Annotated in this window: 55 protein-coding genes; 26 read left to right on the top strand and 29 right to left on the bottom strand. The window is 60.2% G+C overall.

The features are described from left to right. Positions 1–320: 320 nt before the first annotated feature. Complete coding sequence (locus QRO95_RS11740) at positions 321–1,397, bottom strand: MBL fold metallo-hydrolase (RefSeq protein ID WP_285302616.1); 1,077 nt, start codon at positions 1,395–1,397, stop codon at positions 321–323. A gap of 104 nt (positions 1,398–1,501) precedes the next feature. Here QRO95_RS11740 and QRO95_RS11735 point away from each other — a divergent pair, with 104 nt between their 5' ends. Beyond that, the gene (locus tag QRO95_RS11735) at positions 1,502–2,113 is read left to right on the top strand and encodes a TetR/AcrR family transcriptional regulator (protein ID WP_049398557.1); all 612 of its coding nucleotides are present in this window, start codon (positions 1,502–1,504) and stop codon (positions 2,111–2,113) included. Here the strand turns inward: QRO95_RS11735 and QRO95_RS11730 are convergent. After that, complete coding sequence (locus QRO95_RS11730) at positions 2,110–4,056, bottom strand: EAL domain-containing protein (RefSeq protein WP_049398556.1); 1,947 nt, start codon at positions 4,054–4,056, stop codon at positions 2,110–2,112. The two genes, QRO95_RS11735 and QRO95_RS11730, sit on opposite strands and share 4 nt — an antisense overlap. A 63-nt stretch (positions 4,057–4,119) precedes the next feature. Next, on the bottom strand, positions 4,120–5,046 hold the full coding sequence (locus tag QRO95_RS11725) for a LysR substrate-binding domain-containing protein (protein ID WP_404830349.1): 927 nt from the start codon (positions 5,044–5,046) through the stop codon (positions 4,120–4,122). Positions 5,047–5,142: 96 nt separating this feature from the next. Between QRO95_RS11725 and QRO95_RS11720 the strand changes: the two genes are divergently transcribed. Next, positions 5,143–6,654, top strand: coding sequence for an MFS transporter (locus QRO95_RS11720; RefSeq protein WP_285302615.1), 1,512 nt, complete (start codon positions 5,143–5,145; stop codon positions 6,652–6,654). Here QRO95_RS11720 and QRO95_RS11715 read toward each other — a convergent pair. From QRO95_RS11715 to QRO95_RS11705, 3 genes are read right to left on the bottom strand one after another with little or no spacing between them, the layout of a single operon-like run. Further along, positions 6,648–7,364: an SDR family oxidoreductase gene (locus QRO95_RS11715; protein ID WP_285302614.1), complete on the bottom strand. Its 717-nt coding sequence runs from the start codon at positions 7,362–7,364 to the stop codon at positions 6,648–6,650. The two genes, QRO95_RS11720 and QRO95_RS11715, sit on opposite strands and share 7 nt — an antisense overlap. 28 nt (positions 7,365–7,392) lie before the next feature. Beyond that, on the bottom strand, positions 7,393–8,121 hold the full coding sequence (locus QRO95_RS11710) for a GNAT family N-acetyltransferase (RefSeq protein WP_279912066.1): 729 nt from the start codon (positions 8,119–8,121) through the stop codon (positions 7,393–7,395). A 14-nt stretch (positions 8,122–8,135) separates the two neighbouring features. Next, entirely contained in the window at positions 8,136–8,801 is a 666-nt protein-coding gene (locus QRO95_RS11705) for a metalloregulator ArsR/SmtB family transcription factor (RefSeq protein WP_032129739.1), read from the bottom strand. 55 nt (positions 8,802–8,856) lie between these two features. On the opposite strand from QRO95_RS11705, the gene QRO95_RS11700 reads away from it, so the two are divergent. Beyond that, a complete protein-coding gene (locus QRO95_RS11700; RefSeq protein WP_285302613.1) occupies positions 8,857–9,360 on the top strand; it encodes a DUF2938 domain-containing protein in 504 nt (167 codons plus the stop codon). Between the two features lie 41 nt (positions 9,361–9,401). Beyond that, complete coding sequence (locus QRO95_RS11695) at positions 9,402–10,205, top strand: APH(3')-II family aminoglycoside O-phosphotransferase (RefSeq protein ID WP_285302612.1); 804 nt, start codon at positions 9,402–9,404, stop codon at positions 10,203–10,205. Here the strand turns inward: QRO95_RS11695 and QRO95_RS11690 are convergent. After that, positions 10,178–10,603 (bottom strand): DoxX family protein, encoded by a 426-nt coding sequence (locus QRO95_RS11690; RefSeq protein WP_262094838.1) that lies wholly within the window; start codon positions 10,601–10,603, stop codon positions 10,178–10,180. The two genes, QRO95_RS11695 and QRO95_RS11690, sit on opposite strands and share 28 nt — an antisense overlap. Positions 10,604–10,746: 143 nt before the next feature. Between QRO95_RS11690 and QRO95_RS11685 the strand changes: the two genes are divergently transcribed. The 3 genes from QRO95_RS11685 (at position 10,747) to QRO95_RS11675 (ending at position 13,472) form a co-directional block, all read left to right on the top strand. Beyond that, complete coding sequence (locus QRO95_RS11685; RefSeq protein ID WP_285302611.1) at positions 10,747–11,337, top strand: TetR/AcrR family transcriptional regulator; 591 nt, start codon at positions 10,747–10,749, stop codon at positions 11,335–11,337. Further along, complete coding sequence (locus QRO95_RS11680; RefSeq protein ID WP_285302610.1) at positions 11,334–12,368, top strand: DUF418 domain-containing protein; 1,035 nt, start codon at positions 11,334–11,336, stop codon at positions 12,366–12,368. Before QRO95_RS11685 ends, QRO95_RS11680 begins: the two co-directional genes overlap by 4 nt. A 99-nt stretch (positions 12,369–12,467) precedes the next feature. Further along, positions 12,468–13,472 carry an aminoglycoside phosphotransferase family protein gene (locus tag QRO95_RS11675; protein ID WP_285302609.1) on the top strand — a complete coding sequence of 335 codons (1,005 nt, stop codon included), beginning with the start codon at positions 12,468–12,470 and terminating at the stop codon, positions 13,470–13,472. A 141-nt stretch (positions 13,473–13,613) separates the two neighbouring features. Here QRO95_RS11675 and QRO95_RS11670 read toward each other — a convergent pair whose 3' ends face one another. From QRO95_RS11670 to QRO95_RS11595, 16 genes are all read right to left on the bottom strand, one after another. Beyond that, entirely contained in the window at positions 13,614–14,501 is an 888-nt protein-coding gene (locus QRO95_RS11670; protein ID WP_180844127.1) for a DMT family transporter, read from the bottom strand. Further along, positions 14,483–15,595 carry a UDP-N-acetylmuramate dehydrogenase gene (gene murB, locus QRO95_RS11665; RefSeq protein WP_285302608.1) on the bottom strand — a complete coding sequence of 371 codons (1,113 nt, stop codon included), beginning with the start codon at positions 15,593–15,595 and terminating at the stop codon, positions 14,483–14,485. The genes QRO95_RS11670 and murB overlap by 19 nt, the downstream gene beginning before the upstream one ends. Before the next feature lie 8 nt (positions 15,596–15,603). Then, entirely contained in the window at positions 15,604–16,659 is a 1,056-nt protein-coding gene (locus tag QRO95_RS11660; RefSeq protein WP_032127499.1) for a quinone-dependent dihydroorotate dehydrogenase, read from the bottom strand. Positions 16,660–16,667: 8 nt separating this feature from the next. After that, positions 16,668–17,438, bottom strand: a complete 771-nt coding sequence (locus QRO95_RS11655; RefSeq protein ID WP_285302607.1) for a class I SAM-dependent methyltransferase — start codon at positions 17,436–17,438, stop codon at positions 16,668–16,670. 5 nt (positions 17,439–17,443) lie between these two features. Then, a complete protein-coding gene (locus QRO95_RS11650) occupies positions 17,444–17,728 on the bottom strand; it encodes a DUF4190 domain-containing protein (RefSeq protein WP_010484694.1) in 285 nt (94 codons plus the stop codon). A 178-nt stretch (positions 17,729–17,906) separates the two neighbouring features. Then, positions 17,907–18,716 (bottom strand): SDR family NAD(P)-dependent oxidoreductase, encoded by an 810-nt coding sequence (locus QRO95_RS11645; RefSeq protein ID WP_285302606.1) that lies wholly within the window; start codon positions 18,714–18,716, stop codon positions 17,907–17,909. A 40-nt stretch (positions 18,717–18,756) separates the two neighbouring features. Then, positions 18,757–20,289 carry an aldehyde dehydrogenase family protein gene (locus tag QRO95_RS11640; protein WP_285302605.1) on the bottom strand — a complete coding sequence of 511 codons (1,533 nt, stop codon included), beginning with the start codon at positions 20,287–20,289 and terminating at the stop codon, positions 18,757–18,759. Between the two features lie 158 nt (positions 20,290–20,447). Continuing rightward, a complete protein-coding gene (galE, locus tag QRO95_RS11635; RefSeq protein ID WP_285302604.1) occupies positions 20,448–21,482 on the bottom strand; it encodes a UDP-glucose 4-epimerase GalE in 1,035 nt (344 codons plus the stop codon). Between the two features lie 24 nt (positions 21,483–21,506). Beyond that, positions 21,507–22,616 carry a glycosyltransferase gene (locus tag QRO95_RS11630; RefSeq protein ID WP_285302603.1) on the bottom strand — a complete coding sequence of 370 codons (1,110 nt, stop codon included), beginning with the start codon at positions 22,614–22,616 and terminating at the stop codon, positions 21,507–21,509. 46 nt (positions 22,617–22,662) lie between these two features. After that, a complete protein-coding gene (locus QRO95_RS11625; protein ID WP_285302602.1) occupies positions 22,663–23,679 on the bottom strand; it encodes a glycosyltransferase family 2 protein in 1,017 nt (338 codons plus the stop codon). Continuing rightward, entirely contained in the window at positions 23,676–24,236 is a 561-nt protein-coding gene (locus tag QRO95_RS11620) for a hypothetical protein (protein WP_285302601.1), read from the bottom strand. Before QRO95_RS11620 ends, QRO95_RS11625 begins: the two co-directional genes overlap by 4 nt. A 5-nt stretch (positions 24,237–24,241) precedes the next feature. Continuing rightward, positions 24,242–25,420, bottom strand: a complete 1,179-nt coding sequence (locus QRO95_RS11615; protein WP_285302600.1) for a glycosyltransferase family 4 protein — start codon at positions 25,418–25,420, stop codon at positions 24,242–24,244. Further along, a complete protein-coding gene (locus QRO95_RS11610; RefSeq protein WP_285302599.1) occupies positions 25,417–26,724 on the bottom strand; it encodes an O-antigen ligase in 1,308 nt (435 codons plus the stop codon). The genes QRO95_RS11615 and QRO95_RS11610 overlap by 4 nt, the downstream gene beginning before the upstream one ends. Before the next feature lie 15 nt (positions 26,725–26,739). Beyond that, positions 26,740–28,044: an oligosaccharide flippase family protein gene (locus QRO95_RS11605; RefSeq protein WP_285302598.1), complete on the bottom strand. Its 1,305-nt coding sequence runs from the start codon at positions 28,042–28,044 to the stop codon at positions 26,740–26,742. 7 nt (positions 28,045–28,051) lie between these two features. Next, positions 28,052–29,026, bottom strand: a complete 975-nt coding sequence (locus tag QRO95_RS11600) for a hypothetical protein (RefSeq protein ID WP_285302597.1) — start codon at positions 29,024–29,026, stop codon at positions 28,052–28,054. A 156-nt stretch (positions 29,027–29,182) separates the two neighbouring features. Next, on the bottom strand, positions 29,183–30,685 hold the full coding sequence (locus QRO95_RS11595; protein WP_285302596.1) for an undecaprenyl-phosphate glucose phosphotransferase: 1,503 nt from the start codon (positions 30,683–30,685) through the stop codon (positions 29,183–29,185). Between the two features lie 236 nt (positions 30,686–30,921). Between QRO95_RS11595 and QRO95_RS11590 the strand changes: the two genes are divergently transcribed. Beyond that, the gene (locus QRO95_RS11590) at positions 30,922–31,362 is read left to right on the top strand and encodes a low molecular weight protein-tyrosine-phosphatase (protein WP_049421330.1); all 441 of its coding nucleotides are present in this window, start codon (positions 30,922–30,924) and stop codon (positions 31,360–31,362) included. Positions 31,363–31,400: 38 nt separating this feature from the next. Then, positions 31,401–33,629, top strand: a complete 2,229-nt coding sequence (locus QRO95_RS11585) for a polysaccharide biosynthesis tyrosine autokinase (protein ID WP_285302595.1) — start codon at positions 31,401–31,403, stop codon at positions 33,627–33,629. Positions 33,630–33,819: 190 nt separating this feature from the next. On the opposite strand, the gene QRO95_RS11580 is transcribed toward QRO95_RS11585, so the two are convergent. The 6 genes from QRO95_RS11580 to QRO95_RS11555 all read right to left on the bottom strand — a co-directional run bounded on the left by QRO95_RS11580 (position 33,820) and on the right by QRO95_RS11555 (position 39,619). Next, positions 33,820–35,940 (bottom strand): YjbH domain-containing protein, encoded by a 2,121-nt coding sequence (locus QRO95_RS11580; RefSeq protein ID WP_285302594.1) that lies wholly within the window; start codon positions 35,938–35,940, stop codon positions 33,820–33,822. Further along, entirely contained in the window at positions 35,940–36,713 is a 774-nt protein-coding gene (locus tag QRO95_RS11575) for a capsule biosynthesis GfcC family protein (protein ID WP_285302593.1), read from the bottom strand. Before QRO95_RS11575 ends, QRO95_RS11580 begins: the two co-directional genes overlap by 1 nt. Further along, positions 36,710–37,402: a YjbF family lipoprotein gene (locus QRO95_RS11570; protein ID WP_285302592.1), complete on the bottom strand. Its 693-nt coding sequence runs from the start codon at positions 37,400–37,402 to the stop codon at positions 36,710–36,712. The genes QRO95_RS11575 and QRO95_RS11570 overlap by 4 nt, the downstream gene beginning before the upstream one ends. Before the next feature lie 13 nt (positions 37,403–37,415). After that, on the bottom strand, positions 37,416–38,522 hold the full coding sequence (locus QRO95_RS11565; protein WP_285302591.1) for a polysaccharide biosynthesis/export family protein: 1,107 nt from the start codon (positions 38,520–38,522) through the stop codon (positions 37,416–37,418). A gap of 88 nt (positions 38,523–38,610) precedes the next feature. Continuing rightward, positions 38,611–38,919, bottom strand: coding sequence for a hypothetical protein (locus QRO95_RS11560; protein ID WP_285302590.1), 309 nt, complete (start codon positions 38,917–38,919; stop codon positions 38,611–38,613). Between the two features lie 109 nt (positions 38,920–39,028). Next, on the bottom strand, positions 39,029–39,619 hold the full coding sequence (locus QRO95_RS11555; protein ID WP_285302589.1) for a phosphatase PAP2 family protein: 591 nt from the start codon (positions 39,617–39,619) through the stop codon (positions 39,029–39,031). Between the two features lie 335 nt (positions 39,620–39,954). On the opposite strand from QRO95_RS11555, the gene QRO95_RS11550 reads away from it, so the two are divergent. The 17 genes from QRO95_RS11550 (at position 39,955) to QRO95_RS11470 (ending at position 51,106) form a co-directional block, all read left to right on the top strand. Continuing rightward, positions 39,955–40,443, top strand: a complete 489-nt coding sequence (locus QRO95_RS11550; protein WP_088470249.1) for a hypothetical protein — start codon at positions 39,955–39,957, stop codon at positions 40,441–40,443. 5 nt (positions 40,444–40,448) lie between these two features. Further along, positions 40,449–40,862 carry a hypothetical protein gene (locus QRO95_RS11545; RefSeq protein WP_182681050.1) on the top strand — a complete coding sequence of 138 codons (414 nt, stop codon included), beginning with the start codon at positions 40,449–40,451 and terminating at the stop codon, positions 40,860–40,862. 3 nt (positions 40,863–40,865) lie between these two features. Further along, complete coding sequence (locus tag QRO95_RS11540) at positions 40,866–41,003, top strand: hypothetical protein (protein WP_285302588.1); 138 nt, start codon at positions 40,866–40,868, stop codon at positions 41,001–41,003. Further along, a complete protein-coding gene (locus QRO95_RS11535; RefSeq protein WP_099476044.1) occupies positions 40,990–41,481 on the top strand; it encodes a helix-turn-helix domain-containing protein in 492 nt (163 codons plus the stop codon). Before QRO95_RS11540 ends, QRO95_RS11535 begins: the two co-directional genes overlap by 14 nt. 139 nt (positions 41,482–41,620) lie before the next feature. Next, on the top strand, positions 41,621–42,301 hold the full coding sequence (locus QRO95_RS11530; protein ID WP_182681049.1) for an ankyrin repeat domain-containing protein: 681 nt from the start codon (positions 41,621–41,623) through the stop codon (positions 42,299–42,301). A 591-nt stretch (positions 42,302–42,892) separates the two neighbouring features. Continuing rightward, positions 42,893–43,117 carry a plasmid mobilization protein gene (locus QRO95_RS11525; RefSeq protein WP_182681048.1) on the top strand — a complete coding sequence of 75 codons (225 nt, stop codon included), beginning with the start codon at positions 42,893–42,895 and terminating at the stop codon, positions 43,115–43,117. 58 nt (positions 43,118–43,175) lie between these two features. Further along, on the top strand, positions 43,176–44,771 hold the full coding sequence (locus QRO95_RS11520; RefSeq protein WP_182681047.1) for a DUF5906 domain-containing protein: 1,596 nt from the start codon (positions 43,176–43,178) through the stop codon (positions 44,769–44,771). Position 44,772: 1 nt separating this feature from the next. Further along, positions 44,773–45,093, top strand: a complete 321-nt coding sequence (locus QRO95_RS11515) for a hypothetical protein (protein WP_182681046.1) — start codon at positions 44,773–44,775, stop codon at positions 45,091–45,093. A 136-nt stretch (positions 45,094–45,229) separates the two neighbouring features. Beyond that, on the top strand, positions 45,230–45,442 hold the full coding sequence (locus QRO95_RS11510; RefSeq protein ID WP_182681045.1) for a hypothetical protein: 213 nt from the start codon (positions 45,230–45,232) through the stop codon (positions 45,440–45,442). After that, a complete protein-coding gene (locus QRO95_RS11505) occupies positions 45,439–46,530 on the top strand; it encodes an ArdC-like ssDNA-binding domain-containing protein (RefSeq protein ID WP_182681044.1) in 1,092 nt (363 codons plus the stop codon). Before QRO95_RS11510 ends, QRO95_RS11505 begins: the two co-directional genes overlap by 4 nt. A 7-nt stretch (positions 46,531–46,537) precedes the next feature. After that, the gene (locus QRO95_RS11500) at positions 46,538–47,533 is read left to right on the top strand and encodes an ArdC family protein (protein WP_182681043.1); all 996 of its coding nucleotides are present in this window, start codon (positions 46,538–46,540) and stop codon (positions 47,531–47,533) included. Continuing rightward, positions 47,533–48,144, top strand: a complete 612-nt coding sequence (locus QRO95_RS11495; RefSeq protein ID WP_182681042.1) for a hypothetical protein — start codon at positions 47,533–47,535, stop codon at positions 48,142–48,144. The genes QRO95_RS11500 and QRO95_RS11495 overlap by 1 nt, the downstream gene beginning before the upstream one ends. A gap of 8 nt (positions 48,145–48,152) precedes the next feature. Beyond that, a complete protein-coding gene (locus tag QRO95_RS11490) occupies positions 48,153–48,773 on the top strand; it encodes a hypothetical protein (protein ID WP_182681041.1) in 621 nt (206 codons plus the stop codon). A gap of 60 nt (positions 48,774–48,833) precedes the next feature. Continuing rightward, entirely contained in the window at positions 48,834–49,235 is a 402-nt protein-coding gene (locus tag QRO95_RS11485) for an ankyrin repeat domain-containing protein (protein ID WP_182681040.1), read from the top strand. A 32-nt stretch (positions 49,236–49,267) separates the two neighbouring features. Continuing rightward, complete coding sequence (locus tag QRO95_RS11480) at positions 49,268–49,765, top strand: hypothetical protein (RefSeq protein WP_182681039.1); 498 nt, start codon at positions 49,268–49,270, stop codon at positions 49,763–49,765. Positions 49,766–50,045: 280 nt separating this feature from the next. Then, entirely contained in the window at positions 50,046–50,477 is a 432-nt protein-coding gene (locus tag QRO95_RS11475; RefSeq protein ID WP_182681038.1) for a hypothetical protein, read from the top strand. 260 nt (positions 50,478–50,737) lie between these two features. After that, positions 50,738–51,106: a hypothetical protein gene (locus QRO95_RS11470; protein WP_182681037.1), complete on the top strand. Its 369-nt coding sequence runs from the start codon at positions 50,738–50,740 to the stop codon at positions 51,104–51,106. The last annotated feature ends 101 nt before the right edge of the window (positions 51,107–51,207 follow it).

Here is a 51,207-nt window from a genome sequence, read left to right as displayed (position 1 = left end):
CTGCGTGGTGGCAATGTCTGTGCCTGCGCGGAGGATGCCAGGACGGCGAGCATCAGAGTGGCGGCGGGTCGCCATGGGGCAGGTGGGCGGGAGACCTTGGAGCGTTCGGCGCGCAACGTCATTACGGACAGCCTCGCAGGTTCGACTGGAATCGGGCGAGCGCTACGCTAGCAAGGGATGTAATCGGTTACATGACGCACCGCAGCGGCGCAGGCCGTTTCTGCGTAGAGCCGAGCCTACGCTCGGCTGCCGTTCGGGTAGGCGCAGCCGAGCATGGCTCGGCTCTACATGGTTTCCGGCAGGTCAAGCGGCATCCCCCATTACAGCTCCACCGTCTCCCACCAGCGTGTACCCGCCTGCGGCGCCTGCATGTCCAGTGCTTCGCCCATCATCGGCGTGGCCACCGGCACGTTCTTTGCGGCGGCCAATGCGGTGATGCGCTCGAACGGTTGCTGCCAGGCGTGCAGCGCCAGATCGAAGGTGCCGTTGTGGATCGGCAGCAGCCACTTGCCGCGCAGGTCCAGGTGCGCCTGCAGGGTCTGCTCGGGCTGCATGTGCACGAAGGCCCAGCGCGGGTCGTAGGCACCGGTTTCGATCATGGTCAGGTCGAACGGACCGTACTTCTCACCGATGGCCTTGAAGCCGTCGAAGTAGCCGGTGTCGCCGCTGAAGAAGATGCGGAAGTCGCCGTCCTGGATCACCCATGACGCCCACAGGCTGCGATCGCTGTCGCCCAGACCGCGGCCGGAGAAATGCTGGCCCGGGGTGGCGGTCAGGCGCAGGCCACTGGCCTCGGTCGATTGCCACCAGTCCAGCTGTTCGACCCTGCTGGCGTCCACGCCCCACGCAATCAACTGGTCGCCCACGCCCAGCGGTGCGATGAAGCGCGCGGTCTTGCCGGCCAGCTGCATCACTGCGGCATGGTCCAGGTGGTCGTAATGGTTGTGCGAGAGGATCACGCCGGCGATCGGCGGCAGTTCGTCGATGCTGATCGGCGGTGCGTGGAAGCGCGCCGGGCCAAGCCACTGTACCGGCGAAGCGCGCTCGGAGAACACCGGATCGGTCAGCCAGTATTGGCCACGCAGCTTCAGCAGGATGGTGGAGTGCCCGAGCCGGAACAGGCTGCGATCAGGCGCGGCGTCCAGGGTGGCGCGGTCCAGCGGCAGCACCGGAATGGGGTGGGCGGGCACGGTGCCCTTGGGCTTGTTGAACAGGAACGTCCACCAGATCTCCGCGCCATCGCGCAGGCCCATCGCCGGACGCGGCAGGGCATTGCGGAACTTGCCGTCGCGGTACTGCGGCGAATCGGGAAAGTCGGGGAGGGACCAGGACTTGCAGAAGGTGTAGGCGGTCACGGCGAGGATTCCAAGCAAAAGGACAAGGAGCAGGCGCTTCATGGGTGACGTCCGCTGGGTACACTGCACAGTGTAGTTTCGTGTTTTTCAAAAGTACACTGCCGGGTGTAAAATGGTGGCGTCCGTTCAGCTATCCGGTTTCCGCCATGTCCCGTGCCCCGCAACGCCTGACCGACCGCAAACGCGAAGCCATCGTGCGTGCGGCGGTGGAGGAGTTCCGCGCGTCGGGCTACGAGGCGACCAGCATGGACCGCATCGCCGAGGTGGCCGGGGTCTCCAAGCGCACCGTCTACAACCACTTCCCGAGCAAGGAAGCGTTGTTCTCGATGATCCTGGAGGAGCTGTGGGAGCGCAGCGTGGCCAGCGACGCACTGCCGTACCGCGCCGACCAGCCGCTGCAGGCGCAGCTGATGCAGCTGCTGGGGCAGAAGCTGGAGCTGCTCAGTGATGCCAACTTCATCGACCTGGCGCGAGTGGCGATGGCCGAAATCATCCACTCACCGGAACGGGCGCAGGCCATCGTCTGCCGCATGGGCGAGAAGGAAAGTGGCGAGAGCGCATGGATCCGCGCGGCAATCGCCGATGGCCGGCTGCGCCAGGTCGATCCGGAGTTCGCCGGCCACCAGCTGCACGGCCTGGTGAAGAGCTTTGCATTCTGGCCGCAGGTGACGATGGGGCAGGCGCCGTTGAACGAACAGGAGCGCGCACGCGTGGCCGAATCGGCGGTGGCGATGTTCCTGGGTTACTACGCGGTCTAGCTGGCGGCGAAGCGGCGGAACTCGTCGGCCGGCAACGCGGCCGAGTACAGATAACCCTGGCCGACATCCACACCCAGTGCGCGCAGTTGCTGTTCCTGCGCGAGGGTTTCGGTACCCTCGGCCACTACGATCGCGCCGCAGCGGTGCGCGACTTCGACGATGAAGCGAACGATGGACTGCGACTTGGCGTCGGACAGCGTGGCAATCAACGCCTGCTCGATCTTGACCTCGGCAATGGCCAGCTGCGAGAGCAGGATCAGGGTTGAATAGCCGGCACCGAAATCATCCAGTGACAGCGTGACCTCGGCGGCCAGCAGCTGTGCGATGTTGGCATCGACCACGTCGCGCTCGACGATCTCGGTCCATTCGACGATCTCCAGGCGCAGCATCACGCCGGGCACATCGTGCAGTGCCAGCAATTCCTGCAGGCGCAGGCCGAAGTCGGGCAGGCGCAGTGACTCGGCCGAAACGTTCACGGCGATCTTCAGCTGCGAGCCATCGCGTCGGCACTGCTGCAGGAAGTGGATGGCCGACTGCAGCGTGGCCCATTCCAGTTCAGCCAACCGCCCCTGCCGGCGCAGCAGCGAGATCACCCGCATCGGCGCGATCAGCCGGCCCTCGCCGTCGCGCATGCGCAGCAGTGCTTCGGCGCCGACCAGCTGGCGATCCTGCAGGCGATGCTTGGGCTGGTAGCACAGGGGGGCATCTCCCTGCTGCAGCCAGCGTTCGAGGGCGACTTCGATCAGGGCGTCGATCTCGCTGTCGCGCTGGATCGGGTCGTCGAAGAACACGACGCCGGATTCGATCGCACTCAGCGCCACGGTGATCGCGCGGAACGGAAGATGTCCTTCGTCGGCATCGGCGGGGGGCTTCAGTTCGACCACCGCACAGCGGAACAGCGGCCGGAAGCCGGGCCAATCGCGGCCGACCCGATCGGCCAGGTTGCTGGCCAGCTCGGTGATCTGCGGCTGCGTGCGCAGTTCGAACAAGGTCAGGTCGCGCACCAGGATCGCCAGCGCGGCATCGCCGAACTGGTAGATCTCCAGCTGCCCGGCTGGCAGCGAGGGCAGCAGCCGATGCACCTCGTCGGTGCTGTCGCGCTGCCACAGGCCGTTGTCCTGCAGCGGCCCGTAGCGCAGGCGCAGATCGCGCAGGTTGCCCATCTCGGCCACGATCAGGCAGGCCTTGCCGATGCCGTCGTTGTCGCGCCAGTAATGTTGCAGGCGTTCGCCAAGTGCACGCATGTTGGGCAGGCCACTGATCGGATCGATGCGCAGCCAGGCCTGTTCGCGCTGACGCTGTGCATCGATCTGCGCATCGTTGTAGACCAGCGCGAACACCGCGCCGAGCATCAGCAGCGATAGTGGCAGTGCCAGCAGCCGCTGGATTGCCAACTCCTCCACGGGCAGCTGATTGGCGCCGATGATTGCGACGCCCAGTGCCAGGCCCAACGCAGTGACGGCGATACGCACGCCCCAGGCCTGCAGGATCACGCGCAGCGAGAGCTCATTGAGCATGCGCGGGTGCAGGCGCCTGCGCAGCCAGACGCCGGCCAGCATCTGCAGCGTGGCCTCGAGGCCGGCCGGCAGGAAATACTGGGTGCCGGCAAACTGGTAGCGCGCCAGCAGGCTGGCGGCCAGGCAGGTCAGGCCGCCGCGCCAACCACCCAGCAGGCCACTGACCAGCAGGATGTCGAAGCCGAGGTGCAGCTTGACCACTCCCTGGGTGTAACGGGCCACGAACCAGGAATTGAACAGGTAGATCAGGCCCAGCGCCACGCCGACATACAGGCGACGGCCTTCAATGGCATGTCCGGCGCGGCGGGTGGCGATCAGCAGCACGCCGATCATGCCGATCACCGCCGTGGCCTGCAGCAGGTACAGCGGCAGGCTGGGCAGGGCGCTGTCCAGGACCTGGGCCGAGACCCGTGAAAGCGCATCCATAGCAGGTTCCCGCCTGTGACCGACGGCCAGTGACGAGCAGCGTAGTCGCAGCAGGGCGCAGGTTCAATTGCACTGGCTGGGTTCGGGCAGGAGGTGGTCGGCCATGAAATCGACAAACGCGCGTACACGCGGCTGCTGATGGCGATGGCTTGGCCAGAGGGCCCAGAAGGTGCTGCGCTCGGTGCTCCATGGGTCCAGGACGCTGACGAGTTCACCGCGGTCCAGCGCATCACGCGTGGCGAAGTCGGGCAGGCACGCAATGCCATGGCCATCAATGGCCATGTGCAGGATCGTCTCAAGATGATTGGCGGTCATTGCGGCAGTCAGCCGCAGCTCGGTGCCTCCCTCATGCGTGGGCAGTGGCCAACGTTCGATCAGGCCGGTGCCGGGAAAGCGATGGAGAAGGCACGCGTGGCCGCTCAGATCCTCCGGGTGCTGTGGCGTGCCGCGCTTGGCGAAGTACGCAGGGGCGCCCACACAGAGCAGGCGGGCACTGCCGAGGTTGCGGCCGTGCAGCCTGGAGTCGGCGGGGATGCCCGTGCGGACAACGGCGTCGAAGCCCTCCTCGATGACATCGACAAGACGGTCGCTGAAGTGCAGGTCGAGCTCGATGGCGGGAAAGCGGTGCGCAAAGGCCGATAGCACCGGCAGCATCAGTCCGCTGGCGAGTGGAAGACTGACCTTCAGGCGACCGCTGGGCGCGGCCTGGGCGTCGGTCAGCTCGCGCTCCGCTGCGGCGACCTCGGTCATGATGCGACGGCAGCGTTCAAGGAACTGCTCGCCTTCGGCAGTCAGGCTGACGCTGCGGGTATTGCGATTCAGCAGGCGGGCGCCCAGACGCTCTTCCAGCCGGGCAATGGTCTTGCTTGCCGCCGAAGGGGTGATGCCACGCTGTCGTGCTGCGGCCGCGAAGCTGCGTGCCTCGGCGACCAGAACGAAGAGGCTGAGACCGGCAAAGCTGTCCATGACATGGCCATTGATGACGTTCATGTCATTAAAGCACGGACACAACGATGGATTCTTAGGCGATAGCGTCGTCGATAGCATCAATGGGGTGGCGCCTGGCCACGCTGGAACTTCATCGACATGTCTGTTGCCTCTGCTGAGACGGCCGGATCATCACGCTTTGGAGTGGTGCTGGCGGGCTGCCTGACGGCGCTCACCATTCCCTTGAGCATTGCCAGCCCCGCCGTGGGCATTCCCGCCATCCGGGACGCGCTGGGCGGTTCGCCTGCGGCGTTGTCCTGGATCATCAACGCTTATCTGTTGACCTACGGCTGCACCACGCTGGTGGCTGGTGGGCTGGCCGATCTGCATGGCAGGCGCCGGATCTGGCTTCTGGGCGGCACGTCGTTTGCGCTCGTCACCGGCCTGATCCCCTTGATGCCCGATGTGGCGTGGATCAATGCACTGCGACTGCTTCAGGGGATGGCGGCGTCGGCTGCGTTTGCCGGTGCGATGGCGTCGCTGGCGCAGGTGTTCGACGGCCAGGCGCGGGCTAGGGTGTTCAGCCTGATCGGCACCACCTTTGGTGCAGGAGCCGCAGGCGGTCCGCTGCTGGCAGGCGGATTGATCGATGCGCTGGGGTGGGAATGGGTGTTCTTCCTGCCTGCGTTGCTGGCCGCCCTGACCGTACCGTTGGTCGCCCTGTCATCCGTCGAATCGAAGAGCACCGGTTCGCCACGCCTGGATTGGCTGGGCGCCGTCACCTTCATGCTGGCGCTGGGGGCACTCACCTACGCCATGATCGTGCTGCCGGAACGCGGCCTGTTGCATCCGCAGACGCTTGTACTGCTGGCGCTCTCGATGGTGTTGCTGGCCGCGTTCATTGCCGTCGAGCGCTCCCATCGAACACCGCTGCTGGATCTCGGGCTGTTCCGCAACCGGCGCTTTGTCGGCGTGCAGATTCTCGCCGCTGCGCCTGCGTTCTCGTACGTCGTCCTTCTGGTGGTGCTGCCGGCGGGGTTCATCGGTGTTGAAGGGCTGCGGCCCACCGAGGCTGGACTGGCGATGGCAGCACTGTCTGCGCCATTGCTGGTTGTGCCCCTGGTTGCCGGTTACCTGCTGCGCTGGATTCCGGCGCGGACGCTGTGTTGTGCGGGCCTGTTGATCGGCGCGCTTGGGCTGGCATGGCTGGCCCAGGTGTTCCAGCTACCTTCGGTGCGCTGGATGCCGATGCTGGTCATCGGGATCGGCATCGGTCTGCCTTGGGGGATCATGGATGGCCTGGCGGTCAGCGTGGTTGGCAAAGAGCAGGCAGGCATGGCCGCGGGCATCTTCAACGCAATGCGACTGGCAGGCGATTCCATTGCCCTCGCGCTTGTCGGCATCATGCTTTCTGCCCGGATTGGCGGGAGCGTAGCGCTGGAAGCCGGCGTCGTGGCCCGTGCAGCTGTGCACCGGCTGTCCATGGGCGACCTTGGCGGAGCGGTGGAGGCATTGCCCGGCGTTTCGAGAACGGCGCTGGCCCAGGCATACATGGAGGCCGTCCGTGGCCAGCTGTTTGTCCTGGCGATGGCGACCGTGCTGACCGCCATCGTGCTCGGGTACCTGTTGCGCGAAGAGGTCGAGCCTGGCCTGTGCAGGCGCGGTCAGTAGCGCGGGTCGGCGATGGCCGGCAGCACCAGTTCGCGCACAAAGCCGGACGGTGACAGCTGCAGCAACGCGCGCACCATCGCAACGACGTCGTGCACCGGCACCAGCTCGCCGTCGCCGCGCGCTGCGGCCTCTGCCACCGGCACCGACAGCGCATCGTCAGTGTTGAGGTAGCCCAGCTGCAGGCTGGTCACCGCCAGGCGGCGATCGCGGAAGCCCTCGCGCAGTGCATCGGCGATGCCGTTGAGCGCGAACTTGGATGCGCCGAAGGCCACTTCCGGGCGGCCGCTGCGTGGCAGTGCCGAGGTCGAGCCGGTCAGCACCAGCTGCGGGCGTGGCGCGCCCAGCACCCGCGGCAGCAGGCGCTGCAGCAGCACCAGGGTGGCGGTGATGTTGACGTCGACCAGTTGGGTGAGTGCGGCATCGGTTTCATCGAGGAAGGCGTACTCGTCGCTGAAGGCGGTCTGTTCCCAGATGCCCAGGTTGTGGATCAGCACATCCAGATCGGCAGGTGCCTGTGCTGCGATGTGGTCGGCAGCCACGGTCGGCTGGGACAGATCGGCTTCGATCCACTGCAGGGTGACGCCCTCGGGGCATTCAATATCGCGCGGTCGATTGCGTGAAACGCCGATGACGGTGTCGCCTGCACTGCACAGGCCTTCCATGAACGCCCGACCGAGGCCCCTGCTGGCGCCGATGACCATCAATTTCATGTTGCTTCCTTGTTGTACTGCGGCGGCCTCAGTCGACCGCCAGAACGGTGTCCCAATCGGCGAACGCACGCAGGCCGCTGCGTTCGGCGGTAATGATCGAGGCGGTGTTGTCGAGCTGGCAACGGTACTGCGGCTGCAGCCCGGCCGCCCGCGCGGACACGGCCATGGCGTGTACCAGCTGGCGCGCGTGCCCGCGACCGCGGGCCTCGGGCAGGGTCAGCACGCCCATGTCGGCCAGGGCCGGATCCAGGCTCCACGGGTACATGCTTCCCGCGGCAACCAGCCGCTCGCCATCGAAGGCGCCGAACACCTGCCAGTGGTCCAGCTCGACCCAGGCGGCATCCAGATCCTCCTCGCTCGCGCTGGCCTGGAACCCGTCGAACGCGGCTGCGTCGGCCGGGCCAAGACGGCGGATATGTGGCGGTGCAGGGCGCTCGGCCAGGGCCGCAAGTTCTGCGGCGGGGAAGTAGAAGACGCGATCCGCGCCATGCGTGCGCTGGCCGAGCTGCTGCAGGCGCAGTTGCAGCTGCGGGAGCGTCCAGTGCGGCTGCGCGTGCAGTTGCAGGCGAGCGGCCAGGGCCGGGCGCAGCAGTGCGCGCGCGGGGCCCGTGACCGGCTGCAGCAGCATGCCGTCCTCGCCCTCATCGAAATCATCGCTGCACGCCAACTGCAGCAGCGGATCATCCTGCAGCATGCGCTGCCCGGAGAACACGCTGCGCCAGGTCGCATCGATCAACGGGGCAAACACATCATCCATGACCGGTGTCTCGCTCAGTGCCGGGGCAGGTCCACCTGCAGGCCGGCGGCCTTCCATTCGGGGTAACCGGCGGCGAGCCGCTGCGCGGTCAGTCCGGCCTCGCGCAGCATCGCCACCGCATCGTTGGACAGCACGCAGTAGGGACCGCGGCAGTACGCGACAATGTGGACGGCACGCGGCAGTTCGTCCATCCGTGCACGCAGTTCCGTAACGGGAATGTTCAGCGCGCCGGGCAAGTGGCCCAGATCGAATTCCTCACGCGGCCGCACATCCAGCAGCACCACGCTGCTGCGTTGTTCCAGCAACTGCTCGACAGTCAGGCCTTCCAGAGCATCGCGGCGCTGCAGGCTGTCGTGGATCACGCCGTGCATCTCGCTGCGCTGGTGGTCGGCATAGTCGCGGAGCGCGGCCAGCAGGTTGCCCAGCGGACCCTCACCACTGCGGTAGAGGATGCGCTTGCCATCGCGTCGGGTCTGAACCAGGCCGGCACGGCGCAGCTGCTGCAGATGTTGGGAGGTATTGGCCACCGACAGCCCGGTCAGTTCGGCCAGGCGCTCCACGGCGCGCTCGCCCTGGGCGATGTGCTCCAGCAGGGCCAGGCGATGGGCATGGCCGAGCGTGCGGGCGATCTCGGCCAAGGCTTCCAGCGGTGAGAGCGGTGGCTCTGTTGCAGCGTTCATGCGGCGCACGCTAGCATCGCTCTATCATTCAAGCAAATAATTGAAGGTGTGCGATATGGCTGGCCTGGCGACATTCGTGATGGATTCGGTGGTAGTCGGCGTGGGAGCGACCGCAGTGATGGACCTGTGGGCGCTGGTGCAGCGGCGGCTGCTCGGCATTCCCTCGCTGGATTTCGCGATGGTGGGCCGCTGGCTGGGGCATCTGCCGCGCGGGCGCTTCCGCCACGATGGCATCGGCCGCTCGGCGGTGGTCAGTGGCGAGCGCGCGCTGGGTTGGACCGCGCATTACGTGATCGGTGTGGTTTTCGCCGCGTTGCTGCTGGCCGTGGTGGGGAACGGTTGGGTGCAGGCGCCGACACTGTGGCCGGCGCTGGCCTTCGGCATCCTCAGCGTCGCCGCACCGTTCCTCATCCTGCAGCCGGGCATAGGCGCGGGCATTGCCGCTTCAAAGACCCCGGCGCCGGGCAAGGCGCGCCTGCGCAGCCTGGTGGCGCACAGTGTGTTCGGCCTGGGCATGTACCTTTCCGCGTTGTTGTTGGCTGCGGTCCATGCAGGATGAGCGAGAATCCGTGGGGTCACCGGCAACAGGAACACCTCGGCATGGAAGCACCCAAACCCATCACTGATGACATGCCGCTGCCGTGGGCGTGGCAGGACGCATTGGCCGATGCGCGCATCGAGCGGCAATCGATCGGTGTGTCGCGTGCGGATGTTGCCCGCGTGCATCGGCCGGGCCAGGCCGATGCTTTCCTGAAGTCGGAAGTGATCGACGCCTTCAGTGAGCTGGGCGATGAGATCGCACGCCTGCGTTGGCTGCAGGCACAGGGACAACCGGTGCCAACGGTGATTGCCACTGCCGAAGAGGCGGGTCGGCGCTGGTTGCTGATGAGCGCGCTGCCTGGCCGCGACCTGGCCTCATCGCCGGAGCTCGCGCCGCAGCAGCTGGTGGAGCTGCTGGCCGACGCGCTACGCGGGCTGCATGCGTTGCCGGTGGCAGCCTGTCCGTTCGACCAGCGACTTGCGTCGCGCGTGCAGGTTGCGCAGGCCCGCGTTGAAGCGGGCCTGGTGGATGCCGATGATTTCGATGACGAACGCCTGGGGCAGAGTCCGCAGCAGGTCTTCGCCGAACTGTGCAGCACCCGGCCCGACCATGAAGACCTGGTAGTCAGCCACGGAGACGCCTGCCTGCCGAACCTGATGGCGGTCGAGGGCCGCTTCAGTGGCTTCATCGACTGTGGCCGGCTGGGTGTGGCCGACCGCTACCAGGATCTGGCGCTGGCCGCGCGCAGCCTGGTCCACAACTTCGGCGACACGCGTTGGGTCGCGCCGTTGTTCCAACGCTACGGCGCGGTGGCCGACGAGCGCCGGCTGGCGTTCTACCGGTTGCTCGACGAGTTCTTCTGAGCCCGCGCATGGCTGGCGATGGCCGCGCAGATCAGGCCACCGACCACGCTCAGGTGTTCCAGCGCGAAGAACAGGGCCAGCTGCTGTTCGGCGCCGTGCTTGTTCCAGAAGGTATGCACGATGACGATGGTCAGCAGCATGAACACCGCCAGCGCGCCGCTGCCCAGCCAGAGCAGGCGATCGAGCAGCAGGCACACTGCGCCGCCCAGCAGCACCACGGCGCTGGCGATGTTGAACAGCACAGGCGGTTGCAATCCGGCGGCCTGCATTTCGGCCACGCTGTTGTCCCACGCCAGCAGCTTGGCCAGGCCCGAGGACAGGAATACCACGGCCAGCAACAGCCGCGCGAGGAGCCACAGCACGCGGCTGTCGAGCAGGGTGGTGATCATCCGTGGCATGCAGGAACTCCGGCTTGAGCGTGGGACAGGCCGCGCAGCATCGGGCCTCAACCGCAGTTGAGGTCAAGGCTGGCTGAACGGAGCCCGGCGTTGGCCGGATTGCCAGCTTCTAATTGGACGAACGTTCGTTCACTATTTGCGCCATGAACCGAGCCGACCGCAACGAGCAACGCATCGCGCAGATCCTGCAGGCCGCCCTGCAGTGCTTCCTCGCGAAGGGATTCCACCAGACCAGCATGCGTGACATCGCGCAGGCGGCTGGCGTCAGCTTGGGCAATCTCTACAACCACTTCCCGGGCAAGGAAGCGATCATCCTTGCCGTGGCGGTGGCCGAGAGCGAAGAGCTGGCACCGTTGCTGCAGCGACTGGCCGCGTCCGATGGCGAACGCACACAGGTGATGGCCTTCCTGCAGGACTTCCACGCACTGTGCCGGCAGCCGGAATGGGCAACACTTGCAGTGGAGGTGCTGGCCGAGAGTGCACGCAATCCGGCCGTGGCCGAGGCCTTCGCGGCCAATCGCAGGCAATTGCAGGCGACGCTGGCCGAAGCCCTGCAGCAGATGGCACAGCGCGAACGTCGGCGTCCCGTACTGGCGCCGGCACTGCAGGCGCAGGTGCTGCTGGATGCCATCGAAAGCGATGCACTGCGTCGGGGGCTGGGCGAAGCCGAGGGCACCGATGAAGCATCGCTGGATCTTGGCCTGCTCGTGCTGCTGCTGGGCGCACGCGCATGAATGCTGCTGACCGGCGGTTGCACGGGCTGGACCTGGCGCGTTACCTGGCACTGGCCGGCATGGTGCTGGTGAATTTCCGTCTGGCGATGGCCGTGCCGGCAGAGGCTGAGGGTTGGCTGGCAGGGTTCTTCCATCTGCTGGAAGGCAAGGCTTCGGCGACGTTCGTTACGCTGGCTGGCTTGGGCCTGGTGTTGGCCACGCAGCGGCAAGGGTGGTGGCCGGCCAGCGTGCAGACCTGGAGGCGCGCGCTGTTCCTGATGGTGCTGGGCCTGCTCAACCTGACCCTGTTCCCGGCCGATATCCTGCACTACTACGCGGTGTATTTCGCGTTGGCCGTGGTGTGGCTGCGTGCCTCGCCGCGGGTGTTGCTGGCCAGCATCGTGGGCCTGGCGGCCTGTTCGTTCTGGGCGTTGCTGCACTGGGACTACAGCCAGGGATGGAACTGGCAGACGCTGGAATACGCCGGTCTGTGGCAATGGCCGGGCGCGGCCCGCAACCTGCTGTTCAATGGCTTCCACCCGTTGATGCCGTGGCTGTGCTTCTTCCTGCTGGGCATGCTGCTGGCGCGCCTTCAGTTGTCGCAGCCTCGGGTGCAGCATGCATTGCTGGTGCTGGGCCTGTTGCTGATCGCGGCTGGACATGGCGTGCAGCAGCTCGCACAGGGAACGCGATGGCAGGCGTGGCTGGGTACGCAGCCGATGCCGCCAGGACCCGCCTACGTGCTTACTGGTGCGGGCGCGGCCTGCAGTGTCATCGCCGCCTGCCTGTGGCTGACGCGCGTGCGACCGGGCGACTGGCTGGAGCCGTTCACCGCGGCCGGGCGCATGACCCTGACCCTGTATGTGGGTCACATCCTGCTGGGCATGGGCACGCTGGAAAGCCTGGGCCTGCTTGATGGCAGTGCCTCGCTCGCGTCGGTGCTGTTGTGGGCGCTGCTGTTCCTGATGCTGGCGACCGCTGCGGCGTGGCTGTGGTCATGGCAGTTCGCGCGCGGTCCACTGGAGGCGGTGATGCGCCGTATTGCAGGCTAGTTCTTTGGTCGTGCCGACGCGATGTTGTGACGGACATGTCTGTGTCGTGGCGAGCGCATCTGCGATAGTGGCGGCAGGTAACACTTTCCGCTTGCATCCATGTCATTCGCTTCGGCGCAGCATCTCGGCGAAGTCCTGCAACAATCCTATGGCATCACCCCCACCGCCGTGGTGCCACGCCCGGTGGGCGCCGACGCCAATGCCAGCGTGTATCGCGTCGATGCGCGGCACGGGCAGTGGTGGTTGAAATGCCGCACCTACCAGGTCGACCCATCGGTGTGGGACAGCCTGCACTGGATGCGCGGCACGTTGGGTATCGATGAGATCGTCGCGCCGTGGCCGGCACTGACCGGTGGTGCGTCGGTGCAGCGTTGGGGATTGCAGTTCACCCTGTTCCCTTATGTGGAAGGCCAGTCCGGGTTCGAGGCAGCGTTGAGCCGCACCCAGTGGAAACGGCTGGGTGAGGTACTGCGGCGCCTGCACGGTGCGCAGCTGCCGGCGGAACTGCAGCAGGCGCTGCCGATCGTGCGGCTGGAAACCGCGGCGCTGGAGACCGTCGGGCAGTGGTTGGCCGGCGAGGGCCTGGCGGCCGCGAAGGACGGGCTGGGCCGCGCATTCGTTTCGGTATGGGACCAGCAGCATGCGCGCATCGCGGCGCTGCATGCGCAGGCACGGGAACTGCTCGCGACCTTGCAGGACGTGCCGGTAGACCTGCACCTGTGCCACACCGATCTGCATGCCGGCAACCTGCTGATGGGCAATGACGGGGGCCTGCACCTGATTGATTGGGATGGCCTGTCTCTGGCACCGCGCGAGCGCGACCTGATGTTCATCGGTGCGGCGGTTGGCGGGCGCTGGGGGCGCGAGAATCCGCTGGGCTTCGAGGACGGCTACGGCAGCGACCGCGGCGACCCGCGCTGGATCGCCTGGTACCGGCACTGGCGCATCCTGCAGGACCTGATCGAGTTCCAGCAGGTGCTGCTGGGCAGCGATGGCGAGGAGCGTTCGCCGCAACTGCGCCGGCAGTCGCTGCATTACCTGGGCGAGCAGTTCGCACCGGGCAATGTGTTCGATGCGGCGGAGCGGGTGTATCGCGCGTTGTAAATGCACGTCACCTGCCATGGGTGAACCGTCGCGCTTCGCGCGATGAGTCGAGCATGGCTCGACTCTACAGTTACGCTCGGCAGCTCTTTGTGCCGCCATCGTTGATCGGGCGGACAGGAATCATCCGCGCATGGCGCGGATCTACTCGGCGGGCTTGGCTGCCGCCGACGCCGCTGCGCTTGCGGCGCGGCGCGACAGCACGGCCTCGCGATGGGCGATGTAGGCGTTGGCGGCGAGGATGATGCCGGCACCGATGATGGTCCAGCGATCCACGCTTTCGTTGAACAGCAGCCAGCCGAACAGCGTCACCAGCGGCAACTGCAGGAAGCTGATCGGCGTCAGCGCCGAGACTTCGCCCAGGCGCAGCGCACGTGTCCACAGCAGTTGGCCGATGGTGCCGAGCACGCCGGTGGCCAGCAGCCACAGCCATGCGGTGCCGGTGGGCCAGACCCACACGAACACGGCCGGCACCAACGACAATGGCACCCAGAACACGTAGGTGTAGAGCACCACGGTGTCGGCGCTGTCGATGCGGGTCAGCTGCTTGATCTGGATCGCCACCAGCGAACTGAGCACGGCCGCACCCACCGCCACCAGGCTGCCAGCGGTGAAGCCCGCGGTACCGGGGCGCACGATCACCAGCACGCCGATGAAGCCGACAACCACCGCCGCCCAGCGACGCACGCGCACGGTCTCGCCCAGCCACAGCACGGCGGCGATGGTGACGAACAGAGGGGTGGAGTACGAAAGCGAGACCGCCTGCGCCAACGGCAGATGGCCCAATGCCCAGAATGCGCACAGCATCGAGCCCAGGCCGATCGCACTGCGCACGAAGTAGCGCGGCAGCTGTTGGGTCTTCAGCGGCGCGTGGCCTGGCCGCAGCAGCATCGGCAGCAGTGCCAGCAGGCCGAAGGCGTTGCGGAAGAACGCCACTTCCTGGGTGGGCACGTAGCGCGTGGCGTAGCGGATCGCCACGGCCATCAGGCCGAATGCCATCGTGCTGCCGAGCATCAGCAGCGCCGCCCGCATCGGGGTGGAGCTGGGGGAGAGGGCGGGGGTGTGCACCACTGCGCGCCGAGCAGGCGGGGCTCCGGTTCGATTGGCACGCCGAACTTCTCCAGCACGGAAGCAGAGATGCGTCGCGCCAGCGCCAGCAGTTCAGCGCCGGTGGCGTTGCCGTGGTTGACCAGCACCAGTGCGTGGCTCGGCGCCACGCCAGCATCGCCTTCGCGGAAGCCCTTCCAGCCGCAGGACTCGATCATCCATGCCGCCGAGACCTTGCGCTTGCCGTCCTGGTCGGACGGGAACACCGGCAGCTCGGGGAAGTGCTGCAGCAGCACGTCGACCTGTTCCAGCGGCAGCACCGGGTTCTTGAAGAAGCTGCCGGCGTTGCCCAGCACATCCGGGTCGGGCAGCTTGCGGCGGCGGATCGCGATCACCGCATTGGCCACGTCCACCGCACTGGGTAGCTCCACACCCTGTGCCTGTAGTTCCTCGCGGATGCCGGCGTAGTCCATGCGCAGGTCATGCAGCAGTGGCAGCTTCAGTTCGATGGCGGTGATCAGGTAGCGGTCCATCTGCTGCTTGAACACGCTGTCGCGGTAGGCGAAGCCACACTGTTCGTTGTCCAGCCGCACCCAGGCCTGTTCCTGGCAGTCCCAGGCTTCGACGGCCTGGATGAACTCGCCGACCTGCGCGCCGTAGGCGCCGATGTTCTGGATCGGCGCGGCACCGGCGGTGCCGGGAATCAGGGCCAGGTTCTCCAGGCCGGACAGGCCTTCCTGCAGCGACCACATCACCAGGCCGTGCCACGGCACACCGGCACCGGCGCGGATCACGGCATGGTCGGCGCGATGCTCGAGGAAGCTGATGTCACGGTTGCCGAACACCAGCACGGTGCCCGGCAGGTCCTCGGCGATCAGCACGTTGCTGCCGGCACCCAGTACCAGCAGCGGGCCGTTGGCCACTTCGGGCAATGCCAGCACTTCCGGCAGCAGCGTGGGATCGTGCAGTTCCAGCAGCTGAGCGGCGCTGGCCTGCACGTGGAAGGTGTTCAGGGCCTGCAGCGGCGCATTGCGGGTGAGCGTCCAGCGCAGCGGGGCGTTGCCGTCGACGGTATCCATGGGTGTGCTCACAGTGGGGCCACCGCGCCGCGGCTCGGCGCTTCGCGGCGGCGACGGATCGCCTCCACGCATTCGGAGACGAGGGCCGGGCCGCGGAAGATCAGGCCGCTGTAGCACTGCACCAGGGCCGCACCAGCAGCCATCTTGGCTACGGCGTCGGCACCGGACAGGATGCCGCCAACACCGATCAGCGGCACCGACTCGGGCAGGCGCGAACGCAGGCGGCGCAGTACCAGGGTGGACTGCTCCAGCACCGGCGCGCCGGACAGGCCGCCGGCCTCGTTGGCCAGCGGGTCGCCGGCCACCTTGCTGTGGTCGATGGTGGTGTTGGTGGCGATCACGCCGTCCACCTGCAGTTCGCCCAGCACGCGGGCAGCGGCATCGATGTCGCGCTCGCTCAGGTCGGGCGCCACCTTGACCAGCATCGGCACGCGGCGACCGTGGCGGGCCGCGAGATCTTCCTGGCGGTCGCGCAACTGGCTGACCAGCTGGCGCAGCGCGGTTTCTTCCTGCAGTTCACGCAGGCCGGCGGTGTTGGGCGAGGAAATGTTGACAGTGATGTAGTCGGCCAGCGGGTACACCTTGTCCAGGCAGGCGATGTAATCGTCCACGGCCTGTTCGTTCGGGGTGTCTTTGTTCTTGCCGATGTTGATGCCGAGCAGGCCACGGCGGTTGCGCGCGCGCTCGACGTTGCGCACCAGCGCGTCCACGCCCGCATTGTTGAAGCCCATGCGGTTGATGATCGCGTTGTGTTCCGGCAGGCGGAACAGCCGCGGCTGCGGATTGCCGGCCTGCGGGCGCGGGGTGATGGTGCCGATTTCGACGAAGCCGAAACCCAGCGCGAACAGCGCATCAATGTGCTCGCCATTCTTGTCCAGACCGGCGGCCAGGCCGACCGGATTGGGGAAGGTCAACCCGAACACCGTGCTGGGCATCGGCGCGATGCGTGCGGCCAGCAGCGGCGTGGTGCCGGTGCGGTAGGCCAGGTCCAATGCGGACAGGCCAAGGCCGTGGGCGCGCTCGGCGTCGAGCGAGAACAGGAAGGGGCGGGCAAGCGAATACATGCGTCGGTTCAGTCCAGCGTGCCGAGGAAGGCTCGGGTTCGATATTCAAAAGCGACCTGGCCGTCGACCGCGTGGGCGGCGAACAGGTGCTGCAGAGCGTCGATCATCGGCGCGTGGCGCGGATGACCGGCTTGCGGGGCATAGGAGGAGGACAGCAGGCGCCCGCGCAGGGCATCGAAGTCCAGGTGCTGCACGTTCGGCAGCTCGACCATGCCGCGCAGGCCGGAGCCGAACCAGGCCTGCATGGTGGCATCGTCCTGGTAGCGCTCGGCCACGGCGGAGTAGTCGGTGCCGTAATCCAGCAGCAGCTGTTCGTAGCCGACCAGGAACGGACTGGCATCGAGCAGGCGCGAATTCCAGTAGATCAGTGCCAGGCCACCCGGGCGCAGGATGCGCTGCCACTCGGCGCGCACCGCCACGGTGTCGAACCAGTGGAAGGCCTGCGCGACACTGACCAGATCGATGCTGGCGTCGTCCAGTGTGGTGGCCTCGGCGCGGCCGTCGACCGCGCGGAACTGCGGGTACTGCGGTGCCAGCCATTGCTCGGCCGCGCCCCGCATGGCGGCATTGGGTTCAACCGCGACTACCGGATGGCCGCTGGCCAGGAACTGGCGGCTGGAAATACCGGTACCGGCGCCGATGTCGGCGACCAGCGCCTCGCGACTGACGCCCATCGGGCCGTGCAGCCATTCCAGCAGCGCGGGTGGGTAATCGGGCCGGTAGCGGACGTAATCGGCGACGCGGCTGCTGAAGCGTTCAGTGCTGTCGGAGGCGGTCATGGCAGTCAGTTCGACATCGCAGCGAGCCAGGCCAGGCCGCCGAAGAACAGGATGAAGACCAGGATGGCGGCGATCACCGCGCCGACCATCACCCAGCCCAGTACCAGACCGGTGACGGCCAGGCCATCGCCTTCCAGTTCATGCGGGCGGCGGCGGATCTCGGCGCGGGCCATGTGGCCGGTGATGATGGCCACGATGCTGGCCACGAAGGGCAGGACGGTCCAGCTGGCGATGCCCATGACCAGGCTGACCACGGCCAGGGCGCTTGTCTGTCGGGGTGCCACGCTCATCGGGGTCCTCCTTGGCAGTGTGCACATGATAGTGCCTCTGCCCGGGCAATCCCATGCCCGGCGGATGCGATGGCAGGCGTCGACCTTGGCAGACGAAGGGCATTCCAGCCAGGTAGGCGTCGACCTTGGTCGACGAAAGGCATGCCAACCAAGGTTGGCAACTACCGGAGTGCCGGTGTCAGCCCATCAACACCTGGCCACCATCCACGTTGAGCACATGGCCGGTGATCCAGCGCGCCAGCGGCGAGCACAGGAACAGGGCGGCATCGGCGATCTCACGCGGGTGGCCGAAGCGACCGAACGGAATCTTCGCCAGCGTACCGTGGTACAGGGCGGGATCTTCGATGCGGCGGCGGTCCCAGAGGCCGTCATCGAACTCGATCGAGCCCGGTGCGATCGCGTTGACGCGGATCCGGTCCTTGGCCAGCGCGAGGGCCTGCGAGGTGGTGTAGTGCGACAGCGCGGCCTTGGCGGCGGCGTAGGGCGCACCACCGGGACGCGGCTGCTGCGCGGCGATCGAAGACAGATTGAGGATGCAGGCGTCGCTGGATTTGCGCAGCCAGGGCAGGGCCAGGCGAGAGGCCCGAACCGCCGCCATCAGGTCGATCTGCAGGCTGGCGGCCCAGCCGTCCTCGTCGTCGGCCATGCCGTAGCCGGTGGCGTTGTTGACCAGCACATCGATGCCGCCGAGCGCGTCGGCGGCGGCCTGCAGCCACGCCTGGATCTGGCCAGCGTCGGCCAGATCGGCGGAGAACGTATGCAGTTCGAGGTTCTGCGCCCGCGCATCGGCGTGCAGTGCATCCAGACCGGCCTGGCCGCGCGCGCAGACCGAGACCTGCGCACCGGCGCCGGCAAACGCCAGCGCCATTTCACGGCCAATGCCCTTGCTGCCGCCGGCGATCAGCACACAGCGGCCGGTGAAATCAATCACCGGCTTGCCAGCCTGAAGAGCCGAGCCATGCTCGGCTGCATTTCCTGCGGTGTTCATGGCGCATCCTGCCGAGCATGGCTCGGCACTACAGAAAGCGTTACAGGTCGAACTTGATGCCCTGGGCCAGCGGCAGCGAATCCGAATAGTTGATGGTGTTGGTCTGGCGGCGCATGTAGACCTTCCATGCATCCGAGCCGGACTCGCGACCACCGCCGGTGTCCTTCTCGCCACCGAAGGCGCCGCCGATCTCCGCACCGGACGTGCCGATGTTGATGTTGGCGATGCCGCAGTCGCTGCCGGCCGCCGACAGGAACTTCTCAGCAGTCTTCAGATTCTGGGTGAAGATCGAAGACGACAGGCCCTGCGGCACGCCGTTCTGCATGTCGATGGCTTCGTCGATGCTGTCGTACGGCATCACGTACAGGATCGGCGCGAAGGTTTCGTGCTGGACCACGGCGTCGCTGTTTTTCAGGCCCGAGACGATCGCCGGCAGCACGAAGTTGCCAGCGCGGTCGATGCGGGTGCCGCCGGTTTCGATGGTGCCGCCGGCCGCCTTGGCCTGGGCGATGGCATCGAGGAACTGCTGCACGGCGCCATCGCTGTTCAGCGGGCCCATCAGGTTGGCGGCGTCGGTCGGGTCGCCGATCTTGCCTTCCACCTGCTTGTAGGCCTTGACCAGCGTGGCCAGCACGTCGGCATAGATCGAGCGGTGCACGATCAGGCGGCGGGTGGTGGTGCAGCGCTGGCCGGCGGTACCGACGGCGCCGAACACGATGCCCGGCACGGCCAGCTTCAGGTCGGCGGTTTCGTCCAGGATGATGGCGTTGTTGCCACCCAGCTCCAGCAGGCAGCGGCCGAGGCGGCGCGCAACCTTTTCGTTGACGGTGCGGCCAACCTGGGTCGAGCCGGTGAAGCTGATCAGCGGCACGCGGCGGTCATCGACCATCTTCTCCGACAGCGCGGTGCCGGCATCGTTGATCAGGAAGAAGATGTCCGGGAAGCCGGCTTCACGCAGGGCGTCGTTGCAGATCTTCAGCGAGGCGATGGCGGTCAGCGGCGTCTTGTTGGACGGCTTCCAGATGCACACGTCGCCGCAGATGGCGGCCAGGAACGAGTTCCAGCTCCATACCGCGACCGGGAAGTTGAAGGCCGAGATGATGGCGACCAGGCCCAGCGGGTGGTACTGCTCGTACATGCGGTGGCCGGGGCGCTCGGAATGCATGGTGTAGCCGTACAGCATGCGGCTCTGGCCCACGGCGAAATCGGCGATGTCGATCATCTCCTGCACTTCGCCATCGCCTTCCGGCTTGCTCTTGCCCATTTCCAAGGCGACCAGCGAGCCCAGGGCGTCCTTGTGCTTGCGCAGTGCTTCGCCGCACAGGCGCACGGCTTCACCGCGGCGCGGGGCCGGCGTGGTGCGCCAGATCTTGAAGGCTTCCTGGGCGCGAGCGACGACGGTCTCGTACTCGGCCTCGGTGGTCGCGCGGACCTGTGCGATCGGCTCGCCGGTGGTCGGGTTGACCGGGGTGATCAGCTCACCAGCGGTCGCGCTCGACCACTCCCCGTTGCCCAGGTACGTGCCAGCGTTGATCGCGTCCAGGCCAAGGGACTTGAGCAGCTCGGAAGACATGCAGACTCCTGTGTTTCGTTACGTTGTTTGGCGCCATCGCGGGCAGGTGGGGGACGCGATGAACAGAACCGCCGATGGTAGCAGAGGGAGGTTGCTGGGCTTTGGTGCGGTGCGGGGTGAAACCGCACCGATAGGCCACCCCTATTCGGGGTGCCTGTTCAGGCAGGCAGGGCTTCGTCCAAGCTGCGCGCGGTGTCAGGAATGGCCGGCTGTGGCGACCATGCGGGAGGATTGCGATGCCACTGCCAGGCACTGGCGATGATTGGTGCCAACTCGGTCCAGCGCGGCTGCCAACCCAGAATCTCGCGAGCGCGGGCAGAAGACGCCACCAGGCTGGCCGGATCGCCCGGGCGGCGTTCCGCCATCTCAAACGGAATTTCGCGTCCGCTGACCGCTGCCGCGGCTGCAATCACCTCATGGACGGAGAAACCCTGCCCATTGCCCAGATTGAAGGCGTGCGCACCGGGCGTGTGCTCCATGTACTCAAGTGCCAGCGCGTGGGCTTGGGCCAGATCCTGCACGTGCACGTAGTCACGCACGCAGGTGCCATCGGGTGTTGCGTAGTCATTGCCGAACACTTTCATGGCGTTGCCGATGCCCAATGCGGCACGCAGGACATTGGGGATCAGGTGGGTTTCGCAGGCATGGGCCTCGCCGATGCCGTGGTCGGGCAGGGCGCCTGCGGCATTGAAGTAGCGCAGGCAGGTTGAACGCAGGCCGTAGGCTGTGGCTGCATCAGCGAGAATCCGCTCTGCCATCAGCTTGCTGGCGCCGTAAGGGTTGATGGGCGCCTTGGGGTGGTCCTCATCGATCACATCCGACTGTGGATTGCCGAATACCGCAGCGGTGGAGGAGAACACGATGCGATCGATGTTGTGGCGGCGCATGGCCTCCAGCAGGTTCAATGTGCCGGTGACGTTGTTCGCGTAGTAGGTATAAGGAGCGGAAACCGATTCGCCCACCAGCGAACGTGCGGCGAAGTGCATGACGGCGTCGAAATGGCGGCCCTGGAGGGCGCGCTCGAGCGCCTCGGGGTCCAGCAGGTCAGCTTCCAGCAGTTCGCCCCAGCGGACCGCGTCGCGATGGCCGGTGGACAGGTTGTCGAGCACGGCTACGGAGTGGCCGGCTTCGGCCAGGTACTGGGCCATGTGGCTGCCGATGTAGCCGGCGCCGCCGCAGATGAGAACCTTCATATTCGTCCCTAAAGGCTAATTGGATCAGGCTTCCTTGCGGATCTTTGCCTGGATGAATGACGAGAGCTCTTCCCTGAATCGATCAGGCCCAAACTCCTCAGCCCTCGCACGGCATGCGGTAGCCGAAATGGGCCTTGGACGCGCCTCAAAACGAGCGATAGCATCATTGATCGCTTCAACGGATTGCTCGTGGAAAAACAATCCCGTGGCCACGTCGGGGTCGTCACTTTCTACAACTGTCTCGAGCGCGCCTCCTTTTGCAAATGCGATGACGGGAGTTCCGGAGGCCATCGCCTCAAGCGGGACGATGCCGAAATCCTCTACGCCAGGAAACACCAAAGCTCTCGCATTGGCCAAGTGCTCCTTCAGTGCAGGGAACGGTTGCCGCCCAAGAACGATGACTCGATCCGTTGCCCGCGCCTGCATGGCCGCCAGTTGCTCACCTTCACCGATGATGATCAGGCGCTTCCCGCTGCGAAGGAACGCATCCATTACCAGGTCAGCTTTCTTGTAGGCAGTTAACTGGCCTAGGAGCAGGTAATAGTCCTGCTTCCCGGCGCGCGCTTCAAAGTCGACTACCTCAACCGGCGGGTGGATGACCTCAGCGCTTCGGCGATAGCACTTGTCTATGCGGCGTGCGATGAACTTCGAGTTTGCAATGAAGTGATCAACGCGAGAGGCCGACATGGAATCGGTGATTCGCATGTAATGCATCAATGGTCGCATCAGCAGCCTGGTCAGCCATCCAGCATCCGCGAGATATAGCCGATACATATCCCAGACATACCGCATCGGGCTATGGCAATAGCAGATGTGTACTGCATCAGGATGTGTAATGACGTTCTTCGCCGGTCCAGACTCGCTCGAGATGACCAGGTCGTATCCGGTGAGGTCCAGTTGCTCCAAGGCGACGGGCATGAACGGGAGATACTTCTGATAACGCTTCTGGGCACCCGGCAGCCTGGACACAAATGTGCGCTGCACGCGATGGCCGGCAAGTTTCGTGCGCTCTATCTCCGGCGTCGCCACATGCGTGAAGACATCGGCGTCTGGATAGAGTTTGAGCAGTTGCTCAATGACCTTCTCGCCACCACGCCAGGTGACGAACCAGTAGTGGATGATCGCTACTTTCATTTCTATTATAACTCTGATCCTGGGTGATAAACTGGCAGCTCAAAGATCAGCGCTGTAGAAGCTTGCGACACATCCGGTACAGCGGCGTCGCATTGCGTCCAAGCAGGTAGTCAAGCCAGAAAAGTGCTCTCGGTAGCGGGTGAGAAAACAGGTCTAGTTGGATCAAGGCGCTTCTTAGCGCCCTAAGCTCCTGGCGGGAGCTCACGGCATTCATCTCGAATACGTGGAAGGATTGCCTGACCTCGAGCTCCCTGCGAATATCAGAAATAAGGTCGCGCTGATACTTGTCGCCCACACTTCTCGCGATCTTCAACACTCCCTCCCACATTCTTGCCCGCCCCTTCGCGGTATAGCTGCCGGGGACGTGGACGCCGCCATCATCTTCAGCACCACCAAACATAGGAGGGTTATCGGCACGTCCACCTATGATTGGAGTGGCAATGTATCCAATTCCCTTTCCGCAGTATGCATTCGCTGCCAGGTAAATCTGATAATAGAGGCTGCCATCAAAATCCGAACAGCTGATGCTCTTGGCAAAACTCGTCCGAACGATCAGTCCGCCCACAAAGCCGGCCGATCTGAAAATCATCCCCGAGGAGGTGTTGTCAGTCGTGAACAATGAATCCGATTTGGATAGTGAAGAAGTTCCGATGGTAGTTTCAATAGAGTCATTGAAACGTATGAACGTGCGTGATGCAAAATCAACGTCGTTGTTGGAAACGTATTTGATGACATCCTGTACTGCGTTGGGTAGCAGGAGGTCGTCATTGCCCATGACGATTGCCCATTCGGCATCGGAAAGCTCAATGCTCTTGCGTAGATTCTTGTCGTACCCAAGGTTCGTGTCATTCTCGACATAAAGCAATTCAATGCCCTTGGTCAAGAGGGCTGCTCGATATGAATCACAGACGGCTCTTATCCCGACCCTAAGCGGCGAATGGTCTTCGCATACAATGATCGTGCACGGGGCGCAGGTCTGGACAAGCGCGGATTGCAGTAGTTCGCCCAGCTCGTCCGGACGATTGTAGGCGGGAATGACTATCGCGACGGTCGGTGCTTTCACAGCAATTCCTTGATCACTCGTGCAGGTGCGCCAGCAATTACTGCGGCGTTCTCGAATTTTCCTTTTACTACGCTGTTAGCACCTATGATGCGGCCATCGGCGATCGTTGAGCCGGCGAGGATCACGGTGCCGTCGCCAACCCAGACGCGTTCTCCGATGACTATGTCGCACGAATCGTCCAGATCCCGCTTCGCTGGCGGGATATCAAGGTCAATACAGCCTTGCCTCGTGTTGCCGTGGGAGTGATCGCCGATATAAATTCTTGAGCCCAGCAGGCAGTCCTTGCCGATCGTGATCGACTTGATGGCCGAGATGTGGACATTATTTCCAAACACGCTGGCTGCCCCGATAGTAATGCGAGGCTGGTACATCGATCCCTTGTAGCTGTCCACCGCCTGGAACCGGCAGTTATCACCAACGGCCAGATCGATGCCGTTCATGTGCTTGGAGCCATACAGTTTAAAGTTCCTTCCGGATCGTCTAAAACGAATGTTCTTGCCAATCGAGTGAAGACATCCCCCGATTGTCTCCAGTACGAGGTCGATGGTCTGGCTCATTTCCCTCATTTCATCAACCCGTCCTGAGTTTCTAATTCGCTTTGGCCGCCCAAGCGGGCGTAGACCTCAAGAACTTTTGCTCCGTACAGTTCAGTGCTATAGCGCGCGATAGCCTTGTGCTGTGCGTGGCGTACTTTTGTTTCATACATTTCGGGGCTCATTTCGGCAGCAAAATCCAGCTGTGATGCAAGCTCATTCGATGTATTGAACAGTAATCCTAGTGGCTCATCCTGATGCGCATCTAGGATGTCTGCTGTTCCGCCGGTTGCCTTGCCAATTACAAGGCAGCCATTGAACATCGCTTCGGCGGTGATGCGCCCGAAGCCTTCATTGTCTGATGCAACAATAATGGCCATCGCATTCTGCATTAAAAAATCGGTGTCGTTCCTGAAGCCCAGGAACTCAATGCGAGCCGTTGACGGCGCATCGGCTGCGATACTCTTGAGGTCGGCAATGTAAGCGAGATTCCCATCACCTGCGATTAGAAGTCTAAGTGGATTGGAAGCGGTTGCCACATAGTCTAGGTAGGCCTCTATTACCTGCGCAGCCTGCTTTGCAGGCTCCAGTCGCCCGACAAACAGGAAATAGTCTGCCTTGGGCATATTCAGGACGGCAGCATTACCGGACGCGACGCCATTGCTGATGACGGTTGCATTAGCTGGAAGTCCAAAGTGTTCGGCGATTGCTTGCGTCACGCAGATGACGCGTGCAGATCTGGCTAAGAGTCTCTCGAATGCCGGCTTTGAGGGGAAGAATTTCATCCCAAAGTCGAGGTCCTGATACTCACGCAAGTGCCAAACGTGCCGTATGCCCATCAGTCTTGCTGCGAGGCTGCCAATGGCGATGGGGCCGATATTGGTATGGATTACATCTGGTCGAAAGCTCCTGCATATCAGCACAAGCCTCAGAAGTGCAATGGCATTGATTATTCGGAAGGCTGTAAAAATAGGGGCAAAGAAAACCTTTCGGGCAAGGGTGTTCGTCCGTGGGTAGATCGAGAATCTGTGTCCGATCGCCTTGAAAGGGACGCCGCGGACGCCAAGCCATTCGGAGAAAGGGCCGGGTCTGGAGCCGACGACCATTGGTTCGATTCCGTGGGAAAGCCCGTACTCAATCAGCGACAACAGGCTGCGATTCGAGCCATAAGGTGCCGGACCCTCCACCAGATAAAGAACCCGGGTCATGCCGCGGCCCGTGAATTGATAGTCTGGTTAGTGCGGTTTGGCTGCTCGGGATCGATGCAGAAAGGATTCTTTTCAATCATGAATATGAGGGTGATTAGCGAAAAGTAGAATGAATTTGGCGAAAAAAGCCTTTCTTCGAAGGTGTTCAAGACGATGGTTGCGATCAAGGCGGAGATCAGCATGAACGCAGCGGTGCTTCTTATATTCATGCGCCAAAGCGGCCGCTGAAGCGCAACGAACACTGCCGTTGCTCCTATCATGCCGAAGTCATAGATCAGAGCCAGCATGCCGTTGTGATGGCTGGCGAGAACCTGGCCGGTTGCGTTGAAGAATCCCGCTGAATTATGGCTTACCTGGTATGCCAGCGAGTTCATTCCTTGTCCAAGCATGGGATGCTGGATAAACCCGAAGAGCGAGTAGCTCCAGATCATGTTGCGGCCAGAGAAAGTGAAATCTTTCTCGAATAGTTCCATGCTGAAGCTGCTGAGTGACAGAAAGACGATCGCGGCGGATGCGGAAATTCCGAATGCGAGAATTGGATATCGAAGTCGAATGATGGTTCGCCTTAGCCAGGTTGGGCTGAGGCTTAGCAGTGCTGCGATGGAGAATGCTGCGATCGACGCGTACGATTTTGATCCGAGCAGGAGCGCTGCTGCGAGCGCTATGTTTGCCGTCGTGAGCAGTCGTGATGTTCTCCAGCATCCGACTGCAACAAGGCCGTAGGACGCGCAGAAGATGCCAAGGTTGTTCTTGTGGGAAAACATGCCCTGCCAGTCCTCATCAATGTTCAGGGAAATGCCGTAATTGGGAACGAACGCCACCAGAATTAAGGAAAGAAAGAGGCAGGAGAAGTATGTGAGGTTCAACGTGGAGAATATTTCCTCCGCGCTGAGTATTTGCGTGGCGAACCCGATGATGAGGGACAGTGCGACGAAGCTCAGAACGGTACTAATCATTGCGTTGCTGATTGGCAGGCCTGCTGCCCATTGCAGTGCGCACATGAATACAAAGATTGCGGCTATCTTTACGCCGGTGCTCTTGAAAATTTCACGCAGGTGCGAGTACCTGCCTTGCGACAGCATCGTGTGGGCGATGATCAGAAGCGAGATGGGAATGTATGCGATCTCGGCATATTTCCACAGGCCCGTACGTTCAACAGCGTTCATCAAGCCTTGGGGACGGGCACCTCCGTCAAGGAATAGTGCAAAGCCACCTGCCACAGTGACCAGTGTGAGCGCCAGCATGATTCTCATTAACCATGCATCAATGCTTCTGTTGGTGAATCGGACTGCTATTTTCTTCATGATTAGGCCAGGTTCCTAGTGCAATGCATGCCAAGTCGCAAGTGCTCCAACGCCGATGCCGGCTGGAATCATCCTGTGCAGGAACTGGCGAAATTCCCCGTCGAGGATATGCTTGTGTAGCAAGTAATAAGCTTGGAAGAAGTTGATGTGAAACGAGACGAGCAGTGCCCAGCAAAGGTGTTCGAGCGAGCCTAGCGAGATGCCAATTACAATGGCGGTGACGTTTGTTGCGGCTGAGAAAAGTCCGCAACGGAAGAGTAGATCGGTTCGCTGGAAGGTCTGGAAGAAGCTGCCGCTGGTCGAGAGCACTACCTGAACTGGAACTGTCAATGAGAGAAGTTTTATTACGGGAACTGCCGGGAGCCACTGCTCTCCAAAGGCGACTAGGATGATAGGGGTGGCGAGAATATAGATTCCTAGGGCGCACGCGAGGCCCAGCAGCGAAAGCTTGAATGTCAAATCCTGATGTATCTTCAGCACGAAGCCAGGGCTGTTCGCATGGCCGCGCAGCGCCGGCTGGATTGCTGGCGTCATTGCGAATGTCAAAAGCTGCAGCGGATACCGCATCAACTGATAGGATCGGTCATAGATGCCCAGCAGTGGCGCCCCTAGGTACTTGCCGACAAGTACGTTGTCGAGATTGCGCGAAAAGAAGTTAAGCACATTGAACGCGAGCTGGTAGCCAGACACTTTGAGCAATGGCGTCACGGCAGAGAAGTGCATCCCAGGTTTTGGGCGTCCAAAATCGGTTTTTCTTGAAAAATGGTAGGCGAACGTGAAATTCACGAGTGCCACAATCGGAATGCGTATCGAGATCGCGCACAGGGGGCTGACATATTTGCGAGCCACCAACACAAGCGCGAGTGCCACGAACTCCGCGATGATCGCTGCGGTTGCCAGTTGCAGAAACGATTGCTGCCGTTGAAGCTGGGCCATTGGAAGGATCGCCCATGCGTTGAGCATGAGGCCCACCGCAACAAACGGGATCGCAACGGGAAGCTCCGGCATCTTGTAGAAATCGACCAGGAATGATCCCAGCGCCATGAAGGTCGCGGCGAGACCCACACCTATCAGGATGGTCAAGCCAAATATCCCGTCGCGATCCTTGGCATTCAATTTATGAAGACCAATGATGGCCGGGCCAAATCCCCCTTCGCCAACGAGCTGGAAGAAGAGGTAGAAGACTTGAATTGCGGCAATGGTTCCGAATACTTCAGGCGTAAATGCTCGTGCAAGTATCATAAGCGCCGCGAACTGCATCGCATACGCCAGATACTTGCTGCCCATGCTCTTGGCAATCGCGCGGTACAAGTTGCTCATCTGCTACTTACTCGGCTGCGGCCAGTGCGCTTGCCCAGCCTCTGGCTACGGCAGAGTTGCCGAACGCTTCTTCGATTTTTTCCGGGTCGGGATTGTTGGCGGTGCTGGCGTCAATTAGAGAGCGTGCTAGCGAGGAGATGCATGGGTACTGATGAAGGCCGCCGGGGTCCTTGCTTTCCATTAGCCAGTTGGTGAATGGCGTCTGGACAGTGAAGATGGGGACACCATAGCTGAAGGAGAAAAAGTAGTTTCCGCTCACAACCATGTCTTCATCCGAGTTTGGGACAACCATCCCTCGGGCGTGAGTAACAAGGTTTGCGGCGTCGCTGTCGGGCAGGTAGCCGGTGATGAAAGTAACTTGCTTGCCTGCCGCCAACTCCTTGCACTTGGCGAGGTAGGTTGGATCAGGAGCCTTCCCGGCAACCACCAGGTGGACGTCAGGACTCAGGTGGGCAATCAGTTTGTCGATTGCCTTGTAGGGGAGAATTCGACCGAGAATGAAGAAATAGTCGCCATCAATCAGTCGACCAGACGTCGCTGCCCTCGTGTACAGGGGATGGGGGACGTAGATGTAGCCCGAGTCCGCATTGTGCCCAGAGTGGGTAACAACGACATCGAAGTATTTTTCGTACGACTTCATCAGATGTTTGATCCGGGGGATCTGCTCATGATCCGAGTCGTGGGGGTAATTATTGTGTCTGACCATGATCAGTCGTTTGCTGATCAGCCTGAGCAGTTTGATATAGAAGTAAAGTCGAATCTTGCGTAGCCTGGATACGCGGCCACGCCCGTCGAGAATCGTGTTCTCGACCCAGTGCAGTATTGCGATATCGCATCTGGCTACATAGAGGGAGTGTGGGTTTAGGAATGCTCGCTTGACGCCGGGAAGGGCGCGGGTGTCGGCCATCCTGGCGAGAATTCCATTTGTTCTGGAGATGTATTCGTTTTCGCTCGATGAAAATGGATTGATTGATATTTTCATTCTATCTAACCCGTGCGAGTCACTGGGCGGAAAGTGGACTTCCTGTGCTGTGGTCGCATCGTCGCTTGCAAGCCCCGGCCTTACAGAGCAAGGCGGGGGCGGGGGCTTCGTGGTCTCAAGTCTGCCCGGTTCATGCATGGGCTGCCCAAGGTAGGATTAGTACGCGTTCTTGTTGATGAACCCCTTGAAGATCGTCAGGAAGACAATCTTCAGATCAAACGAAAGCGACCAGTTCTCGATATAGAAAAGATCGCACTCAATGCGCTTGTGAAGATCGGTCGAACCTCGCCAGCCGTTGACCTGGGCCCAGCCAGTGATGCCCGCCTTGACCATGTGCTTCTTCATATAGGACGGGATCTCGTGCTTGAACTTGTGCACGAACACCGGCCGCTCCGGCCGCGGTCCAACGATCGACATGTCGCCCAGCAGGACGTTGATGAACTGTGGTAGTTCATCGAGACTGGTCTTGCGAAGGAAGCTGCCCACGCGGGTGGCGCGATTCTCGCCGGCCTTCGCCCACACTGCGCCAGACGCGCCTTCTGCGTCGACCGGCATCGAGCGGAACTTCAACATCCAGAACGTCTTGTTGTTCCAGCTCATCCGCTCCTGCCGATAGAAGATCGGGCCTGGGGAGCTCAGCGTTACTGCCACCGCAATCGCGAGCATGATCGGGGAGATCATGAGCAGGATGAGGCCGGCAAGGATGCGGTCTTCCAGAGCCTTGATCAGGCGGGCGCCGCCCTGAAGGGGGGTCTGCTGGAGGTTGATGACGGGAAGGCCCGCGACCTGCTCGACGGAGTGGTTCAGCAGGTGCAGCCCGAACATGTCAGGCACGAACTTGATATCGGCGGTGGAATGCTGCAGCTGATTCAGGGCAATTGCGATGTTGTCTTCGTCACGCATCGGCAGGGCAATCCACACCTGGTCGATATGATTGGCCTCCACGTACGCGCCGAGTCCTTCTAGATCGCCCAGTCTGCTTGCGTGCTGCACGCTGCCTCGATCAGACGGGGTCGCGAACCAGCCGCGCACATCGATGCCTGCCCAGGTCGCCGATCGCAAGGAGCTGACAATGTGCTCCGAGTCGGTAGTGGCACCGACGATGACAGCGCTGCGGAGGTCTGCGCCACGAGCGCGGATCCAGCCCGCGATGCCTCGAACGCCGATTCGGAGGGCAAATGCGCCAGCCAGGCTCAAGCCAAACCAGGTAGCAAGCCAGATGCGCGAAAGCTCATCCGTGACTTGGATCGCGGTCGAGTAGGCGAGAAGGCCGCCGAAAATCACGACGAGCTTCATCAGTACTTTGCCGAACTCGGCGAGCAGCCCGCGCCCGCGCCAGCTTTCGTACAATGATGAGGATCCAAGGACGAGAAGTGCGAAGAGAACGGTGATGGAGACCAGACGGGCATAGTTCATCGGCATGTGCAGGTCGCCGAATCTCACCGCGTAGGCGGCCAGTGCGGCTACCACCAGAACAATCGGGTCTCCGACCCGTAGCGCCAGGCTGAGCGCGGGGGCAAACCTGTTTCCTGAAGCGTTCCAGAGCCCGGCGTGGTGCCGTGCAGGCATGTAAGACATGTCGATTTCTTCCTTGTAGAGGATCCGTGCATCCAGCAATCGCCTCGCTGCCGGGAAGGCTGGCGGCGCCGATCCGGCCATCAGTCCAACCAGTTAGCTGTTACAATCGATCACACGATGATAACAGAACCTTCACCAAGGCGTGACCTGCGTCCGGATTTCCGGGGGTAGGGCTAGGTGCGGCGCCCCATCGGCTTGGTAGGGCTGGGTTCAGTTACACCTTTATGTCAGGTATGCTGCTTGGCTAACTGTCTTTCGTATACGTAGCGTTGCCTGCTGGCGTACGCGCTCCACGTCGCCCGCCAGAGGATTGGCTCATGTTCAACAAGGTGCTGCTGGTCTGCATCGGAAACATCTGTAGAAGCCCAACCGCAGAAGTGCTCATGCGGCACCAGCTTCGGGACCGCACGGGAGTAGAGGTCTCATCTGCAGGGCTTCAGGCATTGGTCGGTCGGCCGATAGATGAGACCGCAGGAGAGCTGCTTCGGGAGAAGGGGCATGATCCCAGCGCCCATCGAGGGCGTCTGGCGACGCCATCTGTGCTTGCGGCGGCTGACCTGGTGCTGGTGATGGAGCAGTCCCATGTGGCGCGAATCGCCCGCGAGGTTCCTCAGGTGAGCGGCAAGACGTTCCTGTTGGGGCATTGGGACGGAAGGTCGGAGATCCCTGATCCCTACCGCCAGCAGCGGATTGCGTTCGAACACGTCTACGGTTTGATCGAGCAGGGCGTTGCCCGCTGGGCCAGCCACATCAAGTAATTGCCGCACTGGTGCGGTTTTTTCACGAAACGGAAGCTATGACCAAGGAAACCAGTGCGCGGCCTACCCGCGAAGACGACGAGATTGATCTGCGGGATCTGCTGGGCGTTCTGATTGACCGCAAGTGGTGGATCCTGGGAACAACCTTCCTGTTCGCGATGGTTGGCGCCGCCTACGCGATCCTGACGCCGCCCGTGTATCGGGCTGAGGCCACGGTGCAGGTTGAGTCGAAGATGCCCACCATTCCGGGTCTTGCAGATCTGACCTCTCTGGGCGGGGGCGGCAGTACCGCATCCACCACTGAAGTTGCGCTGCTGACCTCGCGCACGATCGTTGGTACCGCGGTCGACAAGATGCAGCTCGAGACGGTCATCGAGCCTCGGCGTTTCCCATTGGTGGGCGGACTGATTGCGCGTCGTTTCTTGGGTGAGACTGAGGGCGAAGTGGCGGCTCCGGTTCTGGGGCTTTCCAGCTATGGCTGGGGCGGCGATGAGCTGAAGATCCATCGCCTGGACGTTCCAGCACGGTTGCTCGACGAGCCGATGATGCTTGTTGCGGGTGACAAGGCCGGGGAGTACTCGCTGCTTGATGACGAGGGCGAAACCATTCTTGCCGGCAAGGTCGGCATGCCCGCCGAGGCCCGCGGGATCAAGATTGAAGTCGCGAGCCTGAATGCCAATCCGGGCATGCGCTTCACGCTGACCAAGCAGCGTCGCCTGGACGTGATCGCCGGGCTGCAGGAAGACATCCGTGCATCCGAACAGGGCAAGGACTCTGGCATCCTTCGTGTCAGCTATGAAGACACCGATGCGGATCGTGCGCAGGCGCTGGTGCAGAACATTGCCGAAGCGTACGTCCGGCAGAATGTTGATCGAGGCTCTGCTGAAGCGGCAACGCAGCTTGCCTTTGTGAAGGATCAGCTGCCAACCGTGCGCAAGCAGGTAGAGGATGCGCAGGCGGCAATGGCGGCCTACCAGTCCCGTTCGAATTCCGTCGACATTACGATGCAGACCAAGGGGCTGCTCGAGCAGGAGGTTGCCGTTGAGGCCAGCATCCAGCAGCTGCGCCTGAAGCAGGCGGAGATGGATCGCAGCTTCACGCGCGAGCATCCGGCTTACCGTGCGATGTTGAACCAGATTGGCGAGCTTGAGGCGCGCAAGAGTGGCTTCCGGCGTGAAGTGAGCGCACTGCCCGATACGCAGCAGGAGCTGCTGCGACATACCCGTGATCTGCAGGTCAGCAACGAACTGTACACCGCGCTGTTGAACCAGGCGCAGCAGTTGGATGTTGCGCGGGCCGGTACGGTTGGCAATGTCCGGATCGTTGACGACGCGATCGTCGATATCAGCAAGCCGGTGAAGCCTCGCAAGCCGCTGATTGTTCTTGTGTCGTTCCTGTTGGGCGCATTCCTGTCCACTGCCGCGGTCTTCCTGCTTCGCATGCTGAATCCTGGTGTGGAAGATCCAGCGCAGATCGAGGAGCTGGGGCTGCCGGTGTACGCGGCCATTCCGCTCAGCAACTCGCGGAATCTACTGAAGGTTCAGAAGGGCAAGGGTGGCAAGAAGCGCGTGGTGGCAGATGGCCGCTCCCATCTTCTGGCCGCTGCCGAGCCTGCCGACCTCGCGGTGGAGGCACTGCGCAGCCTCCGTACCAGCCTGCACTTTGCGATGCTCGAGGCCAAGAACAACATTCTGGCCATCTCGGGGCCGCGACCCGGCGTCGGCAAGACCTTCATTTCGGCGAACCTGGCGGCTGTCGTCGCTCAGGCGGGCCAGAAGGTTCTCGTCATCGACGTTGACATGCGAAAGGGCACCCTGCACAAGGTGCTGGGCGTGTCGCATTCCGGGGGCTTGTCTGATGTACTGGCTGGCAAGGTGACCCTGCAGGATGCAATTCATGCTGTCCCGGGCTTGGGGAACATGCATTACATCACCCGGGGTGATATTCCGCCGAACCCGTCTGAGCTGCTGATGCACCCGCGGTTCCTGCAGCTGCTGGAGGGCCTGGCCAAGGAGTACGACCTGGTGATCGTCGATACGCCGCCGATTCTTGCCGTCACCGACGCCGCAATTGTTGCCAACCACGCCGGCTCTACCTTGATGGTGACTCGATTCGGCGTGAACCAGCCGAAGGAGATCGAGCTGTCGATGAAGCGCTTCGAGCAGAACGGCGTGAAGGTGAAGGGCGCGATCTTCAATGCGGTGGAGAAGCGTGCCACGGGCTACTACAGCTACGGCTACTACGAGTACGCGTCAAGCGAGAAGTGATTGCCCGGACGGGGTCAGCTAAAGGGCTTTCCCCTCCGAGAGACAGAAAGGGTCGGTTGCATGTGCAACCGGCCCTTTCTTTTGGCTGCAGGAGATTGGAGCAGCGTAGGCAAACGAGAAGGGCCGGCTGCGCTGGCAGTCGGCCCTTCCTGGGTTTCTGTCGAATGGAGAGGGTGCCCGCCGTCAGTCGTCAGTCGTCAATTCTGTCGAGATTGTCGAAGAAGAAGTCCGGATCCCGCTCTGAAGTCAGCTGGTAAAGCGCATAGCTTCGGCTCAGGCGTGCGCCGCCGTCCCTGTACAACGGATTCCATGCGAACGTCGCTCGCGCTCGCGTGGATCGGGGCAGCAGGAAGTCGAAGGGAATCGAGATGAAGATGCCCTTGTCGAAGCTGCCTTCGCCAAAGTCCTTGGACGAAACGTCTGTCTTGGTGGCGTACGCGCCCATGTTCACGCCATTGTCGAAGGCGCGCGCGACCGAGATCGTTGCGCCCCAGTCCTTCGCCAGATAGCGGCCAGCGCTGATCATGCTGGTGATCTTGTGCTCATCGCCCCACTGATAGTAGAAGCTGGCGTGACCGGTAGTGGTGCTGTAGTCACGGAAGCTGAAGCGCTGGTCGAAATCGCGCTGCTTCACCCAGTTCAGCTCGGCACCCACAGCCCAGCGCTCGTTGAGGGGGCGGTAGAGGATCTCGCCACCCACGCCGCCGTACATGGCCTCGAACAGGCCGGCGTAGGCCGAGCCATACAGGTCCTTGCCCAGCTGATGATTGCTGGTGAGCTGCAGGTTGGTCAGGGTCAGGTCTTCCGTGGTCAGGTACTTACGGATGTTGGTGCGGACCCGGGGCAGATTGCTAGGCGCGTCGTAGCGGAAGCGGTCGTAGTTGTTGTACGCGTTGTAGCTGGCCGTTCCACTCAGCCAGGTATTCCGCGTGAAGTGGAAGTTGGCCGAGTAGGTGCCTGCGACCTGGAACAGGAAGAAGCCATCCGGCCCACCCAGCTGCTGCTGGTATCCAATATTGAACGCGCCGTCATAGCGTCGAAGTTGGGCCACATAGAGGCTCTCGCGGCGCTGCTGCGCAGGCGCTGCCTGCTCGATATGGCCAGCCAGCTCACTCAACGGGGTGCGATTGTCCAGGTAGCTGTTGAAGGTGCTGCGCTCGATGCTGCTTTCCACGACGGGTACGCCCAGACGGGTATTCTCGATCGTGAACCAGGTGGTATCGGATGGCAGTTCGGAATCCAGGATGCGCGCCGCACGGCCAACACCCTGCGCGGGGTAGTAGAACCGACGCTGTTCACCGCTGACGATGACTTCCGATCCGCGCCGGCTGATGGCCGCGACGCGGAGGCCAGCGTTCTCTTCCAAAGTCCGGCTCAGGGCGGGCCAGTCGATGTCATCCATTGACTGTGCGGAGGGCGCCGCAGATGCTCGCGCAACCGGAGGCGGATCCAGCAGCTTGGGCGTGGACTTCGCCCGTGCCACATTGCCGCGCAGGGTAATGCCGAACATGGCTGTGTCGCCGCGTTCCCAGCCAAGATGCAGTTGCACGTTGGGATTCACGGCATAGCTTGCGCCAAGGTTGATCGGGCTCTTTTGAGTCTGATTGTTGTTCTGTGGTTCGCGCTTGTAGTCGTTGCCGTCATACTCAAGCTTCAGCTGCAGGGGTTCCCAGGGTGTCTGGTAGGCGATGCCGCCGAAGATGCCGACGGGACCCCGGAACATGCCCTTGCTGTTGAAGTTGCCAGTGCCCTGCGCGCGCGGGCGCTCTTCAAAGCGATCGCTGATCACCCGAAGCGGATTCGAGAAGTCTCCTCGATTGCCGATGTAGCCGGTGGCAAGACCAAGGCTTGCATCGATCGGTCCGAACCGCTTGCTTGCAACCAGGTACTCGCTGGAGAACAGGCCGGTACCACCGATATCGCGGAAGCCTGCGGACACCTCGGGGGCCCATCGGCTTTCCTGCCACAGCCGGACCTTCAGGTCGATGGATTTGTCCTTGTAGTTCTGCTTGCCGCTCAGCCATTCCGGCCCATAGCGTCGGTTCGCTACCGATACATAGCGGAATGCGCCTTCAATCCATGGCAGGGGCTGCATCACCACGTTGTAGCGACTGTAGGGCGAGGTATGGCTTGCGGTGAAGCTCACTTCGCCGTCGTCGGCCATGCGTGCGGTGGGGGTCTGCAGCAGGCCGACGCCGCCCCAATCGCTGGCGGTGGGGGCGGGGGCTGTCTGTGCGTGCAATACAGCGCTGATGCTCAGGCTGAGAAGGGCAACACTGGCGCGTGCCAGTGGGATGGAGCGATGGCGCATCAGTATGAAACTCCGGGTGCATCCAGCACCTGGGTGGCAAGGAAGCGCGCGGCATCCTCGTTGACATCGGGGGCAATCGTGCGGATCTTCGCGGTGTCCAGCGGCACGTAGATCACCGCGCCAGGAGCAAGGTGCACGGGCGTGCTGCTGTTCCACAGCGCCACGCCGAGCTGCTGCACCTTGCCGTCGGGTTGGATGACGTAGAGGTCATCAGGGCTCGCCACCGGCAGCAAGGCACACGCGTTGCGGTAGCTTCGTGCGTCGAGTGTGGCTTGATGCTGCAGCTTGCACGGCTGTACGACCGCGCCAACAACCTGCACGGTTTCGGGTCGGCCGGGATAGACGACGCGGTCGCCCGCCAGCGCGGGTCGATTTTCCGCGGCACTGGCTTCCAGGCGGCGCGGATCAAGGAGCTGCGGTTCGCGCCCGGTCACTGGCAGGTCACCGAGCTCGCGCGCCAGCTGCGCGGCCGCGTCGGCAAGCTCCGGAGCATCCTGCTGGGAGGCGAGTGTTTCAAGATCGAAGAGCAGGCCCGCTTTGAGGCGGGTCTGTGGCGTCAGTGCACGTTGCCGAAGAAGGGCGGCGCCCAGCATATAGGCTTCTTCTTCCGGCGCTGCAGCAAGTGCGGCTGCGCTGAGGCGGGCCTCGGCGGGAAGCGTGTGCATGCCGGGATTGCGAACATGGCCGGCCGCTTCGACGTTGATCGGCGATGAGGCGTGCGCATGTGAGGCTAGCGCCAGTGCCAGCCCAAGGATGATCGGTCGCAGTGTCATCGGTTCTGCAGGTCCTGCGAGTAGGGCTTGAGCTGGACAACTTCAAGACTGGTGTCGGGAGCGATGGCCTGGATGCTCTTCCAGATGAACCCGTTGGCAGGATCGACCCAGTAGTGGTTGTCGCGTTTCCAGCCGCCGCCCTGAAGCCGCTCCCGCACGTGCAACAGCTCGCGCTCGCTCTCCAGGATATGGACCTTCTCCTTGCCCAGGGTGGTCAGGGTGCCGGTGACGCTCATTCCATACCGGTAATCAGGCATGACGTCGTAATGGCGCTGCACGGTCGTGCCATCCGCTATCCGATGCAGCGCATGGAAGGGGGAACCCCCTTCGAGCGTCATGTGCTCAAGTTCCGGGCTGCTGCCATGGGTTCCGACGACGATGCCATCCCTGAGGAAGACGATGCTTCGCTCGGAGCTGTACCACGCCTGGCGACCGGAGTCGATGTTGCCAAGCACCAGAACGGCGCCACCCGCTGGACCGGTGACCTTGATCTGCGGGAATCGATTGGCGGCCACCTCGGTGGCCGTGGGTTCCACGTTGGGCTTGCCCTGCAGCGCCATCTGCACCGACTTGACGCTGGTCTTGCCCACAACGCCGCAACTGGTTGCGGTGATGAGTACAAGCAAGGCCAGCGCCACGGGGCGCTGGCGATTCGCTTGTCGGGTGGCAGCCTGAGCGATCCTGCTCATGGTGCGGGCCACCTTACTTGTCCAGGTCGCTGCGCGCGCTGGCGGCGTTGCTGATAATGGAGGTGAACGGCAGCAGCTGGTTCACGAACCGGCTCCAGCGGGTCACGCCAGCGGCACCGACAAACACGACATCGCCGGGCTGCAGGTCGAACTGGCTGGCCACGGCAAATGCGGTCGGTGACTTGGCTTCCAGGTGGAACACCTGCGACGGAGTGCTCTGCAGATCATTCGAACCGCGGATCACGTAGACAGCGTTGCCGTTGGAGGTGGTCTGCAACAGGCCGCGCGCACGGCCAAGTGCCTGGCTCAGGGAAATCTCGCCGGTCTTGAAGTTCATAGCGCCCGGCTGATTGACTTCGCCGACCACGAATACTTCCTTGTGGTCGAGATAGGGTACGTAGATGTGATCGCCGGACTTGAGGAACACATTGGTGTCGCCGCCGCCGCTGCGACCCAGTCGGTCGAGGTCGATTGTGTAGGTGGTGCCATCACGTGTCAGGCGAATGCCGGACAGGTCGGCCTGTGCCGGATCAAGGCCCGCCTGGCTGATGGCGTCGCCCATCGTCAGTGGCGTTACCGTCAGCGGAACAGTGGCGGCCTGACGCGAGGCGCCGGTAACCCAGACGCGCTGGCTGGCATAGGTCAGCATGGAGACGTCCACTTGCGGCGCTTCGATGTAGCGGGCCAGCTTGGTGGAGATCTCTTCGCGCAGTTCGCCGGGCGTCTTGCCCGTGGCGGTGATCTTGCCGATATAGGGATAGAAGAGCGTTCCGTCGGACTGCACAAGGCGGCCTGCGGCGTTCAGCTGCTGCTGCGGGCCGGCCGGCACGGTCAGTTCGGGGTGATCCCAGACGGTGATGTAGAGAATGTCGCCCGCACCGATGAGGTAGGGGCCCGGCTGATACTGGGTCAGGGCGGCGGGCAGCGCCGCGACATCGCGGGTGGCGCGCTCCATGGCGATCAACTTGGGCGTGATCGGAATCAGTTCGATCTGGTCGTTGCCAATGGGCTGATCATCGCGAGCGAAGGTGCTCGAGCGAAGATGCTGGCCTGGCGCCCACATGCAGCCGGTCAGGGTGAGTGCCACCGTCATTGTGGCTACGAAACGCTTGCAGTCCATCGAAATCTGTTCCTGGCCCGATCGGGCATGAAAAAGCCCTCGCCGAACGTCGCCCGGCGAGGGCGGGGTTACTGCTTCGGCGGACCGATCAGTTGGTGCCGGTAGTGCCGGTGGTGCCGGTCGTACCGGTGGTGCCGGTCGGCGGGTTGGTGGTGCCGGTACCGCCGTTGTTGCCCGCGTCGTCCTTGCTGCTGTCCTCTGCTCCGCTGTACAGCACGCCGGCAGCGGCAACGCCCAGACCCACGGTAGCGACGGTGGTCAGGGTGCCGGTGGCGGCAGCGCCAGCAGCTTCAGCGCCAGCAACTTCAGCGCTGGTTTCGGCGGCGACAGGAGCTTCCTGAGCGAACACCGGCGAGGACAGGCCCAGCAGGGCCAGAGCGGCAATCATCTTCTTCATCTACGGGGTCTCCTACTCCGTGAGGGAAATTTTTCCACCGCTATGTTGGCTGCTATTCATTTGCCCTGTCAAGGAACGTGAAGGAAATGTGGGATCGCCCTGGCGATTCTCAGAAGTGTTGGAAGATCTCAGCCCTGCCGGAGATGAGCTTTGCTAGTGCAATGACGAGTCGGTGCGTATGGACGTCCGGCAAGGCGAGGGGTAGGACCATTCCCGCGAGTACGGCAGCGACAACAGCCATCGCACGGGCACGACCGACGGGTGATGCGGCGTGCAGTGCCCATGTGCTGCAGCTCAGTCCAAGTGCCAGCCCGGCAATTACTTCCGAGAGGCTGTGCGCATGCAGCGGGATTCGTGACCAGGCAATAGCGGTGGCCAACAGCACGCCGATTACCAGGCCGATCGCCCGTGCGCGCTTGCCGGGGCCGGCAAGCAGTACACCAACGACTGGATAGACGACACTGGACATCGCGGCATGCCCGGAGAAACCGGTGAAGTGCACGCTCTTGATGCCAATCCCCCAGCCCATGAAGGCCAGCTTTGAGGCAAGCGTGACGCCGGCGGTGACGGCGATGGCCAGCAGCCATCGCCATTTCAGGCGTGCGTCTGCACGGGGCAGGGTGATCAGTAGCACCAGGGCCATCGGCAGCAGCCAGCGGCTGTCGCCAAGAGCAGAAAGGGTTCGCCAAGCGTCGGACATCCAGTTCACAACGGGTCGGGGTGGGCCAGCATATCGAGTCTGGGCACTTCGCAGAACGACGCGCGCTTGGTCCATTCAGCTGGACGCGGTATCCTTTGCCGCTGCCGATGGCCCCGTAGCTCAGCTGGATAGAGCGTCCCCCTCCTAAGGTCAACTCTTTTTTGGGGCAAGTTCGGGCGGTCAGTGAAAGCCCTTTGTTTTCAATGAATTAAACGTGTCGAGCGTTGGTTGTCCGCCATCAACCAAACACCATAAGACACCCTTAAACACCCGCGAACACCCCCTTTTTGCCCCAGTCGTTTGCCCCAGCCTAGGTCCGCTGCTACTGTCTGGATATGAGCAAAACAGCGTTGGAAAACCTGCGTCGAGACTGGCCCAAACGCCATGCGTTGACGCCGGAGGAAGTGGCGGTTGTTCTCGGTCGCAACTCCAACTCTCGGGGCGTGTTGCAGAAGATCCGCGAGGGCATGAAGAGTGGCCGTTACCCCGGTGCCCGGAAGATTGACGGACACTGGCAGCTGCCGCTTGAGGACCTGGCAGAAATACTCGACCCCACGCCCGAAACGGTGATGGTGCCGGTTGTGGCCAAGGCTGGTCGTCGCCGCTCCCAGGTTGGCCCACGCATCCGCTTTGTGATCAATGCTCGATTTTTCGCTCAGGTATGCGACTCCATTGGATACGCGCAGGGTGCCCAAGCGCTCCGGAATGATGCTTGGACAGTGCGTGAGGAACTCCGTCAAGAAGACTACGCCCGCCGTGCCGAACGCTCAAAGATGAGTTTGGTTGAGGCGCTCGCAGGGCTGGGACACACCAAGGATGATTAAGAGCTATGAGTGATGGAATGCTCTTTGTTGACGAGCGAAATGAAAAAAAGAAGGTGCGGAAGCTTTTAGTTGAAGAACTAAGGCTTTTGTATCGTGATGTGCGTGACTTCAAAAGGATGGTTGAGGAAGCTCGGCTAATGAACCAGTGCTCAGCCAACACCACATACACAAAATTCGCACACACGCGCTTTCAAGAGCTCAGACGGTTGTTCCATCCTCTCAACGAGCGCTTGATGGCATTGGACAGTGACGATATCCGCCGCAGGCGCAATTGGATATTGGAAAACTTTTCCAATGCCTTGACCGTTCAAAGAAAAGACAGTCTAAAGGGAAAGATGGGCTCCACAATAGATAGCCTCAATATGATTTTGGATGAGATCCAAGAGATTGGTGTGGAAATCCAAATAAGCGAGATTTAATGGATGAGCGAACTGAACATCACGCCATACGCCGACCAACACCAGCCCATTCATATTAAGAATCGAGACAAACTGTACAGCGCCCGAGTACAGCAGCACGAACTGATGAGTCACATTGGAGGTGGCGATGGCGAAGGTTGACGAACAGCAGCGCCAAGCGTTAGCCCAAGCGCCTGGGGATCTCCATCTCACCGCAGCGCAAGCCGCTGTGTTGATGCAAGTCAGCACCAAGACATTGCAGCGTCTGCGCAACCAAGGGATGCCACCACCGCCCATTGGGGAGCGTCCAGCACGCACCGAAGAGCGTTGGTCCACCACCCCTGTGCGCTACAGAAAGAGCGATGTGGACGCATGGCTCCAACATCCTGTGATGCCCAGCGTGCAATTGCATGCGTTCCAAATGGCTAACGGCATCATCATTGCCCACGCCAAGGATCTTGATGACAACACGGTTGTTGACGGTATTTTTGACTTGCTCACCGAGCTGCAGTGGAGCAGCACAGATCTGATGATCGAAGCACAGCAGATGTTGTTCGATGAGCAACAACAACAGCGCGCCAAAGTGCAAGAGCGTATTGCTTTGCACGAAAGAAACGTCCTCGCGCAAGCACTGAGATAGGCGGTGTTAAGCCCCAGTCCCTAGTTGTCCCTTGCAGTCCTTTTCGGCCCCCAATTTGGGGGCTTTTTTTATGTGGAGAAATCTATTCGCCATTGTCAACATTTCCCTGTCGCCCAGCGGGCAAATGTGGAGATATGAAATGGAGAACTACAACAAGCGCGGCAAGTCGGTCCTGGGACTGGCTGTCGTGAAGGGGAAATTGGATCTGCTTGAAAAGAGGTTGAAGCTCGGCGTTGACCCGAATTCAACCTACTACAAAGAAGGTGATTGTCGCAGTCTTGTGGAGCTGGCTTTCAAGTGCAAGAAAATGGAGTCGTTGGATATTTTGGTTCGATACGGGGCGAACACAAACATTGTATTTTCTTGTGGCTACACAATGGTTCACTACTGCACCCGCATTTATCAGTGGCAGCTTGAGGATGTTCTCAAAATGGGGGTGGATCCAAATACGTGCGCGTCGTTGAGTGACATGGATTTCCCAGGTCACGCCGCTTTGCACATGGCAGTGAGGCAGCGGGATATCAAGACAATGAAGTTGCTGATTTCGTACGGAGCTGATGTCAACTTGCATTGCGACTATTGCGGTTACACCCCGTTGCATGCTGCGTTCTTGTTTCCTGAGAGCGAGACAATCAATTTTCTTTTGGACAATGGCGCGGATTTCTATGCGCTGGATGACTGCGGCTTCATTCCGGAGCAGATTGCTGACTCGTATTACACAAATGAGGCACAAAGAATCATGAGCGAGCGAATGGCGCGGAAAATCATGGAGCAGGTTGAAGCTGGTGATGACGCAAGCTTTGGTAAACGCCGGATGTAATGATGCTTGAATATCAACTGGATCTTAATTGCTTAGTTTCATAAAAAAACGCAATACAAATTATTGAATGAGTAGGGGTGTTGCTAATCACCCCTACTCACTGAAACCCTTGCGGGAGTAAGGCTTAATCGGGTGAGTAGGTGAGTAGGGTGGGTGTTGATAAATTATTTATAGAAAAATACAAAAAAACACCAAAAAAGCATTCTCAGAGGAAACTTTTTTATGTTTTACCCTACTCACCCTACTCAAAATAGGTGAAACCTATATATACCAACGGTTCTGGCTGAGTAGGGTAGCTCCAAAAGACCCTACTCAAGCCCTACTCAAAGCCCTACTCACGCCATATTTTGTATTGCAAAATTCAGGGAAAATCACCTTCAAAGCCTTGTGGCGTAAGGATTTGAACGGGTTTTTAAAAAACAGGGATAAAAACGACCCCGCCTGGGATGCAAATTGGATTAAAAATGGTTGAAGAAAACATCCAAAAACCTTGTGGCAGTAAGATTGCGAATTTTGCAATACAAAATATGCTTGACAATGAGAAAAAATAAATTAGAACTAAATAACACAACAGGTTTTTGGAGGTAACACATGGGTGAGGTACTGCAATTCAAATTCAACAAAAAGCGCAAGCCGTACCGCCGCCGCGCGCGTCCGCAAAAAATCAACCGCACGTTCCGCTTTGATCAAGAGAAGTTGGCGCGGTTGGAAGAGGTGGCGCAGCGCAGTGGTATGACCGTTTCCGAATACATCCGGGAACTCACGGATTTGGCCGTTGGCAACAACTGGTTGTTCAACGATGCCAAAAACGCATAAAAAACCGCGCGGCTGCAACCGAGCGGTTTTCAATGAGGTAAAACTATAGGAGAAATTCATGTCCAAAACCAACGTATCAAATAACGCTGTGGTGTCAACCCCGCCAGCTTCCATCGGCAAACAGGCGGCTCCAAAAACCGCTCAGCCGAAGATTAAGAAGATCAACAGCGCGAACATCATCCCATCTAATACACCCGCATGGAATTGGGTGAACTACATCAACAGCGGCGCGTGTGGAGATTGGGCACGAGCCAACGGTATGGCATACAAATGGAACGGTGTATTTTGGGACACCGTTACCCAGGCAGATGGAACGGCAATGGCAACCGATTTCCTGTTCAAGCATATGCCCGACAAGGCTACAAATTCGGCTGCAACGGATTGCTTTAAATTTGCCACAAACATGCTTGATCCACTGCCTAAGTTGGATGCAGACAAGATTGTTATTGCCGCGAAAAATGGCTACCTGCACGTGGGCAAAGATGGGGCCGTGACCGTTCTCCCCGCCGATAAAAAACTGGGCCTCATGTTTGGAGTTAACGCGACTGTCAGCACGACGTACAACAAGCAACACACACCTCACGCTGTTCCATCCAACTCGTTGTTTGGCCGCTTCCTTGCCAGCGCATTGCCGGACCCGGATATTTGTGCATTGGTGCAAGAACAGTGTGCTCTCACGCTCATTCCTGGGCCGCATCAATTGGTCTGGTGGTGGGTGGGAACAGGTGGCAATGGCAAAGGTGTGATGTCGTCCATCATTCGTGGGTTCCACCATCGCACGGCGCAAATCTGGCTGGATAAGTGTGGTGACCCTCAAGCGCTCGCCAGTTGCGTGAACGCCAGCTTGATCTTCACACCAGAAGTGACGAATGGGGCGCGAGGTATCAATCAAGAAGCTTTCAAAGCGCTCAGCGGGGGTGATCTGCTGACTGCAAAGTTCTTGTATCGCGACATGATTGAGTTCGTGAACACGTCCTGCCACATCGTCAGTTCCAACTATGAGCCAATGATTAGCGATGCAACCGACGGTGTGTACCGCCGCTTGTGCGTGGTCAAGTGGAATCAACGGCATGGAACATACATCAAAGTCCCAAATCTTGCGGAGCGCATTCTGAAAGATGAAGCGCACATCGTATTGGACTGGCTGTTGGAAGGTATCAGTCGCATTGTTAAACGCGGCGGTTTTCTGCCCGAAGATGAATGGCCCGAAGCAACGAAGATCTTTAAACAGTCAATTCGCAGCAAGAACGACTGTGTGGGCGCGTGGCGTGATTACTGTGGAATTGTTCCTGACGCAAGCACATTGACACCTAAGAGCGATATCTACAACTCATACGCCAAATTCTCTGAGGGCGATGGCCGTCATGTCTTGAGTCCGGCACAATTCTGGACGCGCTTTTGGCAAATGCCAGGGTTTGAACGGCCACAGTCCGTGCGTGGAGACACAAAGCGTATTGATGGGATCCAGGTCAATTGTGTGCGCGCACGCATTCCTGCGGATCTGTCCTGGGAGCTTCCAACCGGCGAAATCATTGTGCGTGCGCCCACAAAAAGCGCTCCATCCGTGATTGATACACCCAAGGTTGCCGACGGCGAACCCATTCTTATTACAGTGTCGGATAAGGACTTCACCGACGAACAGTGGAGCTTTTAATATGGACACCAACAAAGACATTGAAGAGGCATTTTGCGCGGCGTTCAGCCACATCATTGTTGATGGTGATGAACTGTTGGAAAAAGCACAGTGGGTAGCGCGTGGGTTCTGTCACCTGTCCAATCACGCGCCGGACGGCAACGTCACCTGGGATGCTCTTATCTTGCAGCGTTATGACTGCAAGATTGGACACGGGAAGACCACCCCCGAATTGGACGTGCAATTGCTTGAATGTGTTTTCAAGACAGCCCGCCAAGGCTACGCCCTCAACCTTTTGCGCAGGGTGAACAACCACTCTGTGCCCAGAGGACTCCAACAATGACATCCATCTCGATGATAACCAAGGGCCGCGTTCGTGCGGCCCTTTTTTTTATTCCTGAATTTTGATTTTTCAGAAAAGCTTGACTTTCAATTTTCTGCCCGTTTAATAATTTTCATTATCAGCGATGGAATAAAGCATGGAAAATTATGAAGAAGACTGGTGGGATGACCTTATTGCGGCGGAGCGCTTTGCAATTTACAAAGTGGATGGCGGCGTGCAAATGGTCCTGCATCACGACTTTGATGACTCCACAGTTGAGCTTCACACCATCGATGACGTTTTGTATCACCTTCGGAAAGCCCTCGAACGGGGTTTAACAGTATCAATCAACGTGGAGAAACAATCATGAGCGCAGCCAGCGAACTCAAGCAAGATATTGCTGAAAAATTTTACGACCAACTTGCCGAACGCCGATCTGTGTTGGATCACGGCTTTCGGGAGACTGAAACACCATTGTCGATGATTGGGGGTTGGCCTGTTGGCCCCAGTGGTTATCCATTCAAAGACTTCAACGCATTGCAACTGATGACCGTTTCACTGGATCGCGGCTTCACCAGCCCCATCTACATGAAATCCGAGCAGATCAAGAAGAACGGCTACTACATCGCCAAAGGTGAGTCCAAAGCCACGAAGATTGAAAGCACGTACAAGCAAGAGGATGGCGATTTCAAATCCGTGATGGCGGTGTGCTTCAACGGGGATCAAATCAAAAATCTCCCCCAAAACAAACACACATACGCGTGGCAGGGATTGGCGGACAATCGCGATGCATTCTTGGATGACATGATTGCCAAGACGGGAGCGAAATTCTCATTTGATCCCATGAACGCGCCGTACTACGAACGGTCCACCGATACGTTGTACATGCGTCCTCAGACGGAGTACGCCACCAAACACGCCGATGGCAAAAGCGCGTACTACAACGATCTGATGTTCTTGCTTGCTGATTGGGCCACCCACCCCAGCCGCTATCACGGCGTGCAACCTGGGGAGCAGGGCAGTGAGCAGGACAGCCAATACCGTTTGGGACGCCAATTGGCGTTGTTGCAGATTGCCAGCCGCTTGGGAATGACCTACGAACCCGATGACAGCGGTTGGGCCAATAACTACATCAACAGCCGTCCCAACTGGCAGGAGTTGGAACGCGCCGCGAAAGCTGCAGACACCATTTTGAAGACCATTGGCGTGCCCGAGGTTCAACAAGAACCCGTGCGCTCCAAGGTGTGGAAACAAGAAGCCTCGCAAGCGTTCCGACCCACCGTGCAGCCCGCAGATCACCAACAAGCACAGCAGCAGGTGGATCCCGTGCAAGCGTTTGTGGAAGACAAAATTCAAGTTGTCCACGTGGCCGACAAGCCCAGCAAACAGGTGGGTAAGGCAGTCAAGAAGGCCGCAGCCCAAAAACTCAACGGTGCAAAACAAACACTGACATTGTGAGGTGGCAATGAGCAAGCAAGACGAAGCGCGCAGCGTTGCCGCCGAATACATCATTGAACAGATGCAGCAGGGCGTCATCCCGTGGCGACGGGATTGGAAACAGCACAGTTCCACAGGAGCGTTTGGAAGCCTGCCGTACAATTATGCACGCGGTAACACATATCACGGCAGCAACGTGATGATGCTGATGATGGCCCAGGCTGCGCGCGGCTTCCAAAGCAACGGGTGGTTGACCTTCAACCAGGCCAAAGCACTTGGCGGCGCGGTACGCAAAGGTGAGAAGTCATCTAAGGTCGTGCGTGTCATCAATGTTTCCGACAAGCAAGGAAACCCTGTACTTGATGAGAACGGGCGACAGAAAATTGCACTGATTACATCCGCTGTGTTCAACAGCGAACAGTGCGATGGCTTGCCCATCCGCGAGTCAAAAGTACCAAAGCCCGTGGAGTGGAGTCATGAGCAAGCTGAGCGCTTGATGCGCGACAGTGGTGTTGAGTACCGATACGGGGGCAACGCGGCGTACTACACCGTCGCCCAGGACTACGTGCAACTGCCCACCAAAGAGCAGTTCCGCACTATGGAAGGCTTCTACGCCACCGCCTTGCATGAGACAGGCCACGCCAGCGCTCACCCCACACGATTGGGTCGCGACTTAAGCGGCAAGTTCGGTTCTGAGAAGTACGCCAAAGAAGAGTTGATTGCGGAGTGCTTTTCATTGATCGTGGCCGACCGCCTGGGCTTGTCGGTCGATCAAGAGTATGACCCCGGCAATCACATTGCCTACTTGCAGTCGTGGATCAAGGTTCTTAAAAACGATCACTCTTTGATCTTCACAGCGTTTGCCGAAGCCGAGAAGATCGCCACGTATTACAACGTCAAAGAGTACACCCGCAAAGCCTTTGACATGGAGCGCGACGAGAACGAGGTTGAACCATCCAGTGAGGCGCGTCCAACCATCCAAGTCGTGCGCCGCAGAAAAGCCCCGGCATTGGAGGTGGCGTGATGTGGTATGCAAGCGCGAAAGAAACGCAGCGACTTCTTGAAAGCGAGATTGTCCGTCTGTCCGCCGTCTACGACAAGGATGGCAATGCCCCGACGTTGGAAGGAATGGTTGACCAAATTAAAGAGTTGGTGGGCCTGAACCTGCGTCTAAAATTGTTTGAGTCAAAAGTAGAGCGTCATCGCGAGGCATTCGACAACATATCGGGCGACTACAGTGATCTTGAAATCGGCCGTCAGGTTATGACAAACACTGGCATCGCTGGTCCCCAGTCCCGCGCAGTATTGCCCCAAAATATGCGCGACATGATTGACACAAGCATTCCTTTGTTGAACCCGCAGTTGTGTGATGTCTTTCTTGGACGGGTCCGGGAGCGTTTCAATTTTCCCAGCGACTCACAACTCTTTGTTCGTGGGAGTTGGGAGAGCCACGCCGTGCGGATGCATTCTTGGAAAGGCGATTTGGTGACGTTTGTGCACAACGAAACAGGGACCACTCACAGTGTAGCGGCAAACAAAGTTTATTTAAGGAGCGCAGATCGTAGTGTTTCCTTGTCCAGTGCAATGCGTCAGATGTGTCCTGGGCGACACGCCAATCACCACCCACAAATGTGAGGGGAACCATGGACAAACCAACACTCGCAGAGGAAATGGCGCTGATATACAGCGTAAAAGCGAAGGCCGCAGACTACGCACAAAAACGCAACGAGGAAGCGTTGAAAGTCATGGTTGATGAAGTGTGTGTGCTCACGGGCGTTAGATTTAGAAGTCGTCTCCTTGAGCAGCCTACTTCGCGATGTGTTTCGGAAGTCAAGGCACTGTGCGAAAACATAACGGATCTAGATATTGGAAACCAGATTATTTCGCGAACCGGGGTAGGGTCTGTAGAGTGTCGCAGTTCATTCCCGCAGCAGTTTGGTGATTTGTTGGATATGAGTATTCCACCCATCATGCCCGTCTTAAGCAGTATTTTCATGGGGCGTCTCTCTGAGCGGTTCGGTTTGGGCGAAGATGTGGTAGCGTCAGTCCAACGCGCACGTGTTGAGCGTAAACCTGTAGAGATATCATCTATCCGCGATGATTACGTTGAGTTCAACGTCAAGGGTGACGATGAGAACCGATGGTATGTTCCCCTTAAAGATGTTCTTTTGGAAGGCAACGGTAGAGCTATTTCAATGGACAGCGCACTTGCACAGATGTCCGCACGAATACAGCCTGTCGTACAACAGCAGTTGAATTTCTAGAGGGCTTGACAATATTCATGCATCTGATTTTCTAAATGCAATTCACTAAGGGAGTTGCATATGGAAAATTTGACGCTTCAAGATGTTCGTACTCTTGTGACGGTATCACCGGACCGATTGTTGGAGGCAGTGGATGCCCACGGTCGAACCGCACTTCATTGGGCGGTGATCAACAAACGTTTTGATGTGGCCGACGCGTTGGTTGCGTTCGGAGCCAACCCATTGAAGCCGGACAAGTCTGGAAAGACTCCCATGGATTACGCCGACCGCAGCGTTCTCAAAGAGCGGGAATGGCGCTTGCGCACCAGCGTGATTGCCCAATATTGGAAACGCAACGCGCCCGTTGAACAATCCGCGCTGACGGATTTCCGCGTCAAAGTTGCTTTGCGGTCACATTCGCTTGAACAGTCCCAATCAACAAATGTGCGCATGAAGCTTGACAACGCTTCAAGATCTGCTTGAGTGGGGGCATGTTTATAAAAAGGGGGGAATTTATGAAGATCCAATGCATTGCAATTGCAACAGCAGTTTTGCTTTCAGCAACTCCGGCGTGGGCGGAATCCGACACGTCCAGCCGCAACTACAGCCGCGAACAGGCGTTGACCTCACGCAATATCCAAGAGGGGGTTGTGGTGATGGTTCGTGATATCAAAATTGCCAACCGTTCCAAAGTCAACACCGGAAGCGTCCTGGGCGCGGCCATTGGATTGGGAGCAGCCCAACAGGTGAAAAACCGCGACGCACGCAATGCCGCACGGATTGTGGGAGCTGCAGCGGGTGGGGTGGCCGGTGGTGCCATTCAACGCGCAGCCAGCGACCGCGACGGTTTGGAAATATTTATTCGCACCGAGCAGCGCGGACGCAGCAACGTCATTTCCATCATTCAGGACGCCGATATCAGCGTTCAACCTGGGCAGAGTGTTCTTATCAGTGGCAGTGGTCGTGATGTGCGGGTTATCCCCGTCCCGTTGCATCCATACACAACACGGTAAGACACGGCAGGAAACGCCCCCGCAAGGGGGCTTATCTTTTAAGCGCGCCCGCTTAAGCGGGATTTTTTATTGGGATTTAATCCACACTTCAAAACGGCATTTATTCTAAATAATATCAATTAAACCTATTGACAATGTTGCGATTCGTGATTGAGTGAGTGTATCTCAATCAATTGCGGGGTTTCCATGAAAAAAATATTGGCCAGATACATCATCTTTGTCGGTCTTCCGTTGTTCGTCTTGCATTTTGCGGGGGCGGCTTTTGAAAAGCTTGACACGATTGAAGCAGGCTTGGCCGCCATCCACGCCCGAGCTTCAGGACATTGATGTGTTGACCTGGGGTGATATGGCGGTGGTGAACGCGATTTCGCTGGCGGCGTTTCTATTTTACGCCATCTGCGCGGTCCGTTATGGAGTTCAACGCAACTGGAAGTTGTCACTCACCATGATGTTGTTCTCAACGGTGCCGTGGCTTGTTCTCATTGGTTTGATGAAGTTCTGCCATGTCTACTGCGCGGATTTCACTGGGGTGTGGATCACGTTGGCGGTGATGAAATTGGCATTCTGGTTGTCCTGTGGTGCGTTGATCACCTGCCTGCAACTGTTGCCCATTCGCCATTTGGCGGTGCCATCTCTCATTTTTGGCGCGCTGGTGTTTTGTGTGGGGGCGGGGTTCACCATTGTTGAATTCATGCAACGGTTGAATTCATAACATTCAACGCTTTTGTCAAATATGATGCTTGACATTGTTGGATGATTTGATTAGATAAAAATACAACGGGGTGTGTATGAGAAAAAAATATTACGAATGGACACATGTGACGGGCGCGACGTATTGGCAACCCAAGGGCGTTCATGATTATTTGCAAAAAGGTGATCTCAACCGCCATTACATGAAGATGATTGCATGGACGGGCAAGGCAAAACTGATGACAAAACAAGAACATATCGAAACCAAATTAAGGAGAGTGCATGAAATCGAAAACTAAGCCAAAGGATGCCATTGGGTATCCAATGTTTTATGAAACAAAGAAGGTTGTTCAGTTGTTGGACAAGAGAGCAGAGGCTGCTGAAAAATCACGCGCGCAGACAATTCGCGAGTTTGTTTGGGATTTTATTGAGTCCCCGAACTTCAGCCGTGTCCATTTCGCCAACTTAGGGTGCGAGTGCCAACGTCCCAAACCCACCAACCCCAAACATCTGGATCCTGGTCGTCGTTCAGGAATTGGTTTTATTCCGGACGCTCAACCCATTGTCAAACGTGTCAATGCATTGGCCGCTGCATATGGGGTTAGCACCACCGATTTGGTCCGTTACATACTCCGAAAGAACGTTATGTAGCCGTCTGCACCAGCGCCGATCAAGAAGCCCCTTTTGGGGCTTTTTATTTTTCATAATGTCAATTATTTCTATTGACAATATAAGAATATTTGTTTTACTCA

Source organism: Stenotrophomonas maltophilia group sp. Smal13 (assembly GCF_030236855.1).
GTDB lineage: Bacteria > Pseudomonadota > Gammaproteobacteria > Xanthomonadales > Xanthomonadaceae > Stenotrophomonas > Stenotrophomonas maltophilia_A.
This window is presented reverse-complemented; position numbering and strand designations above follow the sequence as displayed.

Bases quoted from the DNA above. Each gene is read 5' to 3' on its own strand.
- QRO95_RS11740 (WP_285302616.1), bottom strand. From the start codon at position 1,397: ATGAAGCGCCTGCTCCTTGTCCTTTTGCTTGGAATCCTCGCCGTGACC.
- QRO95_RS11735 (WP_049398557.1), top strand. From the start codon at position 1,502: ATGTCCCGTGCCCCGCAACGCCTGACCGACCGCAAACGCGAAGCCATC.
- QRO95_RS11730 (WP_049398556.1), bottom strand. From the start codon at position 4,056: ATGGATGCGCTTTCACGGGTCTCGGCCCAGGTCCTGGACAGCGCCCTG.
- QRO95_RS11725 (WP_404830349.1), bottom strand. From the start codon at position 5,046: ATGAACGTCATCAATGGCCATGTCATGGACAGCTTTGCCGGTCTCAGC.
- QRO95_RS11720 (WP_285302615.1), top strand. From the start codon at position 5,143: ATGTCTGTTGCCTCTGCTGAGACGGCCGGATCATCACGCTTTGGAGTG.
- QRO95_RS11715 (WP_285302614.1), bottom strand. From the start codon at position 7,364: ATGAAATTGATGGTCATCGGCGCCAGCAGGGGCCTCGGTCGGGCGTTC.
- QRO95_RS11710 (WP_279912066.1), bottom strand. From the start codon at position 8,121: ATGGATGATGTGTTTGCCCCGTTGATCGATGCGACCTGGCGCAGCGTG.
- QRO95_RS11705 (WP_032129739.1), bottom strand. From the start codon at position 8,801: ATGAACGCTGCAACAGAGCCACCGCTCTCACCGCTGGAAGCCTTGGCC.
- QRO95_RS11700 (WP_285302613.1), top strand. From the start codon at position 8,857: ATGGCTGGCCTGGCGACATTCGTGATGGATTCGGTGGTAGTCGGCGTG.
- QRO95_RS11695 (WP_285302612.1), top strand. From the start codon at position 9,402: ATGGAAGCACCCAAACCCATCACTGATGACATGCCGCTGCCGTGGGCG.
- QRO95_RS11690 (WP_262094838.1), bottom strand. From the start codon at position 10,603: ATGCCACGGATGATCACCACCCTGCTCGACAGCCGCGTGCTGTGGCTC.
- QRO95_RS11685 (WP_285302611.1), top strand. From the start codon at position 10,747: ATGAACCGAGCCGACCGCAACGAGCAACGCATCGCGCAGATCCTGCAG.
- QRO95_RS11680 (WP_285302610.1), top strand. From the start codon at position 11,334: ATGAATGCTGCTGACCGGCGGTTGCACGGGCTGGACCTGGCGCGTTAC.
- QRO95_RS11675 (WP_285302609.1), top strand. From the start codon at position 12,468: ATGTCATTCGCTTCGGCGCAGCATCTCGGCGAAGTCCTGCAACAATCC.
- QRO95_RS11670 (WP_180844127.1), bottom strand. From the start codon at position 14,501: ATGCGGGCGGCGCTGCTGATGCTCGGCAGCACGATGGCATTCGGCCTG.
- murB (WP_285302608.1), bottom strand. From the start codon at position 15,595: ATGGATACCGTCGACGGCAACGCCCCGCTGCGCTGGACGCTCACCCGC.
- QRO95_RS11660 (WP_032127499.1), bottom strand. From the start codon at position 16,659: ATGTATTCGCTTGCCCGCCCCTTCCTGTTCTCGCTCGACGCCGAGCGC.
- QRO95_RS11655 (WP_285302607.1), bottom strand. From the start codon at position 17,438: ATGACCGCCTCCGACAGCACTGAACGCTTCAGCAGCCGCGTCGCCGAT.
- QRO95_RS11650 (WP_010484694.1), bottom strand. From the start codon at position 17,728: ATGAGCGTGGCACCCCGACAGACAAGCGCCCTGGCCGTGGTCAGCCTG.
- QRO95_RS11645 (WP_285302606.1), bottom strand. From the start codon at position 18,716: ATGAACACCGCAGGAAATGCAGCCGAGCATGGCTCGGCTCTTCAGGCT.
- QRO95_RS11640 (WP_285302605.1), bottom strand. From the start codon at position 20,289: ATGTCTTCCGAGCTGCTCAAGTCCCTTGGCCTGGACGCGATCAACGCT.
- galE (WP_285302604.1), bottom strand. From the start codon at position 21,482: ATGAAGGTTCTCATCTGCGGCGGCGCCGGCTACATCGGCAGCCACATG.
- QRO95_RS11630 (WP_285302603.1), bottom strand. From the start codon at position 22,616: ATGAAAGTAGCGATCATCCACTACTGGTTCGTCACCTGGCGTGGTGGC.
- QRO95_RS11620 (WP_285302601.1), bottom strand. From the start codon at position 24,236: ATGAGCCAGACCATCGACCTCGTACTGGAGACAATCGGGGGATGTCTT.
- QRO95_RS11615 (WP_285302600.1), bottom strand. From the start codon at position 25,420: ATGACCCGGGTTCTTTATCTGGTGGAGGGTCCGGCACCTTATGGCTCG.
- QRO95_RS11610 (WP_285302599.1), bottom strand. From the start codon at position 26,724: ATGAAGAAAATAGCAGTCCGATTCACCAACAGAAGCATTGATGCATGG.
- QRO95_RS11605 (WP_285302598.1), bottom strand. From the start codon at position 28,044: ATGAGCAACTTGTACCGCGCGATTGCCAAGAGCATGGGCAGCAAGTAT.
- QRO95_RS11600 (WP_285302597.1), bottom strand. From the start codon at position 29,026: ATGAAAATATCAATCAATCCATTTTCATCGAGCGAAAACGAATACATC.
- QRO95_RS11595 (WP_285302596.1), bottom strand. From the start codon at position 30,685: ATGGCCGGATCGGCGCCGCCAGCCTTCCCGGCAGCGAGGCGATTGCTG.
- QRO95_RS11590 (WP_049421330.1), top strand. From the start codon at position 30,922: ATGTTCAACAAGGTGCTGCTGGTCTGCATCGGAAACATCTGTAGAAGC.
- QRO95_RS11585 (WP_285302595.1), top strand. From the start codon at position 31,401: ATGACCAAGGAAACCAGTGCGCGGCCTACCCGCGAAGACGACGAGATT.
- QRO95_RS11580 (WP_285302594.1), bottom strand. From the start codon at position 35,940: ATGCGCCATCGCTCCATCCCACTGGCACGCGCCAGTGTTGCCCTTCTC.
- QRO95_RS11575 (WP_285302593.1), bottom strand. From the start codon at position 36,713: ATGACACTGCGACCGATCATCCTTGGGCTGGCACTGGCGCTAGCCTCA.
- QRO95_RS11570 (WP_285302592.1), bottom strand. From the start codon at position 37,402: ATGAGCAGGATCGCTCAGGCTGCCACCCGACAAGCGAATCGCCAGCGC.
- QRO95_RS11565 (WP_285302591.1), bottom strand. From the start codon at position 38,522: ATGGACTGCAAGCGTTTCGTAGCCACAATGACGGTGGCACTCACCCTG.
- QRO95_RS11560 (WP_285302590.1), bottom strand. From the start codon at position 38,919: ATGAAGAAGATGATTGCCGCTCTGGCCCTGCTGGGCCTGTCCTCGCCG.
- QRO95_RS11555 (WP_285302589.1), bottom strand. From the start codon at position 39,619: ATGTCCGACGCTTGGCGAACCCTTTCTGCTCTTGGCGACAGCCGCTGG.
- QRO95_RS11550 (WP_088470249.1), top strand. From the start codon at position 39,955: ATGAGCAAAACAGCGTTGGAAAACCTGCGTCGAGACTGGCCCAAACGC.
- QRO95_RS11545 (WP_182681050.1), top strand. From the start codon at position 40,449: ATGAGTGATGGAATGCTCTTTGTTGACGAGCGAAATGAAAAAAAGAAG.
- QRO95_RS11540 (WP_285302588.1), top strand. From the start codon at position 40,866: ATGAGCGAACTGAACATCACGCCATACGCCGACCAACACCAGCCCATT.
- QRO95_RS11535 (WP_099476044.1), top strand. From the start codon at position 40,990: ATGGCGAAGGTTGACGAACAGCAGCGCCAAGCGTTAGCCCAAGCGCCT.
- QRO95_RS11530 (WP_182681049.1), top strand. From the start codon at position 41,621: ATGGAGAACTACAACAAGCGCGGCAAGTCGGTCCTGGGACTGGCTGTC.
- QRO95_RS11525 (WP_182681048.1), top strand. From the start codon at position 42,893: ATGGGTGAGGTACTGCAATTCAAATTCAACAAAAAGCGCAAGCCGTAC.
- QRO95_RS11520 (WP_182681047.1), top strand. From the start codon at position 43,176: ATGTCCAAAACCAACGTATCAAATAACGCTGTGGTGTCAACCCCGCCA.
- QRO95_RS11515 (WP_182681046.1), top strand. From the start codon at position 44,773: ATGGACACCAACAAAGACATTGAAGAGGCATTTTGCGCGGCGTTCAGC.
- QRO95_RS11510 (WP_182681045.1), top strand. From the start codon at position 45,230: ATGGAAAATTATGAAGAAGACTGGTGGGATGACCTTATTGCGGCGGAG.
- QRO95_RS11505 (WP_182681044.1), top strand. From the start codon at position 45,439: ATGAGCGCAGCCAGCGAACTCAAGCAAGATATTGCTGAAAAATTTTAC.
- QRO95_RS11500 (WP_182681043.1), top strand. From the start codon at position 46,538: ATGAGCAAGCAAGACGAAGCGCGCAGCGTTGCCGCCGAATACATCATT.
- QRO95_RS11495 (WP_182681042.1), top strand. From the start codon at position 47,533: ATGTGGTATGCAAGCGCGAAAGAAACGCAGCGACTTCTTGAAAGCGAG.
- QRO95_RS11490 (WP_182681041.1), top strand. From the start codon at position 48,153: ATGGACAAACCAACACTCGCAGAGGAAATGGCGCTGATATACAGCGTA.
- QRO95_RS11485 (WP_182681040.1), top strand. From the start codon at position 48,834: ATGGAAAATTTGACGCTTCAAGATGTTCGTACTCTTGTGACGGTATCA.
- QRO95_RS11480 (WP_182681039.1), top strand. From the start codon at position 49,268: ATGAAGATCCAATGCATTGCAATTGCAACAGCAGTTTTGCTTTCAGCA.
- QRO95_RS11470 (WP_182681037.1), top strand. From the start codon at position 50,738: ATGAAATCGAAAACTAAGCCAAAGGATGCCATTGGGTATCCAATGTTT.